This window comes from Nocardia sp. NBC_00565, from assembly GCF_036345915.1.
Taxonomy (GTDB): Bacteria; Actinomycetota; Actinomycetes; order Mycobacteriales; family Mycobacteriaceae; genus Nocardia.
Map to the genome: position 1 here is coordinate 3,088,437 of NZ_CP107785.1, position 57,671 is coordinate 3,146,107.

Here is a 57,671-nt window from a genome sequence, read left to right on the forward strand (position 1 = left end):
CGCCAGCCCCATGGACAGCTCGTCGAGCATCAGAACGGCCGGATCGGTGGTCAGGCCACGAGCGAGCGCGAGCATTTGCTGCTCACCACCGGACATCGTGCCCGCGGTCTGATCGGCGCGCTTGGCCAGAATGGGGAATCGGCTGAACGCCAGCTCCTCGATCTCGGCGCGGGAGCGCCCGGTGAAGGTCATCATCAGCAGGTTGTCCCGGACCGACAGGTTCGGGAATATGCCTCGGCCCTCAGGAATCAGGCAGACCCCGGCGCGCGCCAGATCACGCGGACGCGCCCCGGTCACCTCCCGTCCGCCCAGCGACAGCCGACCGGACGCGACCGGATGCACACCGGCGGCGACCCGCAGCGTGGTGGTCTTGCCCGCGCCGTTCGGGCCGAGCAACGCCACCACCTGACCCGCCCCGACGCTCAGGTCGACCCCGTGCAGCACGGTGATCGCGTCGTAAGCCGCACGCACATCGCGCAATTCGAGTACGGATCTCATCCTTCTCCCAGGTAGGCGGCCAGCACGGTCTCGTCCTGCCGGATCACCTCGGGCGTACCCGACGAGATGATCTTGCCGAGGTCCAGCACGTACAGCTGGTCGCAGACGTTCATGACCAGGCCCATATCGTGCTCGACCAGCAGGACCGCAACGCCGTCCTCGGCCAGCGACCGCAACAGCGCGGCGAACCGTTCGGTTTCGGTGTGGTCCAGACCGGCGGCCGGCTCATCGAGCAGGACCAGACTGGGCCGCGCGGCCATCGCCCGGCCCACCTCGACCAGTCGGCCGGTGCCGGTCGGCAGCGCGTCGGCGGTCGCGTCCGCGACGTCACGCAGGCCGAGCCGGTCGATGAGCTCATCGACGGTCCGGCCGGCCGCCCGGCGGTGCCGACCGAGTTCCGCGGCGACCAAGAGGTTGTCGCGGACGCTCAACCGGCCGAACAGTTCCAGACGCTGGAAGGTACGCGACAGTCCGTGCTTGGACCGGCGCGCCGGTCCGAGCCGGGTCACATTCCGGCCGTTCATGGCGACCCGCCCGGACGACGGCCGGCGTAACCCGCAGATCACGTCGAACAACGTGCTCTTGCCCGCGCCGTTGGGCCCGATCAGACCGGTTACCTGACCCCGTTCCGCGGCCAGCCCGGCCCCGTCGAGTGCGCGGTGACCGCCGAAGGCCACCGTGACTCCCTCAACTTCCAAGTGCGACGGCACGATCGAGCACCTCCTTGTCCGCGGCGGTCCACGGCCGCCGGATGCCCCACCATTCGACGGGCACCTCCGGCTCGGCCGGCGGCCGCGCCCGCGCGCCCGCCCAGCGGGGGACGAGGACCGCGGCGATCAGCACCGCGATCGTGAACACGTACCCGTTGATCACCCCGCGCAGGTTCAGCACCCAGAGCAGGGCGAGCCCCGCCAACAGCGTCGGCAGCACGACCCGATCCCGAAGTACCGGAATCCATTCCCCGCGCATCTGGCCCAGCGCGCCCTGCCCGAGGAACCCGCCCGCGAACGCGATACCACCCACGGCGGGTAGCACCGTGGCCAGATTCTGCAACGACGGCCACAACACCGGTATCGCGTGCAACGGGCCCTGATAGGCGACGCCGGTGAACAAACCGCTGCCGACGGCGCCGAGTCCCGCGATCACCACGACCAGGAAGATCGGCAATCCGGCGACGAAACCGAATTGTTCGGCGGTCACCGAACGCAACTGCATCCCGTACAGCGCCCCGCCGAGTCCGGCTATCGATGCCGAGAGCGCGAACACCAGCATCCGCGCCAGCAGCAGGTTGCCGCCGAGCGTGGCGTAGGCGGCCTCGCTGTCGCGCAGCGCGATCAGCCGACGGCCCATCCGGCTGCGGCGCAGCATTGCCACCGCGAAGCTGGCCAACCCGAGCAGCACGGCCGCGAATACCGTGATCTGCGCCGTGCTGTCCAAGTTGACGCCGAACAGCCGGGGACCGACCAGATTCACCGAGCCCTGCTCGAACAGCGCGATCTCCACCCCGAACACATGAAATGACGGCAGGGTGAAGATCCAGCGGTCCATGACCACCGCGAACGCGGCCGTACCCAAGGCGAGATAGACCCCGGACAGCCGTAGCGCAGGCAGCGCGATCAGCGCACCGACCACCGCGGCGACCGCCATCGCGGCGAGCAGCGCCCACCATTGCCCGTTCACGCCGAGATAGGCATAGGCGACCGCACCGATTCCCGCGATGCTCAACTGGCACAACGAGATCTGCCCCGCGAAACCCGCGAGCGGTACGAAGGACAGCGCGATCACGCCGAAGGCGAAGATCTGACCGTAGGTGATCAGATCCGCCTCGCTCAGCATGGTGGCCAGCATGATGCCGACCACGACCACCACGACCGCGAAAACGGCCGAACCACGGACTGTCGGCAGATGCACCGGACTCAACCGGCGGTCCCGCCCGCGCAACCGCCCGTGCGGGAACACCAGCAGCGCGACGAACAACAGCAGCGCCGGTGCCGCCAGCCGCAACCCGGGCAGATAGTCGTTCTGCGGCAGGTAGCCGGTGAGGTAGCTCTCCAGACAGCCGACCACGACCGCGCCGAGGAAGGTCATCGGGAGATTGCGCAACCGACCGAAGATCGCCGCGCTGTACGCACTCACGATCAGCAGTGAGAGCTGGGCGGCGTCCAGTGCCACCGTCGGCGCGATGAGAATGCCGCCGATGGCCGCCAACTCGATGCCGAGAATCCAGGCCACCCGGTTGGCCCGCTGCGGATCCGCGCCGGTGAGCCCGACCAGTGCCCGATCATCGACGGTGGCCCGCATCTCCGCACCGGTTCTGGTCCGGTACAACAGGATTCGCAAAACCACGGCGACCACGATCGCGACGATCATCGTCAGCGCTTGATGCCAGGTGATCGTCACCGCCCCGACATGGAAGGGGCGCTGCTCGGCGAAGAACCTCGGCAGCGAGCGCGAGATATCCGGATTCCAGATCCACTGTGCGGTCAGCATGAGGCCGCTCAGCAGCGCCACCGTCATGACCAGCTTTTCCGCGTCACCGAGCCCCTGGGTCGGCGCGAGTGCCCACGCGAACGCCAACCCGAACAGCGGTGCGAACACCAGCAATACCAGCGCTATCGCGACCGGTACCGGAAGATCCCAGTCGACGGTGAGCTGCCAGTACACGAACGCCGACATCATGCCCGCCGCGCCGTGCGCGAAATTGAAGACACCGGTCGTGGTGTAGGTGAGCACCAACCCGCTGCCGATGATCGCGTAGATCGCCGCGGTGCTCAGACCGACGATGCCGAATGCGAAGAACTGCTCCATATTATTTGACGTCGCTCGCGCTCTTGCCGATATCGGCCAGCGTCACTGCCCGGCCGAAGTCGCCCTTGAATACGTAGGCGTTCATATCGCAGCGGTAGGGCCCGTTGTTGGGCTTGAAGTCCGCGTTCACCCAGCCCTGCGGTGTCGCTTTGACGACGTTGAAGCACTTCGGCGCGACGGTGGGACTCGACATATCCATCGGAGCCTGCAGACCGCCCGCGGTAAACGCGGTTTCCTTGCGCGCGGTATCGACCAGGCAGGTGCGGGTGAGGTCCGCACCGCAGCTCGCCGCGGACTTGGCGAACAGCAGCCACTGTGTCAGGGCGCGCAGACCGGGGTAGGTCAGCTCCGCGCCGGGGGCGTACTTGGCGAACAGGTCCTTGGCCTGCTTGACCGCCACGATGGTGTTCGCGGATTCGAGCGATGCCGTTCCGGACAGGTCGGAGAAGTTGTTCTGCGCGGTCAGCGACTTGCCCGCCAACTCGATGAACGCTGGGTTGTAGGCGTTGCTGTTGGCATCGATCCAGTCCAGTTTGTAATCCATGCTGGTGAGGATGTCTTCGAGCTTGGCAAGGCTGCGGAAGTCGCCCAGAAAGATCAGGCCCTTCACACCCTTGGTCTTGATGGATTGCGCGTACGGGGTCCAGTCCGACACGCCCGCCGCCGGGTAGAGATCGCTGTAGACCAGCGTCGCCCCTTGGTCGGGCAGGGCCTCGGCGTACTTGTCGGCCATGACTTTCGTGACCGGACTGTCGCCGACGATGATGCCCACCGCACTCGCCGAGTTCGGATACGCCTCCTTGTACAACCACTGATGGAGACCGGCGTAGACGTCGAACGGCCGAGATGCGGACGCACCGCCGCCGACCTGGAGGTCGGATCCGGTGTTCTCCGTCATCGCCACCTGAGACGGGAACTCGGGCATGGTGCACGACAGCCGATCCTTGACACCGAGCGCGTCCAGTGCGGTGAAGCCGCCGACCAGCGCGAAGTCCTGGCGGCATGCCTCGAGCATCCGCTGCCTGCCCTCCATGAGCTTGGCGTCGCGCACATTGACGGTCACCTTGCGGCCGTTGATACCGCCGTTGTCATTGCACCAGGAGGAGAAGACCTTGGCGGTATCGACCAGTTCGGTGTTCTTGGTGAAACCCATATCGGTGAAGACACCGACCTGGATCTGGTCCGCGGTGACGCCCTGCGTCGGCGAACTCGTCGCCTTACCGGGCTGGCAGACGGCCTGCAGGTCACCGAAATCGCTCGACACCGCCGCCGCCTTGCCGGGTGGAGCGCTCTCCTCGGTTCCGCTGCCACCGCGGCCACTACAGCCGGCCACTAGCAACGAAGCCGCCATCAAGGCGACAAGTATCCGCTGCGATCTCACTGAATCCTCCTAACAAAGGTCCGCCCGCCACCGGATATGCGTGGTGTCGGCGGCCGGACCCCGGCTCATCGTTGAGCGGAACGCCATTCTAATGACGCTCTCCGTCTCGGAAAACTATCCTCTCATCTGAGGAGAACTAAACCCATCGTTTTTGAGGAAGTTCAGTGGAGAATCAACGAAACAAGAGATCCATCACCATGTCGGAGACCGCACAGGACGAGTTCCTGCGCAGCCAGCCGCTGTGCCGAATGGCCACCGTCGGCCCGGGCGGGCATCCGCACACCAGCGCCCTGTGGTTCGTCTGGCACAAACAGTCGCTGTGGCTCAACTCCCTGGTGCGCAGCAAACGCTGGGCCGATGCCGGCCGAGATCCACGCGTCAGCGTGATCGTCGACGATGGCGGCGCCGATTTCTTCCGTCTGCGTGGCGTCGAACTGCGCGGCAGCGTGGCGGCCGTCGGCGAGGTCCCACGCAAAGGCGAAGCGCACGAGGCCCTCGCCACCGTCGAGCAACTCTTCGCGGACAAGTACATGGGCGGCGGACAGTTCCGCTACGACGACCGACACGCCTGGCTGCGGCTGACCGCGGACCGCATCGTGAGTTGGGACTTCGCCAAGCTGCGCAGCTGATACCGACGCGGCCTTCCCTGATGAAAATTTGGTAGTTACAATGTGAGAATACAATTCTCCAACAAGGGAGAGGTCGGCGATGCCGCCCTTCGTCGAACCGGGATCCGGCGGCTCAGCCGCCCAGGCCCGTTCCCCGAGACCGGATATCCCGATGAGCGGGCGGCACTCGGCCACGAACTGGTCTTTACGCAACACTATGTGGGCGCCTGCGTCCGCAAACCGAACCGGAGCTCGACGATGAGACTAATTCCGACCGCGATCGGCTATCTGCGCAGCGACGTGTCCGGTATCCGGCAAAGCTGGGATGAGACCCAGATCCGAAGCCTCGCTGGGCGTCTCGGATACAACCTCACCAAGACGGTGGCCTTCAGCGGCCGAACCTGCGATCCGGTGGCGCGACTGATCACCATGGCCAGGGACGCACATGCAGACGCGGTCATCACACCCGGGATCACGCACTTCGATGGCGCGATACCGGCCGAGCTGGACGCGGTCGCCGCTGTTATCACGGTCGCACCGAAGCCCGCCTCGACCTTCGGGAGATCGCGGCCCAACGAAAGCACCGCTTCCTCTTAGCGGTAATAGAGTTCACTGAATTCGGTAAGCTGCGTCTATCTGACGGCAGCCGGCCGGACAGCGCAAGGGAGGTCAGCGTGCAAACTGGTGGATCGACAGTGGTGCTCGGCGGCGGTGGCGTCGCCGGAACGGCCTGGATGGTCGGCCTCGCCGCAGGATTACGCCACAAAGGCATCGATTTGGCACAGGCGGACCTCATCGTCGGCACCTCGGCGGGTTCACTCGCCGGCACACTGATCACCAGCGGTATCGATCTCGACGATCTCGCCGAAGCCCCGAGTCCGGGTACACCGCCGAGCGTCAGCTATGAACTCAACCCAGAACTACTGGCCGATATGTCCCGCTTGCGCTCGGACACCAGCCTCGATCCGGCGGAGTCGCGCCGCCGCATCGGCGAGCTCGCCACGTCCGTGACCAGCGGCGCCGAAGATCATCTGGCCTGGATGCGGTGGATGATCGGGACGCCGGACTGGCCCGCGTCCCGCTTCTGGGTCACCGCGCTCGATATCGACAGTGGCGAACGCGTGACGTGGGACCGGGCCAGCGGCGTCGCGCTGCTCACCGCCGTCGCCTCCAGTTGCTGTGTGCCGACATTGATCCCACCGGTCCTGATCAACAACCGGCTGTACATGGACGGTGGTGCCAGCTCACCGACGAACGCCGATCTCGCCGCAGGCGCCCGGCGCTTGGTGGTCATCGACCCCATCGCCCACGTATATCCGCGCGGCCCACTCGAGCGCGAAATAGCCGCGGTCGGCGCCGACCGCCTGACGACAATCGGCCCGAACGCCGCGGCGCAGACTGCCTATGGCACCAATATGCTCGACAATACGAGCTGGCAACCGGCCTACCGAGCCGGTGTCGACCAGGTCGGCGAGGTAGTCGACGAGCTGCGCGCCACCCTCGGCTGACGACTGAGGCCCAACCGCCTACGAACGGTATCGCGGAGATCGGAGTCCACGATTCACACCGTTCGAAGCCTGCCGGGCCTCATACCATCGAATTACTCGGCTATTCGACGGGCGACGCCATCGGGGCAGCAGCGTCACCGGCGGCGTGCAGAGTGTTGTACATCTGAACAGCGCTGGCGATGCCGACCGGGATACCCACAATCGCACCACCTGCAACGGCGCCGAGGCCGCCGAGGACGCTCGCGCCGATCAGGCATCCGAAGGCCGCTGCCGGCAGAGCAATCGGCCCAGTCGGGAGTGCGACGAGGCCGCCGGTGACCGCTCCGATCGGACATCCGAGTGCCAACCCGGTGACACCGCCGACCATGCCACCGACACCGACCGCCAGGCCGAACTGTGTCGCCACGACACCGAGCGCACCGTTGAAGTCTGCCTGGGCGTCCACATCCTGTAGCGGCGCCTCGACGGGCCGCACCGCCTGCTCGGTCTCGAGGACAGCAGCCTGCTGCGGGCCACTGCCGGCTGCGTGCGTCGCCTCCGGTGCCACCGCGAACGGGCTACCGGCCAGGGTCGCACCATCAGCGTCTTTGACCTGGAACTGGTCACCGCGAGTGGTCAGCGAACCGATTGGACTATCGAGTACCACCGAGTTATCCGACAACACGCTGATGTACCGAACACCCGGCAGGATATCGACGCTCAGCGTGTCGGGATTCGCCGCTTGTGCCGGCCCCGATGCAACCGCTTCGGGCGCGGGCGCGGCAGCAGCGGTTCCGGCGGTGATCGCTACGGCGATCGCGGTCATCGCAGTGGTCGCAATCGCGCGGGTGTTGTTCTTCATCGTGAATCCTCATCTTTGTTATTGGCCGGAGGTGACAAATAGTTCGTTCGAATCTGCACGCGCAGCGCTACGCCCTCGACCCGAAAGGCAGTGGGCAACCGCGGCCGACATCTGATCAAACAATCAGATCAAATGACTAGTTCAAGTGATCCACTGCACACTCATAATCAACGGCGCCCACTCTCCTGTCAACAGATCGGGCCAAATAAAACGCTGCGTTTACGTGGCACGCCGATGCGAATTGCTCTGAACTGTCGTCCAGATCGGGATGCCGCAGGGCCATCCGGGGCCAGCATCGGCCGATTCCCGTCGGCCGATGCTCTAAGCAGTCGCTCAGGTGACAGGGCCATCGGACGGCGCGTCGATGAGTTGTAGGCCGGATAGCTATGACTCGTGCAGCGATCACGGCAGTGCCCGAGCCTGACCGATACTCACCCCTGTTCGCAGTTGAGCAACACTCCGAGATCCATGACCTCGATGCCCCGGCCACAGGCGCCCATCGATGTCGCGATGCGCTCATAGTGACCGAGCGCCTCGCGCCACGGCAGAACCTCAGGTGCCGCCCGCGACGTCATTGTCGAGTAGGACTAGCGCCGCCACGGCCGCTCCGAGACCCGTTGTCCTGGCCATCACGTCGTTGTCGGTGACCGCGAGCGCGGCCAGCGCCTCGTCACCCTTCAGCGCCTGCACCAACAGTGCGGTGATCGGGCGCCGTTCGGTCGAAGGACGCTGGTTGTGGCGTTCCCACAGCAGTTTCCACAGGAACTCGGCGGGATCGACGTCCGAATCGCCGATTCGCACCGACAGTGAAGAGTGGTTTCCGACCACGCGGCACGCCGGACTGAGCGATACCGTCCGCTTCAAGGTCTCACGATGGTCCCGTCGGCAGTGCGCACAGTCGGCCAGCCACCGTTCAGTGGGTGGTCCTCGTACGGATACCGGGCCGCCGCAGCCTCGTCGACATCGATCCCGAGCCCTGGGTTGTCGTTCGACCACAGAGCCCCGTCGCGTACCTCGGCCAGACCGGGGAACACCTCGCGAGCCCGGTCACCGAACAGGTGAGCCTCGTGAATCCCGAAGTTCGACACCGACAGATCGAGGTGCAGTTGTGCCATGACTGGTGTCGCCGCCGGCTGCGCGGGGACTCGGGTTCGCCTGACGAACATCAGGTCAACCTTCTTTCGTCTTCTGTCAGGAGTCGACTCCTGCACTTCAGCAAGCCTGAACTAAGTCGGTCGATTGACTGTGTTATAACACACATCACTACGAGTAGGTCAACCGACGAAGTCAAGCGTTTTACACAATCTCAACGACGAGTACCTCCGTGAAACAATCGCCGCTGCGCCCTCACGCCGTCGATCGGCGCACATACTTGACGCTCCCCGCCGAACCGATCTAATCTCAAACAGTCATTTGACCCAGTCATGCGATCAATAGTCGAGACGATCGAGAAATGGACGATGCACATGAGCGGCGGACTCACCACACTCCCGAGCACCACCACGATCGACGAGGCCGTCGAGGTCATCTTTCGCGATGGCGGAGTGATCATCGAAGACCTCTACAGCGAAGAGACGATCAACGGACTGCTCAAAGACCTCGAGCCGGTCCTGCAGGTTGTCCGCGCCGGCGATGACGCGGTCTTCGCCGGAACTCGGACCCGTCGTGCCGGCTCGCTCTTCGCGCGGTCCACCCACATGGCCGACGTGGCGCTCAGCCCGCTGTACCTCGGGATCTCGCGTGCGATCTTGCAGAAGCCCGTCAATGTCTTCTTCGGCGAGGACAGCACACCGATCACGCCTGATATCCAGATCGGGATGACGCAGGCAATTCAGATCGCACCGGGACAGGGCGCACAACCGATCCACCGCGACGACACTGTCTTTCTTTGGCGCCACCCGTCGTTCGGGCGCGAAGCACGCGTACAGCTCATGGTCGCCGTCACTGACTTCACAAAGGAAAACGGGGGAACACTCGTGATCCCGGGCAGCCATCTCTGGGACGACGAGCGCGAACCCACTGCCGCCGAAGCAGTCTCGACCGAGATGAAGGCCGGTTCCGGGCTCATTTTCATCGGCTCGACGTATCACGGCGGTGGCAACAACAGCTCCAACGAACTACGCACTGGCGTCACGATGTCCTACGACCTGTCAACGCTGCGCCAGGAAGAGAACCAGTACCTTTCCATCCCATTGGAGACCGTAAAAGGATTCCCCCCCGAACTGCAGCGACTTCTCGGCTGGTCGGCAGGGGAGAATTTCATGGGCTGGATCGAGATGGAGGGTCAAATGGTCGACCCGCACGGCCTGCTCGAGCGAAACGACTACCCATCTGCGCTTGGCGGACTGCCGACAGCCTGAACATCCCACGTCTGCACGGTGTACTCGGCAGCTCTTACTCTCCGTGGCGCGGTGAATACTGCGCCTCGGAGAGTATGAGACAGGGGGCAGTACTTTCGCGCGTCACCATGTCGACGAGTGTGGTTGAGCGAAAACATCGGTGCCGTTGCAGAATCCCGCACTATATTAATTACTGTGCGTGAAATTACGCTATCTTGTGGTGAATTCCGCTCGCGTTCGAAGGGGGACAATGTCCTCAGTCTCGCGTGGTGCGATGATTTCGTACCAGGAGCTCGATGGCTTCGCTCGCGAGCGCGAGCTCAGCCTTGAATCGGATGAGGTCCTGATGTGCGCACCACTCGAGAACTAGCCCGTCAAGCGTCGAGATCAGAAAGTTTGCAAGCGGTATTAATAGTGCGCGGTCGTCGCCGTCGTCGGCCGCCCGCTCGAAAGCATCGACGAACCGCCTGAGAAACAGCTCGATGATTTCCGGCGCAAGCTGAGCGTGGTCACCCTTTTGACGCGTGGCCCACAAGAATAGATCGAACTGCGCGCGGGCATAGCGTGGGTTCTCCATGTACCAGTCTGCTGAGCTGACCAAGATGTCGACCGCGGCCTTACCGAGCCCGATCCCCTCCTCGACCTCGAGCCGCTCGGCCATGCCTTCGTTCTGCGTCTGGAAGACCGCGACAAATAAGTCTTCCTTCGTATGAAAGCAGTAGTGCAGAGTCGCCAACGGCGCGTCGGCCGCGGCGGCGATGCGGCGGGTGGTCGCACCACTGACGCCGTAGGTTCCGATGACATCGACCGCCGCCTCGACAAAGTCTTGTCGACGCTGCTCGGCTGGGATTCGCGCCATCTCACCTCTCCTGATCAACGGTCTGAGTCAACAGATCATTACAATACAGGCGATGCGGAACCATACCGTGCGTCACCCCGCATGTCGGACAGTCCGTCGACGCGCACTCGCAGCAGTATCCGCGAGTGCGCATCAGGTGGTCACGGCGGTAGAGCGCTACTCCGTGGAAAGCTCGTCGTAGACGGCAGCGAACGCTTCGTGACCGCGTCCCTTGCTCTGGACCTGGCCGAGGTCCCGGAGCACAAGATCCAGGTAGGAGCCCCGTCCGACCGCCTGCAGCGCGTCCCGTGCGATCTCACTGGCCGAGATGTGCATGTCGATCGGCGCCTGGTCCGTCGAGAAGTCCCCCGATTCCACCTTGTGCACCGCGGTCTCGGTCGACTCGGCGAGGACAAGCAGCAGATCGCGGGTCGCCCTTGCCACTTCATGGATACCGATACCTTGGCTGCGCGCGTAGAGCGCCGCATCGTAGAAGGCCCCGAGGGCCGAGTGGTAGAAGCCCATCGTCACGGCGAGGTCCAGTACGGCCGGAGTACCGACGTCCTCGCCCGCATGCCACGACCGACCACCCAGGACCGACAGCGTTTTTTCGTGATTTTCCCAGACCCCCGCATCTCCGCCGTAGATCAAAGCGGTCTCGGGCCTGCCGATGCCTTCCGGATATGAGGCGATAATGCCATCCAGGTACTTTCCACCCCGGCCGAGCACCAGCTCGGACACGACGTGGGCGTCCTTCGCATCACTGGTGGTCAGATTGACGATTGTTCGGCCCTCGAGATCCACGTCATCGGCACCGAGCAGATCGACAACGCCCGCGGTGTCGAGCACCACCACCACCGTGAGTTCGGATGCTGCCACCGCCTCAGCGACGGAAGCCGCGAGTGGGAAACGGAACTCGTCCGCGGTCTTCGGTGAACGGTTCCAGCCCGTCACAGTGTGGCCGGCGGCCGCGAAGGACTCCGCCATCGCGACACCCATGCGGCCCAGTCCCACAATCGAAACGCTCGCCATATCTCTTTCCTTTGTTCGACTCATCCTTGGATTTTGTTGGCCTGCCCCGACCAGGCGGCATCGCGCAGCGCGAACTTCTGGATCTTGCCGGTGGATGTCTTCGGGAGTTCGACAACGAACTCGATATCGCGCGGCGCCTTGTACCGCGCGATCCGGGACCGCACATGCTCGATCAGCTCGTGCTCGCTGGTCTGCGCGCCACGGCGCAGAATGACGAATGCCTTGGGCCGCTCGCCCCACTTCTCGTCGGGCACACCGACCACGGCTGCCTCGCTGACAGCGGCATGGGCCATGAGAGCCTGCTCGACCTCGATCGTCGAGATGTTCTCACCGCCCGAGATCACGACGTCCTTGGCTCGGTCCCGGAGCTCTACGTATCCATCGGGATGCATCACACCGAGGTCGCCGCTGTGGAACCATCCACCCGCGAACGCGGCCGCGGTGCCGTCCGGATCGCGGAAGTACCCGGCCATAACATTGTTACCGCGCATGACGACTTCGCCCATCGTCTCGCCATCCGAGACGACGTCCTGCATGTTCGCGTCGACGACACGCAATCGCTCAGCCTGGATCATGCCGACACCCTGCCGCGCCTTACGAACTGCCAGCTGATCATTGTCGAGCCGCGCCCACGAGTCCTGTGGCTGACACACGGAATACGGCCCGTAGGTCTCGGTCAACCCGTAGACATGAACGATCGAGAAGCCGAGCGCCTCCATCTGTTCGATCGTCGCTGGGGCCGGCGGTGCGCCGGCGGTCGTCACCGTGATGGGCCGCTCCAGCGGTTTGGCTTCTGAAGCGTTGATGATCGTCGTCATGACGGTCGGGGCGCCGTTGATATGGCTGATGCCTTCGGTGCCGATCAGGTCCCAAATCACGTCGGGGCGAACCTCCCGCAAGCACACGTGTGTGCCTCCGATGGCTGTGACGGCCCAGCCCGTGCACCAGCCATTGCAATGGAACATCGGCAAGGTCCACAGGTAGACGCTGTCAGCTGTGTGGCCGGAGTGAATGATCTCGCCCAGGGCATTGAGGTATGCGCCCCGATGGGTGTAGACGACACCCTTAGGACGCCCGGTGGTTCCAGATGTGTAGTTCAACGCCAACGGTGCGTACTCGTCTTCGACGGACCAGTGCACGGCACTGTCGTCGGCGGATGCAAGGAAATCTTCGTGTGTCACAAAGGTTCGGTGGTCCGACGACTCGGGCAGATCGACCGATCCCGAGCCAACCACCACCACCGTATGGATTGCCGGTGCCTCGGACAGTGACCGATGAGCCGTCGCCAGCAGTTCCGCGTCGACCACCAGCACCGACGCGCCCGAGTGGTCGAGGACGTAGCCGACCTCGGGCGCCGCGAGTCGGGTGTTGATCGCGAGCAGCACTGCGCCGGCGAGAGGCACTGCGAACTGCGCGATGAGCGCTTCGGGCACGTTGGGCATCAAGTAGGCGACACGATCTCCCGGCGCGACTCCAGCCGACCTGAGTGCCCGTGCAGTAGCCTCCGCACTCTCAGCGAATGCACGGTAGGTGAGCCGGCGGTCCGCGTAGACGATGGCGTCCTTGTCGGGCCAGACATCGGCCGCCCTTCGCAAGAAGGACAAGGGGGTCAGCTGCGTCGAGTACACGTGCTTCATCAAGTCTCCAGGGTCGTGTCCGAACGTAACCATCGATGCTCGCGCGCGAAGCCGTCTTAGTCAATTGACTGGTTCGTATGATCTGATCTAATGAACATATTGTCGCTGTCATCGCATCGTGCTGTCAATCACTCTGCAGATGTAATTTCGAAGCACCCGAAGTCGGATGTCGAACAGCACGATGCTTACCGCGGTGGAGGTTCCACGCCGGCGCTTCTACGCCCCACGTCTCACTCTGTCTGGGACCGTACGATTTTGTGAATGAGGGCAGGACGCTGGGCACTACACCAGGAGTGGTGGCTCCGTCTTGGCGCGCACTTCCTCGAGTGTGACGTTCGGCGCGATCTCGACAAGCCGTAGGCCTTCGGGCACCACGTCGATCACGGCAAGGTCCGTGATGATCCGTTGTACGACGCCGCGACCGGTGTAGGGAAGTGAGCACTCGTCGACGATCTTGTAAGAGCCGTCCTTGGCTACGTGCTCCATGAGGACGATAAGGCGCCTCGCACCCTGCACGAGGTCCATGGCGCCGCCCATACCCTTGACCATCTTCCCCGGAATCATCCAGTTCGAAATGTCGCCCCGGCGTGAAACCTGCATGGCACCAAGGATCGACGCGTCGATCTTGCCGCCACGGATCATGCCGAAGCTGGTAGCAGAGTCGACGATCGAGGCACCTCGACGCAGGGTCACGGTTTCTTTGCTCGCATTGACCAAGTCCGGGTCTTCCGCACCCTCGAACGGGTATGGGCCCAGTCCGAGCAGGCCGTTCTCGGACTGAAGGACGACCTCGATGCCGTCGGGAACGTGGTTGGGAACGAGACCCGGGATGCCGATACCGAGGTTGACATACCAGCCGTCCGCGAGCTCCGCAGCCGCCCTGGCGGCCATCTGCTCACGTGTCCAGCTCATGACTGCGCCTCGCTTTCGCTCGGCTCCGTCATGCGCGAGGCGCCCTGGCACATGATTCGCTCGCTGCGCTCGCTCATGAGGCGTTCTCCAATCTCGGACGGGTCACCAGGCGTTCGATCCGTTTGTCGGCCGCCTCTGCCGGTGTCAACTCGACGACGCGATGCACGAAGACTCCTGAGGTGTGGACCTCTGCAGGATCGAGATCACCGGGCTCCACCAGTTCCTCGACCTCGGCGATCGTTATCCGTCCGCACATAGCAACGAGCGGGTTGAAGTTCTGGGCCGACGAGCGGTAGATCAAGTTGCCATGACGGTCTCCCTTCCACGCTCTGACCAGTGCGAAGTCCGCCACGATGGCGCGCTCCATGACGAATTCTCTCGCCCCTTCCGGAGTGTCGAATACCTCCGTGCGTTTCGGGGGTGAGGACACGAGGATCTCGCCGCTCGGGCCGTACCGCCACGGAAGACCGCCCTCGGCGACCTGAGTCCCGACGCCGGTCGGCGTGTAGAAGGCAGGAATTCCCGAACCACCGGCCCGCATCCGCTCCGCGAGCGTTCCCTGCGGCGTGAGCTCAACCTCGAGTTCGCCCTGCAGGTATTGACGAGCAAACTCCTTGTTCTCCCCCACGTAGGACGACACCATGCGGCGTATCCGCCCTGCACCGAGCAACACCCCGAGACCGGCATCGTCGATGCCGCAATTGTTCGAGACGACCTCGAGATCGTGAGCGCCCTGGTCGAGCAGCGCGTTGATGAGCGTCGACGGGATTCCGCACAGGCCGAATCCGCCAACGGCCAGCGTGGTCGAGCTTCCGATATCGGCAACGGCTTGTGCCGCTGATGGTGAAACCTTGTCCATGGTGGCGCCTTGTCTCGGTTTGGGTTATGTCACAGTGACGACGCGTTGCCGACAAGCCCGTCGACAACTTCGCCCAGAACGTCGACCGTGCGGTCAACGTCCGCACGCGTGTGCTCAGTGCTGAGAAAAATCTTGCCGGTCGGCAAGAACGCGACTCCCCGCGCCAGCGTGCCAGCGGTGATGCGGTCCCAGATGTCCGCAGGAGCCGCGACTGCCGCACCGTCGGACTGTGGGACGAAGGTCGCGAAGGATCCGACCCGCCTCGACGTGGGGCGATATGGCAGGCGGTCGAAGACTGACTGAACGCCGGACTGGAAGTACGCCGAGACGTCCTCCAGGCGGTCGTAGACCCCGGGCTCGGCGAGGATCTCCTGGGTTGCTTTCACCGCGGCAAGTGCCACGGGGTTCCCGTTGTACGTTCCCGCGTGTGACACACCGTGCTGAACTTGGTCGATCAGCGCCGCCTTCCCGACAACCGCACTCTGCGAGAAGCCTCCCGCAATGGCCTTGCCGAACGTTGACAGGTCAGGCGTCACGCCGTAGCGCTCCGTGACGCCACCGCGCGCGATGCGGAAGCCGGCAATCACCTGGTCGAAGATCAGTACGACGCCGTGTTCATCGCACAACTCACGCAGTCGCTCCAGGTATCCCGGAGCAGGTGGAATCAGGCCGGCATTGCTCATGATCGGATCGATCAGTACCGCGGCGATGTCGCGCTCGCGGGCCTCTCCGAGTATCCGTTCGGCCTCCGAAATACTGTTGTATTCGGTGACAACGAGGTCACGGATCGCATTGAGACTTTGGCCCGCGGTACTCCGCATAGCCTTCTCGGCGGTGTGGTCCGCGCCCATGCTCGCGTATACCGAGTCATGCCAGCCGTGGTAACTCCTGGTGAACTTGAGAACCTTGCTGCGCCCGGTCCCGGCCCGTGCGAGGCGAAGGGCGATCTGTACGGCTTCGGTGCCCGAGTTCGTCCACAGCAAGCGCTCGGCCCCGGGCACGGCCTCGAGTACGAGCTCGGCGGCTTCGTACTCCAGGGTGTGCCCCATCCCGACCATCTGCATACGAGGGATGACCTCCATCACGGCCTCAACGACGTGCGGGTGGCTATGCCCGACGATGCTGGGGCCCCAGGCCATGACGTAGTCGATGAACTCGGCACCGTCGAGGTCCCAAACATGCGCGCCGGCGGCCCTGTTGACGAAGAGTGGATGCGGCTTCGTTGCGGCCCGCATGCCGGAACTGACTCCTCCGCCGACGCTGCGCTTGGTGCGCTCGAAGGCCTCATGAGAAGCATCCAGCGAAAGAGGGCTGCTGAGGCGCTGGTACGAACTTGTCATCAGATCGCTCCTATGGGAGGGACAACCCCCGGATCGGGCACCGGTCGAGACGATGCAGCCTCTACAGCGCGTGATAGCTGTATTCGGGCATCGAGAAGCGGGTTCTTCAGTGCGATTTCAACGGTCATAGCTGGGGGCTCCTCCGGCGGTCTCGTACGACGTGCTGGCGAACCGACGCGACCGAGTCCCGATCGCGTCCAACCCTGCCGCAATGAACTCCTGCGTTGCCTCCGCCGCTAGTTCGGCGCCCGGTCCCGAACTCGCCCCGGCGATCGCCCGGTGCGTGATGCCTTCGCCGATCACCGCCAGTTTGAAGTTCGCCAACGCTAGGTAGAAGTCCCAGTTCGGCAGGTCGCGCCCGGACTCTCGGGCATACCTCTCCGCGATCGAGTCCGCCGACGGATACCGGTCGCTCGTCCACGCGGCATTCACACCGAGTACGACATCGAAGATCGGTTGGCGATAGACGCACATCAACGCCACGTCGGTCAGCGGATCACCGAGCGTCGACATCTCCCAATCGACCACGGCAGCAACCGTTCCCGGATCACCGTCGGCCAGGATCGTATTGTCGACCCGGAAGTCGCCGTGCACGATCGACGACTCCGAACTCGCGGGAACGGCCGCGTCCAACGCATCGCGCAGGCGCTCCACATCCGGCAGATCACGGGTCTGCACGCTCCCCCACTGACGCGCCCAGGTAGCAACCTGCCGGCGGACGAAACCCTCCGGCCGGCCGAAACCCGACAATCCGACAGCGTCGTAATCGACCGCGTGCAAGCGAGCGAGCACCTGCACCAGCTCCGACGTATTGGCCTCGATATCACTGTCCGACAACGCCAGTAGATCGTCCTGCGTCCGTATCACGGTGCCGCCGACGTACTCCACGACGGTTGTCGGTGCCCCGAGAACCAGCCCCTCTGGATCGAACGCAACCGCTCGGGCCACCGGCACATCGGTCCCACCGAGAGCACTCGTCACCGCCCACTCGCGGGCCATGTCATGGGCGGACGGGGTCAGCCCACTCGTCGGTGGCCGGCGCACCACCCACGCCGAGACATCGTCGAACGCCTTGAACGTCAGGTTCGACCGACCCCCGCTGATGAGCTCGACCCTCAGATCCCCTTGCAGGTCGACGCCGTTGTCGCGTAGAAACTTCTCCAGCGCAGGTGTGTTCATCCCCTCGAACTCCCTCATGCCGAGGCCTCACGAGCGGCACGACGCGCGGCACCGACGGCCCGTTTCGCGATTGCCCACCGATGCACCTCGGACGGACCGTCGTACACCCGGAAGGGACGCACCTCACGCGACAACCGCGCCAACGGAAGATCGTCCGAGACCCCGAGTCCGCCGCACATCTGAATGCCGCGGTCGACGATGCGGAAAATAGCCTCTGCCGCGAAGGTTTTCGCGATCGACGTCTCGTTTCCCGCCTTGGACCCCTGATCCAGCGCCCAGCACGCGTGCACCAGCAGCGCCCTCGTGGCGGCGATGTCGATCTCGTTGTCCGCGATCATCTTCTGCACCATGCCCAGATCGCCCAGCTTTGCGCCGAAGCCCTCGCGCCGCGCCACGTGTGCGACGGCCACGTCATGGCCGCGGCGCGCGGCACCGAGCCAGCGCATCACGTGCGTCATCCGCGCCGGCCCCAGCCGTACCTGCGCGTACGAGAACCCTTCGTCGACGGCGCCGAGCACGTTCTCATCCGGTGCGAACACGTCGTCGAAGAACACTTCGCAGTGCCCGCCGATCATCGCCTTGTCCAGCGTGCCGATATGCCGCCCGACTTTGATACCCGCAGCGTCGGCGGGCGCGAGGAACATCGTCGCCCCACCCCGGTCACCCGGCGAACCGGACGTGCGGGCCATGACGATGAAGAAACCCGCACCGTCGGCACCGGTGATGAACCACTTGTGGCCGTTGATCTTCCAGCCGCCGGCCACTTTTGTCGCGGTCGTCGAGAGAGCCGAGGGGTCCGACCCGGCGCCCGGAGCAGGTTCGGTCATCGCGAACGCCGAGCGCACATCACCATGAGCCAGCGGCGCGAGGAATTGCTCCTTCTGCGCGGTCGACGCGACATGCGCGAGCAGGTGCACGTTGCCCTCGTCCGGTGCACCGATATGCAGGGCGATGGGCCCGAACAGCGAGTATCCGGCTTCCTCGAACACCGGGGCCCGGTCACTCATGTTGAGCCCGTGTCCGCCGTACTCCACCGGTACGTGCGGTGCGAACACACCGGCGTCCCTGGCCGCCGCCTGCATCTCCACCCGCCTGGTGTCGCCACCGGCGTCGGTGATGTTGCCGATAAACGCGTCTTCGATCGGCATCACGACCTCACGCGTGAATGCCCTTGTCTTGTCGATGAGAGCCACGACGTGCTGGTCGTACCCGAGATCGATTGCCACTGTTGGAGCCCTTCCACTGCCATCGGACGTTCACGTCTTGGCGCCGTATCTATCAGTTGATGGTGACGCCGCCGTCGACGACGATGGTCTGACCGGTGATGTAGCCGGAAGCCGGGGAGGCCAGCCAGATCGCGGTGGCGGCGAGCTCTTCGGGGTCGCCGGTGCGGCCCAGGATCAGGCGGGGTCCGATCGCGGGTGGATGGCCCTCGGGGTAGTCCTCGGTCATTTCCGAGGCGAAGTATCCGGGGGCGATCGCGTTGACGCGGATACCTTTTCGGCTCCCCCACTGCTGTGCGAGGTCGCGGGTGAGCCCGGAGATTGCTGCCTTGCTGGCAGAGTAGGCGGCCTGCGGTAGGCCGGCGGTGGTGATACCCAGGATGCTCGAGATGTTGATGATCGAGCTACCCGGCTCCATGACCCGTCCGCATGCTTGTGCGGGCCAGTAAGACCCGCTCAGGTTGATGTCGACGACCGACCGGAACTGCTCAGGAGTCTCGCGGGTGGCGGGTACCGCGGAGCCGACACCGGCATTGTTGATCAGGACATCGACTCGCCCGAAGTCGGCCATCGCGGCATCGACGAGGGCGCCGGCCTGATGAGGGTCGGCGACGTCGGTCACCACACCCAGCGCATGCGCGCCCAGCGATTCGACAAGTTTCACTGTCTGCTGCAGTTTGTCGGCGCGGCGCGCAGCGAGTACAACCGTGGCGCCGGCCTCGGCGAAACCCTTGGCATATGCGACACCGAGACCCGAGGAGGCACCGGTCACGATCACCACTTTGCCCTCGATCCGAAAGCGGTCGAGCACGCTCATCTATGACTCCTCAGCATCGGTTCGATTTCACACATCGACATTGAAGGTGTGTTCCGAATCTGCGTGCAGATCCCAGTACCTGTCGCGTAGGAGCCGGGTGACCGGCCCGGGACATTCGTCGTGCGGACGCACTCCGTCCACGGTGGCCACCGGCATCACTCCGCCAGCGGTGCTGGTCAGAAACACCTCGGACGCATCCACGAGGTCGTCGACGCGGAGGTCGCCCACGTGTACCTCGCGCCCGTCCGCGCGGGCAATTTCGATAACGGTGCGGCGTGTAATCCCTTCGAGAACACCATCTTTCGCGGTGATCAAGCTACCGTCCTGGCGAACTGCGAAAATGTTGAATCCGGCGCCCTCGGTGATATTGCCGCGACCGTCGGTCATCAGCGCCAACGTGGCGCCGCGGTCGTACGCTTCGAACAACCCGCGGGTGAGGTCGGCCCAATGGAAATTCTTCACACGAGGATCGACGGCGTCGGTGGGGATGCGAATCGTCTCCTGCGCAATGATGACGTCCACTCCGTGTTGCTGTAATTCGGGTTTGACGATCCAAACATAAGGAACGGCGTAGACATACAGCCGCTGGGTGGCCGTCCGCGGATCTCGTTCACCAGGAACGGGAATACCGCGCGTGACGACGACCTCGACAAAAGACTCGTCGAACCCGCCGCGTCGGACACACTCGACCATGAGGTCGCGGATTTCTGCCCTGGGTTTGGGCAATTGCAGGCGGAGGGTCTGACAACTGCGTTCGAGCCGTTCGAGGTGATCATCGAGCCGGAAGAACTGTCGTTTCCACACGGCCGCAACATCGTAGGTCAGATCCGACCGTGTGAAGCCGGTGTCGAGAATGGGGATTCGCGCCTCTCCGATGGGCACGAATTCGCCCTCGATCCAGGCGCAACCCGCGGCATACGGGTTGGCGGCGGGCGTAGTGGTCACAGTGTCTCCGCTCAGATGGATTCGAACTCGAGAACACCATCGTCGAACGGCGCCGTGAGGAGCTTCTTGGTGGCAACGTGGTTCTGCGGATTGATCCAGGGGGCTCGGTCGCCCTGACGGGGCAGCACGCCGTTTGCGCGTTGGAAATACCCGGAGGTGAAGCCCTCGACGAACGCCTCCCTCGGCATGGTTCGATCCTCCGGACGCAGGGTGGGCGTCACGCTCGAGGCTCCGACTTTGTCCATGTGGGTGAGCAGTCGGGCAATGTACTTCGCCACGAGTTCGGCGCGTACTGTCCACGAGGTGTTGACGTATCCGAAGGTGGACGCCAGATTCGGGATGCCCGAGTAGGCCAGTCCCTTGTAGGTCCAGCGTTGGGAGAAGTCCACCGACTCTCCGTCGACGACAAAGTCGACCTCGCCGAGTGAGACAAGTTCGAGACCTGTTGCGGTGACGATGATATCGGCCGGGATCTCCTCGCCGGACTCGAGTTCGATCCCGTTCTCGGTGAACGACCGGATACGTCCGGTCGCCACGTCGGCTTTCCCGAACTTGATGGCTTGGAAGAAATCACCGTCGGGGATCAGGCAGACCCGCTGGTCCCAGGGCTGGTACGTCGGCGTGAAGTGCTTGTCGAGGTAGTCCTGTCCGACCAGGTCCCGGATTGCCTTGAAGAGTGACGCTTTGAACTCTTCGGGTCGCGTTTGTGCGAGCTTGTACATCTGCTGCTGTCGTTTGGTGTTCCGCCTGCGGATCATCCGGTACCCGAGTCGGTCGCCGAATATCTTGCGCAGACGCAGCGCCTTCTCGTCGATGGCCTGATCGATCGCCACGTACGACGGTGACCGTTGCAGCATGGTGACTTTCTCGGCCGTTTGCGCGAGGTTCGGTATCAACGTGATGGCGGTCGCGCCGGAGCCGATGACAACCACTTTCTTGTTCGCGTAGTCCAGGTCAGCGGGCCACTGTTGCGGGTGAATCACGGGGCCGGCGAATCGGTTTCGTCCCGGAAATTCCGGGGAGAAGCCGCTGCGGTAGTTGTAGTACCCGGAGCACATGAACAAGAAGTCGGCTGTGATCGTCAGAGTTTCCCCGAGGTGGTCGACCTGGAGCGTCCACCGTGCGGCCGCGCTCGACCATTCGGCGCGGCGGACTTGATGTCCGAATTTGATGTGCCGCTTCAGGTCGTGCTCGGACACGGTCTCCCACAGATAGTCCAGAATGGAATCCCCGCTCGCGATCGCGCGTTCCTTGGTCCACGGTTTGAAGCCGTAGCCGAGGGTGTACATGTCGCTGTCGGAGCGAATCCCGGGATAGCGAAAGAGATCCCACGTGCCACCAAGATTGTCGCGCCCCTCGATGATGGCGAACTTCTTGTTCGGCGCTTCCTTCTGTAGGTGAACGGCCGCACCGATGCCGGACAGACCGGCCCCGACGATGACGACGTCGAAGTGTTCGATTCCAGGCTTGCTCACGATGGCTTCCTAAACGTCAGTGCATTCTGTTCATTCGACTTGATCAAATGATCACAGCCACCGCAGGGTCTGTCAAGAGGCGGGAGGACATTCACACAGGCGTCCGTTTGCGCTCTCAACCTTGCATTAACACTAAGTGTCCCTGCGAGACGCCTTGACAACGGGCCCGCCACGTCCGATTCTAGTCAAACGACCCAATCGGATGATCCACAGAGCCTGGGTTATCCACACCATCGAGTGGAGAGCGCACGTCATGACCGGCACCGAAACATCCACAAGTGTTGCCCTGCGCCACGTCGCGCCGACTACGTCGGTCTCGGAGATTCTCGAGATCGTCGACGCCGATGGCGCCGTGATCATCGAAGGGTTCCTCAGCCCAGACCAGGTTCGACGCGTCAACGCCGAAATCGACCCCGCCCTGGAGAAGCTCGGCGCGGGCTCGAAGCATGACGACGAGTTCACCGCCGACTTCCATGGCGCACAGACCAAACGCTTGACGAATCTGATCACCCTCAGCGAGACGTTCCGCAACGAGATCATCGACCACGACCTGCTGCACGCCCTCGGCGAAGCGGTCTACCGCGTCGAATCCGGCGACCACTGGATGACGACTGCCCAGGTCATCGAGATCGGCCCGGGCAACAAGGCGCAACTTTTGCACCGCGACCTCGAGAACAACCACTTCGCGATCGGCATGGGTAAGACCGGCCCCATGGTGATGGTCAACTTTCTGATCGCGTTGACCGACTTCACCGAAGAAAACGGTGCAACGCGGATCATCCCGGGCAGTAACCAGTGGGACGACTACGAAGACCGCGGCACCCCCGAGATGACCATCGCGGCCGAGATGAAGGCTGGCGACGTGATCTTCTTCAACGGCAAGGTCTCGCACGGCGGCGGCGCGAACGTCACCGACTCCGAGTACCGACGCGGCCTGACCATCCCACTGCAACCAGCGTTCCTGACGCCGGAAGAGGCCTACCCGTTCCTCCTCGATCTCGAGCTCGTGAAGACGTTGTCTCCGCGCGTGCAGAAGCTCATCGGGTTCCGTTCCCTGTACCCCAAGGGATCACCGGGCCTGTGGCAGAGCAACTACGAGGACATCTCCGACCTCCTCGGCCTCTGACTCGACCGCACTGAACGTCCAGAAAGGGTGGAGCGCAGAACGCGGCGTTCCACCCTTTCTCGTTCGACGAACGATTCCCAATCCATCACGTACGAAGGAGGTTTCGCCATGCTCGACGCGGACGTGCAGGCAGCTGCTGACGGCTATGTCCGGATGCTTCCCGCCCCGCTGCACACGCTGGGGGTCGCCGCTGCCCGGCAGCTGCTCAACACCCCACCGGGCATCCCTGCTCGCACCCCAGTTCACTCTGCGGAGGCCGCCACTATCCATTCCGATGATCACGACATCCCGGTCCGTGTGTACCGGCCGTCATCAGCGGAGGATCTACCGGCGCTCGTCTACTTGCACGGCGGTGGGTGGGTGCTGGGTGGACTCGACGGTGCGGACGAACTCTGCCGAACGCTCTCGATGTCAGCGGCGTGCGTCGTGATCTCGGTGGATTACCGGCTCGCACCGGAACATCCGTTCCCGGCCGGCCTCGATGACAGCATCACCGCATTCGACTGGACCGCGCGCTCTGCGCCGGACCTAGGTATCGACCGGACCCGAATCGCTATCGGCGGAGACAGCGCAGGAGCCAACCTCGCCATCGCAGTGTGCATGGAGGCGCTGCGAACAGGGAGTCCGCTCCCCTGCTTCCAGCTCCTGGTCTATCCGCCGACCGACCTCGGGTCGCAGCGACCATCGTGGACCGAGCATGGCGAGTCTCCGCTGTTTACAGCGGCCGTTGCCCGCTGGTTCATGTCCTTGTACGTCCCGGACGAGAACGACTATCGAAACCCTTTGGTATCGCCGGAGAAGGCCCCTTCTCTGGCCGGTATGCCACCGGCACACATTGTCACCGCCGAGGTGGACGTCCTGCGCGACGACTCCGAAGCATTCGCCGAACGACTGCGTGCCGACGGCGTCGCAGTGACAGCGACTCGGTACCCAGGGGTGTGTCACGGATTCTTCACCGAGGTAGGAACGTTCGCTCGCACTACCCAAGCGATCGACGACGCCGCCGACCATCTCCGCAAGGTGTGGCGCGAATCGGCTCGGCACTGATCGGTGCAACCCCGTGACGCCGCGACGGTGCGACCAACTCGAAGGCATCGGTCGCACCGTCGGCAAAACGTCGCGCATCTCGTCCGCATCGCGACGATTCGTCAGACCGCCATCCACGTAGTTTTCGTCGTAGTGAACTTCTCGAGGCCGTGGACGCTCTTGTCGCCGCCGTGACCCGACAGCTTGCGGCCGCCAAAGGGAACCGAGTAGTCGCCCTCCTCGAAGCAGTTGACCCACACCAACCCGGCATCGAGTCGGCGTGAGACCTGTGCCGCACGCGAAAGATTCGAGGTCCACACCGCGGACCCCAACCCGTAATCGGAGTTGTTGGCGATGCGGATTGCCTCGTCATCGTTCTCGAATGTCAGTACCGACATGACGGGACCGAAGATTTCGTGCTGTGCCAAGCGGTCGTCGGGATCGACTCCGGTGAACACTGCCGGTTCGACGAACCAGCCCGGCCTGTCGAGAGGTTGATCGGAACCCAGGACGAGTTGGGCCCGAGTCTGCATGCCTTTGCTGATCTCGGCCAACACGTCGTTGCGATGGCGTTGCGATGCGAGCGGGCCCATCTCGGTGTCCGGGTCGAGCGGATCACCGATCCGCAGTCCGGCCAGGTAGTTGGTGACGCCCTCGACTACCTGGTCGTGGATGTCGCGGTGCACGAGCAAACGCGAACCCGCGGTGCACATCTGACCCGAGTTGAACGAAATCGCCCAACCGGCAACGTCGATGGCCTCCTCGATGCTGGGGGCGTCCGGGAAGATGATGTTCGGGGACTTGCCGCCGAGTTCGAGCCATACCGGTTTGGCGTTGGAGTCCGCTGAATAGTGCAGCAGTTGCTTTCCTACGTCCGTCGAACCAGTGAAAGTCAGTGTGGCTACATCGTTGTCGGAGGCCAGGGCGGCACCGGTGACGGGTCCGCTGCCGGTGACGACCTGCAACACACCATCAGGAAGCCCCGCCTCGCTGGCGAGTTCCGCCGCACGCAGCACCGAGAGGGGTGATTGGCTTGCCGGCTTGAGGACGACGGTGTTTCCGGCGACGAGAGCGGCCGGCATTTTGAACGTCGACAGTGTCATCGGGAAGTTCCATGGTGTGATGGCAGCGACCACGCCCATCGGCTCGCGCGTCACCAGGGCGAGGGCGTCGTTCTTGCCGCGTGGTGATTCGTCCATGAGCTTGTCGGCCAGTTCGCCGTACCACCGAATGAGACCGATCGTGGTCTTCAGTTCGACGTTCCACGCGATGGTGACAGGCTTTCCCATTTCCAGGGCGATCAGCAGCGCCATCTCGTCGCGGTGCGCTTCGAGCAGGTCTGCCCACCGAATGAGCGTCTCGCCGCGTTCGCGGGGGGAGATGCGCGACCATACGCCGCTGTCGAAGGCCGCCTTGGCCGAGCGCACCGCACGAGCCACATCCTGCGCGCCGGCCGCGGGGAGATGGGTCAGGATTTCTCCGTCACGGGGCGAAATCAACGGCGTGGTCGCGCCGTCCTCTGCCGCGGCGGAACGGCCGTCGATCCACATTCCGGTGGGAAGACTGATGTCCGCGCGCAGCTTGAGCCAGTCGTCGAGTCGTGTCAGTTTCATCGAATTATCCAATCGGTGCGAAAGCTGAGTAGATGACCGGATTACGCCGATGCCACCGGCAGGCGGTGTTGTGCGGTGGCGACGAGCCAGTGGAATGCCGGGTCCGGCGTGACCTGCCACTCGGGATGCCACTGCACCCCGAGGACCGGGTGACCGGGGATCTCGATCGCTTCCACGACTCCATCTGAGGCGGACCCGGTCACGATAAGTCCGTCACCGCATCGGTCGACCGCCTGGTGATGCCACGAGTTCACGATCCGCGTGGGCCCGTACAGCGAATGAGCGAGGCTGCCTGGCTCGAAGGTGACCGTGTGCTCGGGCCGGCCGTCGGTCGGGGCCGAATCGGAGGGGTAGTGCTCGACGGCGGTGGGAGGGAGGTCGGGAATGAGAGTGCCACCCCGAGCGGCGTTGAGCAGTTGATGTCCGCGGCAGATACCCAACACCGGGATGGAGCGTTCGATCGCGGCTCTCAGCAGTACCGATTCGTAGACGTCACGATCCGGATCGAGTGCGAAGCCGCTCGATCGCGACGAGTCGGCGGGAACGCTCGTGTCTTCGACCGAACCGCCCCACATGGCCGGATGAACGTCCTGGCCGCCGGTAATGACCAGGGCGTCGATGCGTTCGACGGTATCCTCGCAACCGGCCTCGTACGGAAGCAGAATCGGAATGCCGCCGGCCGCAGCCACTTTGCTCGCGTAGTCGGTGAAAAAGAAGTCGATATCGCGTTCCGCATAGCGGCTGTCCATATGACCTATCACCGATGCCTGCAGGCGTCGACCGGTGATTCCTACCAGTGGTCTCATCGTGTCCTCCCCATCGCAACAACGACTCGTGCTGCCGCGCCGGCCTTCAGGATGTCGAAGCCCTTGTTGATGTCGGTCAGATCCAGTTGTTCGCTGATCATTTCGTCGAGCATCAGGCGTCCTTGCCGATACAGATCGACGTACCGAGGGATGTCGACCTTGAACTGGTTGGAGCCCATGAAGGAGCCTTGCAACTTCTTCTCTTGCAGAAAAAGCTCGGAGCCACGGATTTCGATCGGCGTGGCATCGGGGATCATCCCGATCACCGTCGCCACCCCGGCCGGGGCGAGCATCGAAAACGCCTGCGCTGCAGTCGCTGCGCGACCGACGGCCTCGAAGCTGAAATCCACTCCTGCAGCGGTGAGGTCCCGCACATGGGCGACCGGGTCACCGTCGCGGGCGTCGACGACGTCGGTGGCCCCGAATCGCAACGCAGCGGCGAGTTTGGCGGGAACGACATCGATCGCGATGACCTTGCTGGCTCCGGCGATCCGCGCGCCCTGAATCGCCATCATCCCCACTCCACCGGTGCCGATCACAGCGACTGTCGAGCCGGGCTGTACGCGTGCCGAGCGGAAGACCGCGCCCAGCCCTGTGGTGACGGCGCAACCGAGAATGCTGGCGGTGGCGAAGGGAACGTCTTCGGGGATGACAGCTACTGCGTTGCGGTGCACGGTCATTGCCTCGGCGAAGGCCCCGATTCCTGCTGTCGGGCGGACCGGGTGACCGGCGCTGTTGAGCAGACGAGGGCGAGGACGCGAATGCGAAAGTTCGTGGCGGTTTACGCACAGCGAAAGATGCCCGCTCGTGCAGTATCGGCATTGCCCACAGAACACGGACAGACAGCTCACGACGTGATCGCCGACCTTGATGTCGCGGACGTTGTCACCGACCATTTCGACGATTCCGGCCGCTTCGTGTCCGAGCAGGATCGGCGGCTCGGTCTCGAATGTGCCGTCGATCTCGTGCAGGTCGGAGTGGCAGAGGCCGGCATTGACGATTCCGACGAGGACCTCGTCCGGGCCCGGGCCGTCGAGTTCGAGGTCCTCGAAGTCGAGTTGCCCGGGCGCCCGGTTGAGTACGGCGGCGCGAATCGACGTGCTCATGGGAGCTCGAAGTAGCGGTCGGATTCCCATTGGGTGACGCCAACGTCGGGTTCGCCGCCGCCGGTGTGGAATTGGAGCCATTCCCACTCGCGGGTACCGATCCAGTAATCGATGAGATCCTGGCCCAGAACGTCCGCGAGGAGGGTGTCCTTTTTCAGTGCCGAAATCGCTTTGCTCAGGGTGTCGGGCAACCGCTCTACTCCATCGGGCAAGCACCAAGCCATGTCCCGGAACGGCTCCGGTGCGGCGATCTTGTTCTTGATCCCGGCGATTCCCCCGGCAAGGATTACGGCCAGAACGAGGTAGACGTTCGAATCTGCGCCAGGGGTGCGGTATTCGATGCGTGCCTGCTTCTGGTGGCCGACGACCGCGCGGACCGCGGCGGTCTTGTTGGCGATGCCCCACGTCGCGGTAGTGGGTGGACCGTCGAGATCGACGAGACGTCGATACGAGGTGATCATCGGCAATGCGAACGATGTCGCGGGCACGAGGGTGGCCATGACTCCCCCGATGAACTCGTCCATCACCGGCGACGGACCGTTCTCCGCATAGAAGGCGTTGTGACCGTCGCGCTCGAGCGAGACGTTGAGATGCGATGCCTGCCCGTATTCGTTCGAGTACTTCGCCATGAACGTCACGCTTCGGCCCATGGCGAATGCGGTTTCGCGCATGATCTGCCGGGTCCGCGCCCAGTAGTCGGCAGTCGAAACCGGGTCCGAGGGCGCTATGTTGAACTCGATTTGCCCGGCAGCCGCTTCGTCGTTGTAGGCCTCCCACGGAATTCCCACGGCGTCGAGCCGGTCGATTACCGCGCGCATGTAATCACTCCAGTCCTGCGACTTGGCCAGGTGGTAGCACGACCCTGCCGTGCCGCCGAGGGGAGTGAGATCACGGTAACCTTTGGCCCGGGCCTCGTGAATCGATTCTTCGAACAGGGTGGCTTCGATCTCTACGGCGGATTTCACGTCGTAGCCGAGGCCGCTGAGGTCCTGAGTCATGCGGCGCAACGCCGCTCGCGGACAGGCCGAGATGGATTCTCCGGTGGGTTTACGGAAATCACCGATGACCGATGCACGCCCCGGTGACCACTCGATCAGTGTGTCGGTGTCGACGTGCAGGTAGATGTCGAGGAGGTCCCCGCGCCAGTCGGGCATGGCAAATCCGAATTGGGGGTTGTTGGACATGTCCAAACCGAACGCGACATCGGCAAATGCGAACCCGGACGTCAAGCCGGACAGGAATTTCGCGGGTGAGACGAACTTGCCGATGAAGGAGCCTTCGAGGTTGGTTCCCTCGACCCGGACTTCGCGGATGTTGTGGTCGGCCAGCCAGGCGGCGACGAAGTCAGACATCGAACCTCATCTTGTTGAAAGCGCCGGTCATGACCGACAACTGCGGAAGTGTTCCCTGAATAGCGACGGCGCCGGCGCCCAATGCTTCGAGCAGTCCGACAGTGCCCGTGCACAAGCGGGACAGATCGTCCTCGGTGGCCACCAGTCGGTACGTCGGGAGGCCCGAACCCAGCACCAGACGCTCGTTGGTCGCGATGGATTCGAGGATCAGCTCGTGCGGCATTCCGGGCGATTCGGCTGTGCGAGACCAGAATTCGTGCGCAGCGGTCTTCCAATCCATCGACGACGTCGGATTCACCAATGCGGCAATGTCGTTGATGAGTTGTTCGTCACCGGTGGATGCCTCGACATCGACGGCCAGATCGTAGACGTCGACCATGGCTGTGGCCGTGGCCGCAATAGCGGCGCCGTGACTGATCTCGATACGGCCGTCCGCCAGAACGCAGGTCGCTGTCTGAGGGTCTCCCTTTGCCGAAATCACCACGGTCCGTTCGCCCTTGGGCGGTCCGGCCGGTATCTGTGTGCCCTGCCGGAGAGCCGATCGAATCGCGCGTGCCACTGCGCGCACGAACGGTGTCGCATCGTCCTCGATGACGACACCGAGGACGGACTGGTCTACTTCGGTCATGACGATCATCTCCTCGTACTGTTTCCAGGCCGGCCGCATCACAGGCGCTAGATCAATCCTGAGCGTTTGACTGGATCATATGATCATCGTGCGGGTCGAACCTCTGGATGTCAATCGCTGGCGCGGATTTTTCAAGTAGACGGGCATGTCGGCGATCTTCAGAAGGGTGTGCAGGGTGTCCGAAGCTCGAGGCACACGGCTGCGCAGACGAAAGGTCGATCTCGCCGCCGCAGCTCGTTGCGGCTCGCCGGAACGAGCGCCCTGGAGTGCACCAGCGCGCCGACGCCTTGTGACCTACGCGCAGCCGCGCCAATGGTCTGAATACCATTCAGTTTGTCGCCGTTGAACGAGCGGTGGCGACATCGTGCAGTCTCGGTAAAGGACTACGCACACTGGGCGCTCGAATATGAGCGCGAAAGTAATCATCATTCCGATTCAGACCGAAATCCGGAACTCGATCGGGCGACGCGACCAAGAGATCCTGGTGAGCATCACGCCGGGGCGCTCCCCTATCGCCCCAAAGACCGCAAGCCTTAGCTCACGGCAGAACGCACCTGCGCGGCAACCGATTGGGCGGCTCCCCGAGAAGCACTCACATAGGTCGAGATCATGGCGCACGCGAGCTCGACGTCACCTTGAAGTCGTGCGTCGTTCGGGTCGCTGACCCACTGCAGCGTAAGGCCGTCGATGATGCTCAGCACCACGCGTGCCAGCGGCTCGACCATGGACGGGTCGTCGTTGACTCCCACCGATGCCCGCAGTATGCGCAAGTACCCCTCGATGAAGTGGGCGTATACCCGGTTTGCCCACTCCACATCCTTGCCGTCGCGCCGAAGACCCCACAATAAGAGGTCGAACTGCACCCGCGCATAGTTGGGATGACGCGTCGACCACTCCATAGTCGCCCGGACAATGCGGGCGGCGGTGACGGCCAAATCCCCGTGGCCCTTGATGGCCTCGGCCTGGCCTTTCAGTATGTCCGCGGACATATGTTCGAACACCGCGAAGAATAGTTGCTCTTTGGTATGGAAGCAGTAGTGCAGCGTGGCGAGAGGAGCCTCCGCCGCCTCGGCAATTTTACGGGTCGTGGCCCTATCCATGCCCTGCTCGGCGATCACACGCACCGCTGCCTCGATGAAGTCCTGCCGCCGTTGCTCTGCGGGCACCCGCGCCATGAGAGACTCCCCATTCTGTCTTAGTCATAAGACTAGAACACTCTAGCTTCGATGCTCTAAAGATAGCAGAACCGAAGGCCCGGAGGTCATCGCCTGCCAGCGGCACGTCCTCCGGGGCAAATCTTCCGTTCGCATGCGTGGCGCGTCACACGTACGAACGGGCAACGACCGCACAGTCTCGTTCAACTGACCAAGTCTAGTGGGACTACGGGGGCGCCTCGGGCTTCTTCGCTCGGCAGCTGCGGCTGTCGTCGGCCTCGTCGGCTGCTCCGCCACCAGGAGTGGTTAGCGGCCCGCCATGCATACAGGGATTTGATGATGCGGTGACGATCCGCGTGTGAACGCGCGGACAGGTCGCCGACCCCCAGGACGTCGAAGTCGTGTGAATCACCGGATCGAATATGAAGTTCGGTGGAGACACCTGCCAGTCCGAGGTGGCGCGCGTACTGAAGGCATTCGTCTCGAAATATGTCGAGTTCACCGACATCGATGAACGCCGGTGCCAGTCCGGCAAAGTCGGTGAGCCGCGCGGGGGCCGATACCGGCGAGACCCGATCGGTTCCGATATCGTCGCCGCCTTCGACTATCAGCCACTGCAACTGCGGCGTACAACTTGATCTGCGATTGGCAGCGAAAGCGATGGTGCGCAATTGAATTCATTTTTCATAGTAGAGACGAATGCCTGCCGGAAGCCCGCCTACCGAACGAGCGATTGTTCCTCGACCCGTAACCACTCCGACCTGATGCGTGGCAAAGTCGCCGACAGTATCAGTGTCCGGATTTCGTGGCGGCCCACGCCGCGATTTGTGCGCGCGAGGTGAATCCCAGCTTGGCCAGGATATGTTCGACGTGCCCCTCTGCGGTGCGTGGCGAAATCACCAGCCGGGCGGCGATCCCATTGTTGGTCAGACCTAGAGCAACGAGATCAGCGACCTGACGCTCACGCTTGGTCAAATTCCCAGCCGGACGACCAGCCCGCGGGGCTACCGATTCATCGCCGAGAGCGAAGCCCACCGTAGCATCAAGACTCATCGAGGCACCCTCCTGACGGGCCGCGTCGAACACTCGTTTTCCGAGCGCTTTGTAGCAGTTCCGGGCACACTCCTCACGATAGGTAAGCAGTTTGCGAAACATGAAGGCGGAGCTGCCGGCAATATTGCCGAGCGAGTCGGCGGCACCCATCAAGACAGCTGCGCGCCGAGCATCGTTCTGCTCGTCTGCGAGCCAGGCCAGCGTCTCCGAACATGCCGCGGTTACGAGCGGGTCTGCAACCCGGCTGGACAACCGGATACCCTCCTTCAATGACTGCATGGCACGGTCGGGCTGCCCCACTCGCCACTCCGCGAATCCCATTGCCCACATCGCATACGACCGAAGCAAGGTTTCTCCGGAAGATTCGGTAATGGCAACCGCCTTCTTGATGCACACGAGAGCCTGCGCAGCATCCCCTCCTAGCGCATAAGCCCAAGCGAGCAAGACCAGGGCATCCAGCTGGAATATGACGTCGCCACATGCTTCGAATACTCCGGCCGCCTCGGCTAGGTTGTTGCCGGCGCGGGCCAGATCACCGTCCGCCGTGGTTACGGCCTCTGTACCCTCGGCTTGCGCAAGGAATGCTCTGACCCTGGGGTCCGCTGTCTGCCCGGCCAAGGCCTGCAGTTGCGCCACATAGTCGGTGGTGGCTGACAAATCACCCTGCATCGCTGCCATCTCACCGGCTACGCAGAGTGCTTTGGCCCGGTTGGCGCTCTGGCTGCTTGTGGTGTGGGTGAGTGCGCGTTCGAGCCATCGGCCTCCCTCGCTGAGCCGTCCGCGCAGGGTCCAGAACAAGTAAAGGGCAGCAGTGATTCGCAATGCGCTCTCGTCCGCCTCGGACAGCCTGAAGTCCAGCGCTTTCCTCAGGTTCGGCAATTCTCGTTCCAGGCGGGCGATCCACTGCAGCTGGTGTGGGCCGATCGATTCTTTCTCTGCTTGCAATGCCATCCGTTGGCACCAATCCCGATGCCGCCGAGCCAATTCCGGATATTCATCGTCATCCTCGGCTTTTTGCCTACCGAACTCCTGAAGAGTCTCGAGCATACGGAAGCGTACGGTGCCGTCAGTGTCTTCGCGGATCAGGATCGACTTGTCGACTAGCGCGGACAAGGCATCGAGCAATCCTGCCTCGTTCAGCCCGGTGCCGCATACCTGTTCGGCGGCGTCGAGCTCGAACCCGCTGGCGAATACCGAGAGCTGGTTCCACAATCGCTGCTCGACCGTGGTGCACAGGTCATAGCTCCAGCCGATACACCATTGCAGGGTTTGCTGCCGTTTCGGGGCACTTCGGCTCCCGCGTGTCAGTAAGGCGAATCGGTCGTCGAGCCGGGACAGGATCTGTTCGGGTGACATTGTCCGTAGTCGGGCTGCGGCAAGTTCGATCGCCAGCGGTAATCCGTCCAGCCGGGCGCAAATCCGGGTGACATTGTCTACGTTGTGATCGGTTACTTCGAAGCCCGGCACGGCCGTGGTCGCTCGTTCGACGAACAAGGTCACCGCGTCGTCGCGAGCCGCCCGCGGGGCCAGCTTGCTCGTTGGATCGGAAGTTCCCAGTGGGGGCACTGTGAACACCGACTCGCCGCCGCCGATCAGCGCCTCGCGGCTGGTCGCCAGAATCCGCACCTGCGGGCACGCCCGCAGTAGCGACTCGGCCAGTTGCGTGGTCGCCTCGATCATATGCTCGCAGTTGTCCAGCACCAGCAGCAGATCGCGCGCGGACAGGTATCCGACGAGGACCTCCAGCGTCGGTCCGGCACCCCGGTTTCGTAGACCGAGTGCGACGGCTACCACGTCGGCCAATAAAGTCGTATCGCGCAAATCACCCAACTCGACCAGCCACACGCCGTCGGTGAAGTCACGCTTGACCGTGCGGGCGACTCGCAGCGCGAGTCGGGACTTGCCGACGCCACCAATCCCGGTCAAGGTCACCAGACGTGACCCTGCCAGCAAGGCCTTGACCTCGGCCACCTGAACGCGCCGATCGACAAAACTGGTCAGCTCGAGCGGCAGGTTCCCGACAGCCTGCCCCGCTGCAGTCACAGACGGCAGGACCGGCGCATATTCGGCTCCCGGTTCGGTCCGCATTGCCATCTCGTCGACCGCGTAACCATGATGACGCTCCACCTGTCGCAGTTGCTCACCCACCATCTCAGCGGTGGGACGGTTGGACGGTTCGCGCGACATCGCCGTCTCGATTACCGCGCACACGTCCTCCGGGATTCCCTGCTCCCGTAGGTTCGGGACAGGTTGCTCGGTCATCCGCAGGAACTGTGCGACAACTTGTTCGCCGCTGCGGCGCTCGAAGGCCGCGTGCCCGGTCAGGGCGCAGAACAGCGTGGCTCCCAGTCCGTAGACATCGGAGGCTCGGCTCGAGGCGGCCCCATTCAGCACCTCGGGTGCGGTGAATGCCGGCGAACCGGTGATCGTGCCGGTCGATGTCTCGAAGCCACCGGCGATGTGGGCGATCCCAAAGTCTGTCATTGCGGGTTCGTCGTAATCGGTGAGCAGGATATTTCCTGGCTTGATGTCGCGGTGCAGAACGTCAGCGCGGTGCGCCGTTTCCAGCGCGCCAGCGATCTTCACCCCCAGATGCAGAACTTGGGGCAGTGGCAAGGGGCCGTCGCGGCGGATACGCGCATCGAGGGAGCCGCGGGCTTGGTATGGCATCACCAGGTACGGGTGACCGGTTGCGGTCTCACCGACTTCGAGGACATCGACGATATTCGGATGCCCGGTCAGCCGCCCCATTGCCCGCTGTTCGCGAAGGAAACGCCCCCGGTTTTCATCGAGCTCGCCGGTCAGGACCTTCACTGCAACCGTGCGGTCCACGGCGAGTTGGGTACACCGATACACCTGCCCGAAACCGCCCCGTCCGATCTCCTCGGCGTCGGCGAAACCGGCAGCGTTCAGCTCCGTGACGACGTCAACACCACCGTCACGTTGCGTCTCGAACGGATCGATCTGGACCATCGGCTACTCACAAACTACCCAGCGGGCATAAGCCACAGTATCCCTGCTTACCTCGTCGGGCCATGACCTTCGTGCCTTCCGAAACTGACCGTTCCGCCGCAGCCGATGTCTGACACCAGCAGCGGCCCCACGATTGCGGTCAGGTTGCTGACCGGTCCGTCGACAGGGGCGGCCCAGTCGAGCTCAGCCTGATAGTCGGTGTTGACCAATTGATCAGGATCAATGCATGGCGATGTCGCGGCGCGCAACAGAGGAGCGACAGGCGACATCGGGGGGAACGCCCGCTACGTCGAGATCACGGCGCCCACGCCAAGCGTGTCCAGATGCACCGAGAGCTCGACGTTTTATCACTCACGCGTGTAAAGACTACGTTTCAGTGCTTGACGTCACACCGTGTCGAGGCAACACTGTCACTACTTCCGTTCAAATGACTAAGTCTTCCGACCGCCTCAGCGCTTCCCGACCGCTCCCACGAACGAGTACCAGGACGAGCGGCCACCGGATCGACGACGTACCGACCACGAAAGAGCCGATCATGCCCCTTGCGGAACCTCCCGCCGACATCACGCCGAACCGGCCCTCACACGTCGCAGTCATCGGTACCGGCCTGATGGGCAGCGCCGTCGCGCGAGCCTTGCTGAACAATCGCTACCCGGTAGCGGTATGGAATCGCACCGCCGGCCGGTGCGAATCGTTGCGCGATCTCGGGGCTCAGATCGCCGACACCGCGGCCGACGCCGTCCGAGTCAGCGATGTGGTCATCTTGATGGTGCTGGACTACGCAGCAGCCCGCCAAATTCTCGACGAGTCCTCGGAGTTGCTGCGCGGCAAGACAATTATCAATCTGGTGACAGGTTCGGCGGCCGAGGCGAGCGCATTCGGCGCCTGGGTCGACGACGTGGGCGGCACGTATCTCGACGGCATCATCGCCGCCTATCCGGGTCAGATCGGCAAACCGTCCACACTGTTCTACTACGCTGGCAGTCTCCCGGCATGGACTCGATACAAGACACTGCTGACCGCATTGGCCGGTGCGGCGACCTTCGTCGGGTCGGAGCCTTCCGCTGCGAACGTCATCGACGCCGCCATGACTGCCACCTTCCACACCGTTTCCATCGGGGCTTTTCTCGAGGGATTGTCCTACGCCCGTTCGGCCGGCGTCGATCTCGACGAGATCAAACGGACCTTGCCGTACTGGCTCGATCTCCTCTCCCAGGAACTCCATGTTGCGATCGACGACGTTCAGGCGCGTTCTCACACCACCGACCAGGCAACTCTCGAGACGTATCTCGTGGCGTTGCGCACCATCAACAAATCCATGGTCGGCTCCGGCGAACGGGCCCACCTGCTGAGCGCAGCAATCGACAACCTGGAGCGGGCGTACGCCGCCGGACACGGTCAGGGGGCACTGTCCGCACAAATCCTGACAGCCCAGGCAGAACGCTGATCGCGACTCCCACCGGCGAGGCAACTCCCGAATATCCAACGCCACTCGCTTGAATCCCAGCCCACTCAGACCTTCACGCAAGGACACTGCAATGACCTCGACACCCCAGGTACGACCGGATATTCCCACCGCCGGTGCCGCCGACAACTCGAACTCCGGCGAACTGAAGGGGGCGATGACCACCTTCGACATCGTCTTCACGGTCCTCGCCTTCAACGCACCGCTCGCCGTCTTCGCCGGCTACCTCACTGTCATCATCGGCTACGCCAACGGACTCGGCGCCCCGCTCACGTTGCTGGCCGCAGGGCTGGTCGTGCTCGTATTCGCAGTTGGCTTCACGGCCATGAGCAGGCACCTACCCAATCCGGGCGCCTTCTACGCCTACATCACCGCCGGACTGGGGCGACCAATGGGCCTCGGAGCAGCGTTTCTGGCTCTGATTTGCTACGTGTTTCTGTACGTGTCGAGCTTGATCTACGCCGCCAACTCCATCAGCAGCCTCGTACAACAAGTCTTCAAGGGTCCGCTCATCGACTGGTGGATCTATAACGTGATCCTGATCGCAGTAGTGGGCGTTCTCGGGTTCTTCAGAATCACCCTGTCCGCGCGGATCCTCACTGTCGCAATGTGTCTCGAAGTCGTTATCATCGTCCTCTACAACGCCGTCGTCTTCGCACAAGGTGGTAGCGAAGGCTACACCTCCGCTCCCTTGCAACTGCACTACATTCTCGGTGGTTCGGTCGGTCTGGCTGTGCTCTACTGCATCGGAATGTTCTCCGGATTCGAAGCAACAGCTATCTTCCGCGAAGAAGCACGGAACCCCGAAAAGACCATTCCCCGCGCCACCTACATCGTCATCGCCGTCGTCGCGGTCCTGTATTCGGTAACGTCGTTCGCAATCATCATCGGAATCGGTCCCAGCTCGGTTGTCGACGCGACCGCGACCGATCCAGTCGGCTCCGTGCTCTCGTCGATCGACCACTACCTCGGTAAGACCGCACTCGACATCACCCAGGTGCTCCTGTGTACCAGCATCTTCGCCGCGGTACTGGCCATGCACAACATCATCGCCCGCTACCTCTTCTCGATGGGCCGGGATCGAGTGTTCCCCCGCAAGCTTGCCGCGGTGCACCCGACGCACGGGTCTCCGCACATCGCGTCATTCGCAACCAGCGTGATCGCAGTCGTGTTCCTGATCGCCGTACTGGTCATCGGCGCGGACGGTAACGCGCTCTACGCCAAACTGGCAGGAATCGCCCTCTACGCGTTGATCGTCCTGCTCCTGCTCACCAGCGTCTCGATTCCCCTGTACTTCCGCAAGCATGCGGACCACGGTATCGGCGCCTGGAAGACCACCGTCGCGCCCCTGCTCAGCGGCGTCGGATTCGCGGTCGCACTCGTCCTCGCCACCAAGAACGCCGCTTTCCTCGTCGGTGGATCACAAACTGCCGCAAACCTGTTGATCGCGGTCTTCATCGCCGCACTCCTCCTAGGCATCGGCTACGCACTCGTGCTCCGGAAGCAGCGCCCGGACACCTACGCACGGATCGGTCGCCAGGAAGTCGCCTGACAACTATCTCGCCTCCCACTCCTGTTGTCCCGGTCAGGTCACGACGACCTGACCGGGACAACGGGATGACCAACCGGACCGCGCACACTCGATGGGCCGACCACGCCGCCGAGATCAATTGCTCCGCAGCACGATCGGATTCGAAGCACACCTCATGACCGTCTCCACATCTGTTCCCGCGTTCCAATCCCTTTTCAGCGGAGACAAACTCGGCAAAGTCGTGGTCAGATCCTCCTAGTCGGGACCTCGCCTTCGTCGCAACCACATCCTTCGTCTGCTGTCGTCGACGCAGCCGCCAGCGTGCGGACGATGGGCGGATTTCCCGATCAGCGCCGTCGCGTGCAAAGGTGCGCTGCGCAGCTCGGACTTCGAAACAGTTCACATTCGCCCTTGACTCGGCTTCTCTGCAAGTAATAAGTTGGTCATATGATCTGGTCCTTTGATCAGACATTGCCGTGCTTGACAGGCCCACCTTCGACATCCCGTTACAGATCCGCCGACCTTGGAGTCTCCGATGACCGACACGACGACGTCCACACCGACTGCAACGATTCAGCGAGTTCCCGCTGACACCAGCCCTGCTGAGATCAAATCGATCGTCGAACGTGACGGTGGAGTAATCCTCAGCAACTTCTTCACGGTTGATCAGGTGCGACGGTTCAACGACGAGATCGACCCGTTCATGACCGATCTGGAAGCCGGCTCCCCGGACAAGGTCGATCTCTTCGAAGGATTCCACGGCGCCAACACCAAGCGCCTCACCAACGTGGTGACACACTCATCGACGTTCCGTGAAGAGATGATCCAGGATCCCCGAATACTGGCCATCTCCGACGAGTTCCTTCTCCCCGTCGCCGACAGCTATCAGATGACCGCGGCTCAGGTCATCGAGATCGGCCCGGGAAACAAGCCCCAGCCACTGCACCGGGACCTCGAGAACTGGCCCATCTTCCGTGACCTCGGACCCAGCGGATACAACGTTACGATCAACTTTCTCACTGCCCTATCCGATTTCACCGAGGACAACGGCGCGACCCGGGTCATTCCCGGAAGCAGTCACTGGGACGACTACGAAGATCGTGGCACACCGGAGAACACCATCCCCGCCCTCCTCAACAAGGGTGACGTCCTGCTGATCGATGGCAAGGTCGCACACGGCGGCGGAGAGAACAAGACCACGGACAACTACCGCCGAGCCATGGCGTGGTCCTTCACCATCGGATGGCTCACAAGCGAAGAGGCTCATGCCTTTCTCGTTCCGCTGGACCTTGTGAAGACGCTGCCTCCGAAGATCCAGAACATCCTCGGGTTCCGCTCGTTCCACAACGCCTCCAAGCAAGGTGGGACATTATGGCAGGCAAACTACGACGACATCGCGAAGTATCTCGAACTCTGAAAATCCGAACCCGCTCGCGGGCACCGTCAGCTGCGTCTTTGGTCTTGGATCTGCTGCTGCGTCAGACGGCCCAGATCGCGGAACGGATCGATCGCACCTGAGCACACTTTGAATCTCACCGAAGACGCGGCGGGACAACTGATTTCAGTGGTACTCGGGCTTCGAGCATCAGAGCTGTCGCCTCGGCCCGAGAGTTGACTCCGAGCTTTCGAAAAATCTTCGAGACGTGGAACTTCACCGTGTTCTCGCTGATACCGAGGTGATTCGCGATCGCTCGATTGCGCAGACCGGTGGCGAGGTGTTCGAGCACTTCGAGTTCGCGTGGGCCCAGTGCCCAGAGCAGGGAGTCCTCGCCGCGCACCGGTGGCGGATCCAGCGGCATGACCACCGAGATCTCCGACCCCCAGCCCGCGACCGCCTGGAGCCTCAGCTCGCCGTTGAGGGCAAGTACGCGCTGCCGCAACGGTTGGATCCGACTGCCTTCGGTTGTGAGATCGCCGGGGCCGTCGTCACGGATGTTGATAAGCAAGTTCTTGCCATCGCAGTCCCATTGCACCCGTACCCGGGTGACCCCTTGCTGATCTACCGCGGTCGAAATCGCGCCTCGCACAATCGCACGGGCGCCATGGGCGACCTCGCTCGGCAAGGCGCGCCCATCTATCGGCGGTTCGACGAACTGCACATCGACGTTGCGATGGCGCACCAGTGGTCGCAAGTCATCACGCAACCGTTCGAACGCGGTAGTCACCGGTTCTTCAGCGAATTTGCGCTGCCGATCGGTCGCGGTTCGCAGATTCACCATCGCTTCGGCGGCCATGTTGGTTGCACTCTGTCGGGCCACCCGATCGTCGAGGCCGTCCGAACGTAGCACCGCCAGTAGCGATTCCAAGGTAGTCGACTGGATATCCGCCAATTCGGCGATGGCCTCGCCCCGCACCCGCGACGCGGCCCGCGAGCCGCGTAGATAACTCGGTGAGGCCTCGCTTGCGTCCTGCTGGATACGAAGAGCGAGGATCTGCCACAAGTAGAGAACGTGTTCGTCGAACTGCTGCGCCCCCGGAGACACCACCAACAGCAATGCGCCGGTCTCGGCCAGCGCCGCCAGTACCGGACGAACCCGTCCGCCCACCGGGATTACGTCACGTCTGATGCCACCCGGAACCAACCTGCTTCTGATCACGTCGAGTTCGGACAGGACCAGACAAGAGATAACGGACTGCGACCCATGCAGTTTCAGCGGGTGGCCGACATCATCGGCAGTATGGATCACCATGGCGGTATGCGGGACGTGCGTCGCCAGGAAGGTCGAAAACTGCTTCACTATGTCGGTCAGCGGCGACGTCAGTACTGTGACCAGTCCACGCAATACCGCCGCGTCGCCGAGATCGTGCAGCGGCCTGACCGACCGCACGCCGATGGTTTTGGCAGCGCTAGCACTTTTCGATCGCGACACGGTTCCACTCTATAAGGGGTACCGAAGCTCTCCGACTACCCATCGGGGTAGTCCCGACCGTGCCGAATACTGATCCCACTACCGGAAGGGGTCGGTCAGGATTCAGGGGAACCAGGTAGAGGCACCACCGAACGACCAGTACTGAAAGAGGATTCGACGTGCCAGGAAATAGAGCTGTTGCCTACAAGGGCCCCGGTGTCGTGGAAGTAATCGACATCGACTATCCGACTTTCGAATTACATGACGGCCCGGGCGTAAACCCGGCGAATATCGGGCGGAAATTACCGCACGCCGTCATTCTCAAGACAGTGACCACCAATATTTGTGGTTCCGACCAGCACATGGTGCGCGGACGCACCACCGCACCGATTGATCTGGTGCTGGGCCATGAGATCACAGGAGAGGTGGTGGAGGCCGGCCCGGACGTCGAGTTCGTCAAGGTAGGCGACATCGTCTCTGTCCCTTTCAATATCTCGTGTGGCCGCTGCCGCAACTGCAAAGAGGGCAAAACGGGGATCTGCCTGAACGTGAACCCCGACCGCCCAGGCAGTGCCTATGGCTACGTCGATATGGGCGGCTGGGTAGGCGGCCAGGCCGAGTACGTCCTGGTGCCATACGCCGACTGGAACGCCTTGGTATTCCCGGATCGCGAGCAGGCCCTGGAGAAGATCCTGGACCTGACGATGCTATCGGACATCTTTCCCACCGGCTTCCACGGCGCGGTGACGGCGGGTGTCACAGTCGGCTCGACGGTGTACATCGCCGGCGCTGGTCCGGTAGGTCTAGCCGCGGCCGCAGGAGCACAATTGCTCGGCGCCGCAGTCGTCATCGTCGGCGATCTCAACGACGATCGGCTCGCACAGGCGCGCAGCTTCGGTTGCGAAACCATCAACGTGGGCGCCGGACGAATCGAAGACCAGCTCGAGCAGCTACTCGGCGTACCCGAGGTGGACGCCGCTGTCGACGCTGTCGGATTCGAAGCGCGCAGCCAAGGGCACGGCTCTCATGCCGAAGAAGCGCCCGCGACTGTGCTCAACTCCCTGATGGACATCACTGCCGCCGGCGGTGCCATAGGCATCCCGGGTCTGTATGTGACCGGGGATCCGGGGGCCGTCGACGAGGCGGCGAAGATCGGTTCGCTGTCACTGAGTTTCGGTACCGGCTGGGCAAAATCGCTGTCCTTCACCACTGGCCAATGCCCGGTCATGAAGTACAACCGGCAACTCATGCAAGCAATTCTGCACGACAAGGTACAGATCTCCAGAGCGGTCAACGCCAAGGCCATACCACTGGAGGGCGCACCGGGCGGCTATGCGGAATTCGACGCCGGCGCAGCCATCAAGTACGTACTCAATCCCAATGGCTACGTAACCGCTTGATACAACCTGGATCCAACCGGACCACCCGCACGATCGAAAAGTAAAGGGAGAAAAGGCCCATATGTCTGCACTGGCACGTGATGGTGTAGTCGGCGGCGGCCTCGGTGTCAGCGGTGGATCGGGTGCACAAGACCAGACCGTCGCTGACGCCGGGCTCGCGGCACTCTAGCGATCGGGCGCTACTCTCCTGCCCTCGACCCGATTCACGAACCGGGTCGAGGGCAGGTCCGAGCCCGCTAAAGAGTCTACTTTATTAGACCGTAGACGCTGAGGCGAGATGGCGACCCGTGGTCCGGAGCGCCGACCGGGATCAGCCGAATTCGTCCTCGAAGGCCGCGCCCTCGAGACGTCGCTTGATGTGGACGAGGAAGCGGGCCGCATCGGCGCCGTCGACGATCCGGTGGTCGTAGGTCAGTGCAAGGTAGACCATGGATCGGACCGCGATGCTGTCGCTGCCGATGGCATCGGTGACGACGACGGCGCGCTTGACTACGGCCCCGGTACCGAGGATGGCTACCTGGGGCTGGTTGATGATCGGGGTGTCGAACAGTGCGCCGACGCTGCCCGTATTCGTCAGTGTGAACGTCGCGCCGGAGAGCTCATCGGGCGAGATCTTGTTCGTGCGAGTGCGATCCGCGACATCGGCGATTTTGCGGGCCAGTCCGGCGATCGATAGATCCCCGGCGTCCTGGATGACCGGGACGATGAGCCCCCGGTCGGTGTCGACCGCGACACCCAGGTGCGCGGCGGCGTGATACGTCACAGTGTCGGCGTCGAGTGAGGAGTTGAGCTGCGGATACGCCTTCAACGCCTCGATCGCGGCCTTGGCGAAGAACGGCAGGAACGTCAGTTTGATGCCCTCGCGCGCGTAGAACGCATCTTTGTTGCGGGCGCGCAGCCGGGCGATCTCGGTGACATCGACCTCGACTACCGTGGTCAGCTGCGCCGAGACCCGCAGCGACTCGACCATCCGTGCGGCAATCGTGCGTCGCAGGCGGGACAACTTCTCGGTCTTGCCGAGCAACCGGGACAGCACGGTCTTGCCGGGCGGCGCGGCGGGCGTGGGCGCGGCGGCTTGGACGGCCGGTGCGGTCGGCACCGCGGCGGTGGCCTGCGCGGCGGCCGCATCGACTATGTGCCGCTTGTGGATTCGCTCACTCACACTGGTGCGCACGCCGGCCAAATCGACCCCGTGCTCCACGGCGAGCTGGCGAGCGAGCGGCGTCGCGAATATGCGCGCCGCCGCGGTGGGCCCGACCGGCGTCCACGCCGGAGCCGAATCAGGCTCCGGCGCAACCGGTTCCGGCTCGGGCGGCCGCGCAGCCATCCGAGCTGTTATCGGCTCCGCCGCGGGCACGCCACTCGACGGTGGAGACGTCTCGATCGGCGCACCGATGATCGCGAGCGCGGCACCCACCGCCGCCGTCTCGTCCTGAGCCACCTTGATCTCCAGTAGCACCCCGGCCACCGGCGACGGGACCTCGGTGTCGACTTTGTCGGTGGAGACTTCGAGCAGCGGCTCGTCGACCTCGACGGTGTCGCCGACGGATTTGAGCCACTGGGTGACGGTGCCCTCGGTGACACTCTCACCGAGAGCGGGCAGGGTGACTTCGGTTGCCATGATGTCCTTTATCAATACCGATCTGGCCGCGACGTTCTTCGACCTGCCGAAGTGCGCCGCGGCCGCCGTCGTCTACCAGGCGATCGGAAGCTCGTAGATGCCGTAGGCGAGCGAATCTTTCTTGAACCTGAGCTGGTCGAATTCGGTTGCCAGGCGCAGCGTCGGGATGCGGCGGAACAGCGTGCCGTACACCACCTCGAGCTCGATACGCGCGAGTTGCTGACCGATGCACTGGTGCGGACCCCAGCCGAACGCGTGGTGATGGCGCGCATCCCGCGTGAGATCGAGCTTCTCGGGTTCGGGGAAGGCCACCGGATCGAAGTTCGCCGCGGGCAGCGCGGAGATGATGCCCTCCCCCGCGCCGATGGTCTGACCCGCGATCTCGATATCTTCGATGGCGATGCGCCGTTGCAGCAGATGCGGGACGGTCAGGTAGCGCAGCAATTCCTCGACCGCGGCGGCGATCACCTTCCGGTCCTCGGTTTCGCGCAGGATGGCGAGCTGCTCCGGATTCTGCAGTAGCAGCGCGGTCGCCATCGTGATCATGTTCGCGCTGGTGTCGTGACCGGCGATGAGCATGATGATGCCCAGCATGATGGCCCCGGGCATGTCCACGTCACCCGCCTTGACGCGCGCGCCCAGGTCCGAGAGCAAATCCTCCTCGGGCGCGTCCATCTTGGCTTGGATCAGTTTGGCGATGTAGCCGCCGAGCGCCGCACTCGCCGCGCCGTTGTCCTCCGGCGATGATTCCGAATTGACGGCGATCTTGGCGTGGGTTTCGAAGAACTCGTGATCCTCATACGGCACGCCGAGCAGTTCGCAGATCATCAGCGACGGCAGCGGCACCGCCAACGCTTCCATCAGGTCGGCCGGGTTCGGCCCCGCCAGCATCTTATCGATGAGCTCGTCGGTGAGCTGCTGGATCGACGGGCGCAGCTTCTCCATCCGGCCGCGGGTGAACGAACTCGTCAGCAGTCGGCGCAATGCCGCGTGCTCTGCGCCGTCGGTATCGAAGATCGTCTTCGGCCGGTCATGGATCGTCTCGGCGATGGCGCGGGTCATATACGGAAACCCGGGCAGGTGGTCATTCGAGCTCACCCGCGGGTCGCCCATGATCTCACGCTGAGCGGCATGCGTCGCGATGAGCCACGGGGTGTTGCCATCCCAGGTCCGCACGCGCGACACCGCCTTTCCTGCGGTGTGCAGTTCACGCAGCTCGGGCGATGGGAGGAACGGGCACTTGCCGTCCCGGGGAGTCGGATATTCGGGGATGTCCAGGTTGTGGTCGGCCGCGGTGGCCACAGAGTCCGTCATGGTCGGCTTTCCTCTAGTCGAAATTTGCTCGCGATGCGGATGACCGCACGCTCATTCCTCGATACGAATCGCCATCGCCGGGCATACGGCCGCCGCGTTGCGGACGTCGTCGGCCAGTTCCGCGGACGGGTATTCGTTCAGCAACACGACGATGCCGTCTTCGTCACGCTGGTCGAACACCTCCATCGACGCGGCGACGCACTGACCGGCCGCCACGCACTTTTCTTCATCGACGACAACCTTCATGGGATCTCCTGATCGTTCAGTGGATGGCGCTCGGGGCTGTGAGCCCATCGACGACTTGTTGCCGGTGCAGGCGAACCTGTTTGGGCATATTCCAGCCGAGGACTCCGGTGACGACACCGTCGCTGCGATAGCGCGCGACGAAGCGCCGATCCGCCACGTCACCCTCGACGATGTCGACCTCGGCATCGGTGCGGATCACGCCGTGCACCATGAGCTTCGCGCCGAACTGATCGGTCCAGAAATACGGCACCGGAGCGTACGGCTGGTCTTCGCCGAGGAGCACCGCGGCGACGGCCGCGGACTGCTCGGTGGCGTTCGTCCGGTTCTCCAGGCGGATGAGCCCGCCGAAATGCTCGTGCTGCCATCGGGCCACATCACCGACCGCGTAGATGCCCTCGGCCGCGCGGCACCGGGAATCGCACACCACACCGTTGTCGAGGAGCAGTCCACTGCCTTCCAACCATCCGGTGGCCGGTATCGCGCCGATCGCGACCACCACCACATCGGCGGGTAGCACCTCGCCCGTGCCCAGTTCCACACCGGTCACCCGACCGTCCGCGCCGACCAGGTTCCGGACGCCGGTGCCGAGACGCAACCGCACCCCGCGCTCGGTGTGTAGTTGCGCCAGCTGATTCGATACCAGCGCGCCGACCTGTAGGGCCATCGGCGCCGGCTGCGGGCCGGTCATGGTCACGTCCAGGCCGAGCGTGCGCGCGGTGGCCGCGATCTCGGCACCGAGCACGCCCTCGCCGACGACGACCAGCCGCGAACAGCGCAGCAGATCGGCTCGCAGAGCCAGCGCATCGTCGAGCGCGCGCAGCACGTGCACCCCGGCCAGGTCCGCTTGCCCGGGCCACCGCCGCGCCCGCACGCCGGTGGCGATCACGATCGCGTCCGCCCGCAGCTCACGGCCGGATTCGGTGCGCACGGTCCGGGTCGCGGCAGCCAGCGCGATCGCCGGGTCGCCCAGCACGAACTCGGCATCCAGCGCCACCAGCGTCTCCTGCGTGCGCAGCGTGGCCTTTTCCGGCTCCCACGCACCGGAGAGCACCTGCTTGGACAGCGGCGGGCGGTCATAGGGCGCGTGCGGTTCATCGCCGAGCACCGTGATCGTGCCCGCGTACTTCTTGCGTCGCAGGGCCTCGACCGTGGACAGACCGGACGCCGAGGCGCCCACCACCAGCACCCGAGCCGGGGGCTCCGCAAAACTCATCTGTGACTCCCGATTGCCTCGGTTGTGCCGTGCAGCACAAGCGAATATTAGAACAATCGGTCAGTACAATCAACAGATGGTTTCCGGACTCGTCCGAACCGAGTCAGACCAACGTGTCGTCGACGTACAACCCGAACGCCCCCCTGCCGACCAATGCCAACGAGGATTCGACATCGTTTGCCGCGTGCGCACTGCCGGTATGGGCGTCACGCCAGGCCCGCTCGATCGGGTCGCCACTGCGCCGCGCCATCCCGCCCGCGGCCGCGAAAACCAGATCGATCGCCCGCACCGAACGCTCCGTGCCGCACACCTGATCCCGACGGGCACGCAACCGCAGCTCCATCGGGATGTCCTCGCGCCGACGCGCACATTCGTACAGGTCGCGGATGTTGCGAACCAGCTGCAAGGCGGCCGCGTCCACCTCCGACGCGGCGCGGGCGGCCGCGACCTGGGTGAACTGGTCGGAGGTGAGACTGCCCCCACCGAAACTGAGCCGGTTGCGATCACGCATGCGCGCCAAGAACGTCTCCAGGCAGCCTTCGGCCAGACCGATGATCGGCGCGGTCATCGCGTAGCTGAACATCGTGCCGAACGGCAACCGATAGAGCGGGCCGGAGTTCAGCTTCTGCCCCGGTCCGCGCCGGAGTGCGACATCGTAATTCCGCAATGTCCGATACTCCGGGACGAACACCCGATCGGCATGCAGGTCGTCGCTGCCGGTGCCACGCAAACCGACGACATCCCAGACGTTCTCGATGCGGTAGTCCGCACGCGGCACCAATGCGGTGGCGATCTCCACCGGCTGTCCGTGGTCGGCCATGACGACGCCACTGAGCAACGCCCACGACGCATGCGTGCATCCGGAAGCCGAGCGCCAGTGTCCGCTGAGCTCGTACCCGCCTTCGACCGGAACCAATCTTCCGACCGGCGCGTACGACGAACAGATCAGCGTGTCGGCGCGAGCGGACCACACATCCTGTTGTGCGCGCTCATCGAAAAGCGCCACGTGCCATGGGTGTACTCCGAGTACCGAGGCCACCCACCCGGTGGAGCCGCAGACACCCGCGATGGCCCGGACGACGTCGTAGAACCGAATCGGATCGGTCTCCAGCCCGCCGCACCACTTCGGTTGCAACATCCGGAAGACGCCCACGTCGATCAGCTCGGTCATCGTCGAACCCGATATTTCCCCGGCCACATCGACACCCGGCGCCCGTTCGGCCAATCCTGGCAGCAGCCCCCGAACCGCCGCGGCCACATCATCGTCCATACGACTAATCGTGCGCCCTGACGAGCGCGCGCGATCACGTACCCCCGGACCGAGACGCACGGCGCTCGGCCGGGGGTTCGCCAGGTTGCTACCAGCCGACGAGCCGGTCCAGCAACAGGGTCGCGGTCGAAAGGTAGTCGCCGTACCCACCGCGGAAGAACAGCAGCGGGGTCTTCACGGTCTCGGCGCGAAGATCGTGCACCCGCCCGATGACCAGAACGTGGTCACCGATCTCCACGGCTTGCTCGATCGTGCAGTCGACCCACGCGACTATTCCTTCGAGCAGTGGGTTGCCCAGCGGCGACGGTTCCCAGGTCACGCCGTCGAACCGGTCGGATCCCCTGGTCGCCATCCGCCGCGACACGTGTTCCTGGTCGCCGGCGAGCGCGTTGGCACAGAAGCGCTCGGCGGCTCGGATCCGTTGCAGGGTGCTGGACGAGCGGTCCGCCAGGAAGGACACGAGCGGCGGTTCGAGGGAGACCGAGGTGAAGGTGCCGACGACCATGCCGTGCGGTTCTCGATCGTCCTGCATGGTGGTGATCGCGACCACGCTCGTAGGAAAGTGGCCGAGCACATCGCGGAACCGACGCCCGGTGATCGCATCCTGCGCAGCCCCACCGTCCCCATTCTCCGACGAACGGATGTCGCCCATCCGACCCACCTCCTAGATCAGGACCTGCATCGGCGGCGGCAACTCCAGGCCCATGGCGGCCAAGGCATTCGCGTGATAGGCGACGCCGGGAACGTGGATCATGTGCGAGAGTCCCGCGTGCGCGTCCCGCCACATCCGCTGCAGCGGGTTGTCCCGCCGGATCGCGTTGCCGCCCGAGCGCGCGAAGATCTCGTCCAGGGCCGACACCGCCCGCCAGGCACAGCGAACCTGATTGCGGCGGACATTGGACCGGTCCTCGATGCTCGCGGGCGCACCGGACTCGAGCTTGTCGTAGAGCCGGCTGATGCCGTCGATCAGCTGCACCCGGGCCGCATTGATCTCCGAGGCCGCTTCACCGGCGGCGTAGAGAACATACGGATCGTCCTTCACCTGCACGCCCGTCACGGCGACCCGATCGCGCTGCTGGCTCAGGTGCAGCGCCAGCGCACCCTCGCAGATCCCGATGACCGCCGCGGTGATGCCGAGCGGGAACATCGCCGCGAAGGGCAGTTTGTACAGGGTCTCGGTGAGCCCGATGCGTTCAGCGGCGGCCCCGGCCTGGACATCGGACTGGTTGATCACCCGATGCTCAGGAAGGAACGCCTCGCTGACGACGACATCCTTGCTGCCGGTGCCCGACAGGCCGATCACGTCCCAGGTGTCGTCGAGAACGGGCGCGTCCGACCGCGGCAGCACCACGTGCAGCACGTTGATCGGCTGCGCGGGCTTACCCTTGCCGTCGCCGAGCAGCGCGCCGAGGAAGTTCCACTCGCAGTGGTCCGATCCCGACGAGAACGGCCAACGCCCGCTCAGCTTGTATCCACCCGCTACCGGATCCGCGATACCGTTCGGCATATAGGGCGAGGCGATCCAGGCGTCCGGGTTCGTGCCCCAAACCTCCTGTGCCAGACGGGGATCCATCTGAGCCAGCTCCCACGGGTGGACGCCGACCACACCGCACACCCAACCGGCTGCCCCGTCATAGCGGGCGACCGCCATCACCGCTTCCGCGAAGTCCCGCGGATGCGCGGTGTAGCCGCCGTACTCCTTGGGCTGCAGGAGGCGGATCACGCCGGCCGACTTGAGCAGCTCGACGCTCCTGTCGCTCAGCTTGCCGAGCTTCTCGTTCTCCTCGGCGAGTCCGGCCAGTTCCGGCCCGAACTCCTCGATGCGGTCGACTACTTCGTGCGCCACGTCGAGCACCTCCTACATACTTTGGGGAAATTGCCGCTGTGGCGGCAGAATTCGCTCATTGTCATTTCTTTGTCCAATCGACCACGCCGCGCTCTCCGCTGATCGGGAAGAGCGTGCGCGGTGCATCACGCCTGCGCGACAGGCGTCTCCCGGGTCAGGAATTCCGTTGCGACCCGCTCGAAATCGGCTTTGCGCTCCACCTGCACCCAGTGCCCGCAGCGGGCGAAGGTGTGCAACTCGATGTCGGGCACCATCCGGTTCGCGAAGTGGGCCCCGTCGTAGGGGAGCATGCGATCGTCGCGACCCCACAGCATCAGGGTCGGGGTGGTGAAGGTCGCGGCCCGGGTCCACAGCGGGGTGTATGTCGCCTGCAGCTTCGGGTTGAGCAACGAGCCGAATATCGCTTTGGCTCGGTCCATCGCTCCATCGGCCGCTACCGCGCGCATGCGTTCGTCGACGAGTTCATCGGTGATGATGCTGTGGTCGTACAGCATCGCCTTCAGCCACTCGACCATGCCCTCCCGGGTCGGATCGGCGATGAAGGCGAACAGTCGTTTGAAACCCTCACTGGGGTCCGGCGCGAACGTAGCCACCGACAGCCCACCGCCACCCATGGTGACCAACCGTCGCACCCGGCCGGGTTCCAGCGCTGCCAGCTCCGCAGCGACGGCGCCGCCCATCGAGTTGCCGATGAAGCCGGCCGACTCGATGCCCAGATGGTCCATCAGCCGCGCGATCCAGCGAGCCGCGACGACGAAGTACATCTCGTCGATTTCGGGAAGCTGCGTGCCGCCGAAACCTGGCAGGTCGGGCATGATCGTCCGGAATCGCTCGGCGAACACCGGCAGGTTGTACCGGTAGTTCGCCCAGGCGCTGACACCGGGCCCCGACCCGTGCAGCAAGATCAGCGGCTCACCCTCGCCCGCCTCGTGATAGGCGAACTCGAGCCCCTCGACGTCCTTCGTCACTCGCGTCGAGTCATAGGTCAATGCAGTCATCATCGTGCCCCTTTGCGGCAGGGTCGACGCGCCACCAAGGGCTGTGCCGAACGGATCATTCCTTGAGTCCCGCTGAAGGTGTCGTGGACAGGAACGCGCCGCCGGGGCCGACGTCCAGCGCCTCGCCGTACCACGTCTGGCCGTACTGCAACTCGGGGATCTTCCACTCGATCGCCTGCCAGTCCGGATCGAAGATGTGGTATCCACCGGAGTACAGCTCGATGCGGTGGCCGGAGCCCGGATCGTGAATGTAGAGGTACATCGCCTGGCCGATGCCGTGCTTGCCCGGACCGTGGCCGTAATCGATATCGAGATCGCGGATCTCGTCCGCGGCACGCAGGATGTCGTGATAGTTCTCGATATTGAAGGCGATGTGGTGGAACGCCCCGTTCTTCTCCTCGCCGTTCACGCCGATCGCGATGTCGTGCACCTGCGGCGTCACCGACAGCCAGGACGCCATGACGGTCTCCGGGAACTGCGGAATCATCGCGAACTCGCGGCGCTTGAAACCGAGCGCATCACGCAGCCAACCCTCGGCATGGTTCACCGTGCTGGGGCTGCACTGCACATTCAGATGGTCGAGGCGGCGTACACCGAATCCGCGCCGGCGCGAGCTGTTGCTCGGCAGCTTCGAGCGCAGGGATTCGGGCGCGGTCGGCTTCTCGATGTCGTAGTACAGCTCGAACGGGTGCTCACTGCCCGGCACCAGGAACCGGATGGCCTCGCCGCGGCCGGTTTCGTGACCGGCGGGCAGCTCGATCGTCTCGATCTCCTGCGCGGTCAGCTGCTGGTGGAACAGCTCGACGTCCTGCTTGCGCTGCACGCGGAAGCTGTAGGTGTTCACGCGCGCCTCGGACTGCTGGGTGAGCACGAGCGAGTGATGTACGAGCTCCTGGTATCCGCGCAGGTAGGCGACACCGTCGGCCTGCGAGACGACCTCCATGCCGAGCAGATCGCGGAAGAATCCGAGCGAGCGCTCCAGGTCCGGCGTGCCGAGGTTGATTCCACCCGCGTGGGCGATCTGCGGCCCGGGGTCGTAGTCATGAGTCATACGGGGCTCTCCTTTGAATCGATTGACCGACCGGAACGCTAGTTCGAGTAGCGCCCGTCACATCTCGGCCTTCCCGCACACCGGGACAGGTTTGGACCGGGGTTCGGCGGCGGGCGTCGACATCCGAGACAGCGGGACCGATCGCGCCGATCTCGGTCGACTCACGGCACGATAAAGAGTCCACCTATTTAGGGAATCCCCAGTCCAGCACGGTCTACAGCGAGATAAGCTGTCCGCTGTAGTTCGAGTCTCCGAAGGAGGCGCTGGCATGGTCTCAGTGTTGAGAGATGGCGGGTTGAGTGGAAACCCGGAAGCGGCGGGGTTGCCCCCATCGATGGTGGAGCGGATGACGCTGATCATGGACGTCTTCGGCGGTCCACAGACCCGTCTGACGCTCGAGGAAGTCACCGGCCGCACCAGCCTGCCCCGTTCCACGGCCCACCGGATTCTGGAACAGCTCGTTCGCCTGCGCTGGCTCGAGCACAGCGCCAGCGGCTACGGCCTCGGACCCCGCGCCTTGGGGCTGGGTGGCCGCGAGGCCGGCCACGGCGCACTGCGCGCCGCGGCGTTTCCGCTGCTGCACGCGCTCGCGGTGCGCACGGAGATGGTCGTGCATCTGGCCGTACTGGATGGAACCGATGTCTACTACCTGGACAAGTTCGGCGGCCGAGCCGCGGTCGAAGTTCCGTCGCGGGTCGGCGGTCGGGCACCCGCGCACTGCACGGCAGTCGGAAAAGCCATGCTGGCTTGGTTGCCCGCCGAACAGCTCGACATCCAATTGCAGGGCGCTCTCGATAAACGAACCACGCGCAGCATCGGCGACCTCGGCGTACTACATCATGAATTGAGCCGCATCCGGACCCGCAACGGCCTGGCCTTCGAGCGTGGTGAGTGTTATCCGCAGATCGCGTGCGTCGGTGTCGCGGTGCGCGGCCCGGATGGACCGATCGGCGCGATCTCGATAGTCGGCGACGCACAAGCACCGCTCGAACGGCTGGCACCCCTGGTCGCCAACACCGCGCACGCGATATCCGAGAAGTTGCTGGGCGAGGACGCAGCGCAGAAGCCACGGGCACGCCAGGATCCGACCCCGCCGCGCACCGCGCCGAGCGAGGCACTCGGACAACTCCTGGCAATGGGCGAGCGCGGCGAGTGGTTCTGAGTCCTCAAGTCCGGCCATGACCTCGATCCGGCAGAGATCCGACCGGGCCGAGCGAGGCCTCCGATGCCCCGAACCCGGCCCGGTCGGATATAGGAAGCACGATCCGCTAGTCCCATGGATCGTGCTTCCCGTCATTTCGCGCTACCGAGGATGTCGAGTACCGCGAGATAGGCGAAGGCCAGCGATGAGCCGATCGGTGTGCCCGCACCCGGGTACACCCGCCCCGACATCGCGGCCATCGTGTTACCTGCCGCGTAGAGACCCTCGATCGGCTGACCATCCGCACGTACCACGCGCGCGTGCTCATCGGTCTTCAGCCCGCCCTTGGTGCCGATATCGGACAGCACGATGGTGGCGGCGTAGAACGGGCCCTGGTCCATCGGCTGCACCAGCGGATTCGGCCATTCGCTCGTGATCGGTACCAGGTAGTTCAGCGTCGTCCCCGACGAAGCGTTCCCCGGCTCGTAGGAAAAGCCGACCACGTGCTGGAACATCTGGTCCCAGGGAGTCTCGCCGCGATGGAACCGTTCGTCGACGCCGCCCGGTGCGTAGCCGTTGAACTCCTCGACCGATTTCCGCAGGTTCTCCTGCGGTACACCGATCAGCTCGGCCAATTCCTCGAGCGTGTCGGCCTTCTTCAGCGCACCCGACTCGAACCACTCGGGTCCGACCGGCAGCTCCGGGTCGCCGCCGAAGCTGTCCCGGTCCAACTGTCGCTGATCGAACACCCAATGGACGCGAGTGTGCTCGACACCGGTGGTCGTGTGCAGGCGGCGCATCTCGTGCCCGGCCCGATCGTAGGGCTGGATCTCGTTCATGAAGCGCTCGCCCGCACCGTTGACCCAGATCCCGCCGCGGGTGCCCGTGTGGAAGACGGGCAGGCCGTCGGGCTGTACGAGGCCCGGGACGTGCCACGCCTCGTCGAGCAGATCGGTGGCAGCACCGATCGCGGCCCCTGCCTGGATCGCGTCACCGGTGTTTTCCGGTGCGCCATGCGACCGCTCGCTGCTGGAGGCCACCCCGTGCTTCTCGCGCAGCTCGCTATTGCGTTCGAACCCACCGGCAGCCAGCAGTACGCCCCGGCTAGCGCGGATCGTGACCGGTTCGCCCTCGCTCACCGCTTGGACGCCGACGACCCTGCCGTCTTCGACGATGAGATTCTCCAGCGCGGTGTTGAGGCGGTAGGAGCCGTTGCCGGTCTCCACGAATGCCTTCAGTGCCCGGCCGATCAAGGCACGGCCGCCATTGAGCACGGGGCCTTCCTCGCTGCCCCAACGTTCTTCCGGGATGGAGCGCCGCACGAGCGCGGCGAGTTCCCCGAGTTCGGCGACCGAGACTGCGGGCGGAAAGATGGTGTGACCCGCGGGCGAGGCGCCAGGACTGGCCGCGAAGTATTCCGGCACCGGACTGTAGAAAAATGACTGGAACAACGGGTTCTGCTCGAGTTCGTCGATCAGCTGCGTGCCCGCCTGCAAATAGGCGTCCTGCAGCGACTCCCGAGAGCTGTCCGCGACGACGCTGCGCAGGTAGGTCCTGGCATCCTCGACACCCTCGACGCCCGCCCGCGCCAGCGGGGCACTGCCGGGACACCATATGCCTGCCCCGGAATACGAGGTCGTGCCACCGAAGAGGGCGGTCTTCTCGATGACCAGAGTACGAAGGCCGCGGGAGGCGGCGACGTAGGCTCCGACCAGGCCACCACCTCCGGAACCGACGACCACGACGTCGAAGGTTTCCTCGTCAGCGGGCATAGCTATCTCCTTGCTGCTTGTTTTCTCTTATTTCAGAACCACAGGTACAGACCGCCCGAAGCGAATCGGAATCCCGATTCGCCCGGAGTTCGCCGATCGGCATCATCTGGTATGCGCATGGCCGATTCGACGGTGGTCCCGCTCACTGGGACGGCCCTCGATCGCTCGCCGGCGACGCGGCCCCGCGGCCCACTGAGCTGTAAGTCGACTTCAACGTCGTGTCGCATCACAGTTCTCCTCCGAATCTCACGTCCGCATCGTGTAGTGACCTGGGTCACGACGGGAGGGAGGACCCCAGTGTGATGGTTGCGGCTCCTCAATCACTGCCGGGTTTCCGCTCAGCGGGACGCCGATGCGACCGATCGGAGGTTCACCTCGGTATGGTGCGCTAATTGAGTGCACTAATCGCCATCAGATCGGGCGCGAGTCCCCCATCATCGCCGCGCGAAACGAGGCACTCGACAGTCGGAAGCCAAGGAGGTCGAAATATGTCCGACGCCCCATCGAGGATGGTCGATCGAGTCGTCCTGATCCTGAACGTCTTCGAACGATCCACGGGCGCGCTGACGCTCGGGCAGATCAGCGTCCGGAGCGGATTGCCGACCTCCTCCGTCCATCGGATCCTGCAGCAGCTGGTGACCGCTCGCTGGCTCCAGCGCGACGATAACGAGTACACACTCGGCCTGCGGATGTTCGAAATGGGCAGTCTGGTCGGGCAGCGCCGGATCAGCGACGTCGCAAGGCCGTTCATCCAGGAGCTGTGCACGCGCACCGGTCACGTCGTACACCTCGCCCTGCTCGATGAGCTGGACGTGGTGTACCTGGAGAAGGTCGGCGGCGCGCTCGCGAGCGAATTGCCGTCCCGAGTCGGCGGCCGCCTGCCCGCGCACTGTACGGCGGTGGGCAAGGTGCTGCTGGCCTACGCGCCGCAGCCGGTCCTCGACCGGTATCTCGCGAATGGTCTGCGCGGGCGAACCAGCGCGAGCATCACGACCGAGGCCGCCCTCGAGGCGGCGCTCCGCAAGATCCGCGACACCGGATACGCGATGGAAAGCGATGAGGCGGTACCCGGCGTCGCCTGTGTCGGAGCGCCGATCTTCGAGTACGGCAATGCGGTCGCGGCGCTGTCGGTCTGTGGACACCGCAAGCTGATTCGCGTCGACGACCTCAAACAACGGGTCATGTGGACGGCAGCCGAAATCTCGCGACGACTGACGGTGCCGGCGCGCCCGGTCGCTGTCGGCTGACCGACCGGCATCCGCGATCACGAGTGCCGCCCTGGTCACCGATTACGGTGACCAGGGCGGCACTTTGTTGTCTCAGGCGGCGGCCGCGGCGGCCGCACATGTAAGCACTACGAATTCGCCGGCTCGGCCTCGCTGGCCGCCTTCTCGGCGAGTTCGGCTTCCTCGCCCTTGATCGCCTTCAGCAATACGAGCGGCGTGGCGATCTTCCAGACGAGGTAAGCGAGCGCCGGAAGTCCTTGGGCCAGGATCCCATTCCACGCCAGCGGGCCTGTCTTGTTCAGGAAGACGAAGGCGCCCGGAATGAGCAGAACACCCAGGAGCATGCTGAGGTGCGCATACCAACGCGGGAAAATCGGCTTGGCTCGCTTATCGAGGTAGGAAGCGAGCCCGATCGACCACACCTGCAGGACGAAAATGCACGCGTTGCCGACGTACATCAACCAGAAGATATCTGTCATCGCCGACAGAACATCCGGGGAATGGCTTTCCGGCCGATACGCGGCGGCCGCCAGAATCGCCAGGGGGTAGAAGAAACCGGTCGGCGCGACGACGCCGGTGGTCAGCTGGACCATCGACAGCCAGCCCCAGCCGCCTTCGACCCGCTTCATCTGCATGCTGGTCACAACGACGTACGGATATTCGAAGGGGACCGTCAGCACCATGATGGCCACGCAGATCAGAATCCCGTGCTGATTCTTGATCAGGAAGTCGACGACCTCGCCCTGGCTCATCGTCGGGCTCATGGGTGAGAGCAGGTCGCCGATCCCGTAAGCGATCAACATGGCTACGAGAACCAAGAATCCGCTCCACGCCGACCAGCGTTGCAATCTGAAATGAACTGATTGTTCCATCAATGGATCTCCTTCGATCTCATTCCTCATCGCTGTCGGGCAATATCGCCCTGAGGCGAAAGCCCACCTAGTGTGATCAGCCACACTCATTTGCGACGATGCGTTTCCGCTGAACGGGACAAAAAGGATCCGCGGCCGAGCAGCCATCGTGGCAAGTCCCGTTCAGCGGCGGCCGTGGGCATGCGCGCATACCCACCCGAACACGACAGTGCCCGTGCGATGGCATCGCACGGGCACTGTCGTAGCTGCTGGGACTCAGGAAATGCCGTCTCGCAGAACGCGTTTCAGCACCTTCCCGGACGGCGTGCGCGGTAACGTCTCGACGCGTTCGATCTCGGCGGGCACCTTGTATTTGGCCAGCCGGGTGCGACAGAAATCTTTCAAGCCATCCACGTCGAACGCGCTGCCCGCGCGCAGCACGACGAATGCCTTGGGCACCTCACCCCAGCGCGGATGGGGTATTCCGACGACTGCGGCCTCCACCACATCCGGATTTTCGTACAGCACTCGCTCGACCTCGGGAGTGGCGATATTCTCCCCGCCCGAGACGATCATGTCCTTCTTCCGGTCCTCGATATAGAGATAGCCGTCTTCGTCGAGACGGCCGAGGTCGCCGGTGTGGAACCAGCCGTTGCGCAGAGCGGCTCGGGTGGCCTGCTCATCGCGCCAGTATCCCGCCATGACCTTGGGGCCGCGGATGACGATCTCGCCGAGCATGCCCGCCGGAACGGGTCCGTCGTGCTCGTCGAAGATCGCGACCTGGACGTGCGCGACGGGGC

Annotated in this window: 51 protein-coding genes and 2 pseudogenes (2 of these 53 cut by a window edge); 12 read left to right on the forward strand and 41 right to left on the reverse strand. The window is 63.9% G+C overall.

Features of this window, described 5'->3' with window-relative positions; translation table 11 throughout:
- The 4 genes in view from OG874_RS14840 to OG874_RS14855 are tightly spaced (at most 1 nt apart) and all read right to left on the reverse strand, a layout consistent with a single transcriptional unit that may run on beyond the window.
- On the reverse strand, nt 1–498 hold the 5' portion of the coding sequence (locus OG874_RS14840) for an ABC transporter ATP-binding protein (protein WP_330255722.1). Its footprint begins 207 nt before the window's first position; 498 of the gene's 705 nt are visible here — the first part of the coding sequence; its start codon is at nt 496–498; its stop codon lies off the left edge, out of view.
- The gene (locus OG874_RS14845) at nt 495–1,208 is read right to left on the reverse strand and encodes an ABC transporter ATP-binding protein (protein ID WP_330255723.1); all 714 of its coding nucleotides are present in this window, start codon (nt 1,206–1,208) and stop codon (nt 495–497) included. Before OG874_RS14845 ends, OG874_RS14840 begins: the two co-directional genes overlap by 4 nt.
- Entirely contained in the window at nt 1,186–3,306 is a 2,121-nt protein-coding gene (locus tag OG874_RS14850; protein ID WP_330255724.1) for a branched-chain amino acid ABC transporter permease, read from the reverse strand. Before OG874_RS14850 ends, OG874_RS14845 begins: the two co-directional genes overlap by 23 nt.
- A 1-nt stretch (nt 3,307) precedes the next feature.
- Nucleotides 3,308–4,687 (reverse strand): ABC transporter substrate-binding protein, encoded by a 1,380-nt coding sequence (locus OG874_RS14855; protein WP_330255725.1) that lies wholly within the window; start codon nt 4,685–4,687, stop codon nt 3,308–3,310.
- Nucleotides 4,688–4,851: 164 nt separating this feature from the next.
- On the opposite strand from OG874_RS14855, the gene OG874_RS14860 reads away from it, so the two are divergent.
- The 3 genes from OG874_RS14860 to OG874_RS14870 all read left to right on the forward strand — a co-directional run bounded on the left by OG874_RS14860 (nt 4,852) and on the right by OG874_RS14870 (nt 6,803).
- A complete protein-coding gene (locus OG874_RS14860) occupies nt 4,852–5,316 on the forward strand; it encodes a pyridoxamine 5'-phosphate oxidase family protein (protein WP_330255726.1) in 465 nt (154 codons plus the stop codon).
- Nucleotides 5,317–5,553: 237 nt separating this feature from the next.
- Nucleotides 5,554–5,892 carry a hypothetical protein gene (locus tag OG874_RS14865; protein WP_330255727.1) on the forward strand — a complete coding sequence of 113 codons (339 nt, stop codon included), beginning with the start codon at nt 5,554–5,556 and terminating at the stop codon, nt 5,890–5,892.
- Between the two features lie 77 nt (nt 5,893–5,969).
- The gene (locus OG874_RS14870; protein ID WP_330255728.1) at nt 5,970–6,803 is read left to right on the forward strand and encodes a patatin-like phospholipase family protein; all 834 of its coding nucleotides are present in this window, start codon (nt 5,970–5,972) and stop codon (nt 6,801–6,803) included.
- Nucleotides 6,804–6,903: 100 nt separating this feature from the next.
- Here OG874_RS14870 and OG874_RS14875 read toward each other — a convergent pair whose 3' ends face one another.
- The 3 genes from OG874_RS14875 to OG874_RS14885 form a co-directional block, all read right to left on the reverse strand.
- Nucleotides 6,904–7,644, reverse strand: coding sequence for a hypothetical protein (locus tag OG874_RS14875; protein ID WP_330255729.1), 741 nt, complete (start codon nt 7,642–7,644; stop codon nt 6,904–6,906).
- A 552-nt stretch (nt 7,645–8,196) separates the two neighbouring features.
- A complete protein-coding gene (locus tag OG874_RS14880; protein WP_330255730.1) occupies nt 8,197–8,508 on the reverse strand; it encodes a hypothetical protein in 312 nt (103 codons plus the stop codon).
- Nucleotides 8,505–8,810 carry an enolase C-terminal domain-like protein gene (locus tag OG874_RS14885; RefSeq protein WP_330255731.1) on the reverse strand — a complete coding sequence of 102 codons (306 nt, stop codon included), beginning with the start codon at nt 8,808–8,810 and terminating at the stop codon, nt 8,505–8,507. Before OG874_RS14885 ends, OG874_RS14880 begins: the two co-directional genes overlap by 4 nt.
- Before the next feature lie 300 nt (nt 8,811–9,110).
- Here OG874_RS14885 and OG874_RS14890 point away from each other — a divergent pair, with 300 nt between their 5' ends.
- Nucleotides 9,111–10,004, forward strand: a complete 894-nt coding sequence (locus tag OG874_RS14890) for a phytanoyl-CoA dioxygenase family protein (protein WP_330255732.1) — start codon at nt 9,111–9,113, stop codon at nt 10,002–10,004.
- Nucleotides 10,005–10,239: 235 nt separating this feature from the next.
- Here OG874_RS14890 and OG874_RS14895 read toward each other — a convergent pair whose 3' ends face one another.
- The 11 genes from OG874_RS14895 to OG874_RS14945 all read right to left on the reverse strand — a co-directional run bounded on the left by OG874_RS14895 (nt 10,240) and on the right by OG874_RS14945 (nt 22,240).
- Nucleotides 10,240–10,842: a TetR/AcrR family transcriptional regulator gene (locus tag OG874_RS14895; protein WP_330255733.1), complete on the reverse strand. Its 603-nt coding sequence runs from the start codon at nt 10,840–10,842 to the stop codon at nt 10,240–10,242.
- 156 nt (nt 10,843–10,998) lie between these two features.
- Entirely contained in the window at nt 10,999–11,853 is an 855-nt protein-coding gene (locus OG874_RS14900) for an NAD(P)-binding domain-containing protein (RefSeq protein WP_330255734.1), read from the reverse strand.
- Nucleotides 11,854–11,873: 20 nt separating this feature from the next.
- Nucleotides 11,874–13,490: a long-chain-fatty-acid--CoA ligase gene (locus OG874_RS14905; RefSeq protein WP_330255735.1), complete on the reverse strand. Its 1,617-nt coding sequence runs from the start codon at nt 13,488–13,490 to the stop codon at nt 11,874–11,876.
- A 282-nt stretch (nt 13,491–13,772) separates the two neighbouring features.
- On the reverse strand, nt 13,773–14,402 hold the full coding sequence (locus OG874_RS14910; RefSeq protein ID WP_330255736.1) for a 3-oxoacid CoA-transferase subunit B: 630 nt from the start codon (nt 14,400–14,402) through the stop codon (nt 13,773–13,775).
- 73 nt (nt 14,403–14,475) lie between these two features.
- Nucleotides 14,476–15,261, reverse strand: a complete 786-nt coding sequence (locus OG874_RS14915; protein WP_330255737.1) for a CoA transferase subunit A — start codon at nt 15,259–15,261, stop codon at nt 14,476–14,478.
- Between the two features lie 29 nt (nt 15,262–15,290).
- Complete coding sequence (locus OG874_RS14920; RefSeq protein WP_330255738.1) at nt 15,291–16,601, reverse strand: aspartate aminotransferase family protein; 1,311 nt, start codon at nt 16,599–16,601, stop codon at nt 15,291–15,293.
- Nucleotides 16,602–16,718: 117 nt separating this feature from the next.
- Nucleotides 16,719–17,798 carry a phosphotransferase family protein gene (locus OG874_RS14925; protein ID WP_442943343.1) on the reverse strand — a complete coding sequence of 360 codons (1,080 nt, stop codon included), beginning with the start codon at nt 17,796–17,798 and terminating at the stop codon, nt 16,719–16,721.
- The gene (locus tag OG874_RS14930) at nt 17,795–19,006 is read right to left on the reverse strand and encodes an acyl-CoA dehydrogenase family protein (RefSeq protein ID WP_330255740.1); all 1,212 of its coding nucleotides are present in this window, start codon (nt 19,004–19,006) and stop codon (nt 17,795–17,797) included. The genes OG874_RS14925 and OG874_RS14930 overlap by 4 nt, the downstream gene beginning before the upstream one ends.
- Before the next feature lie 52 nt (nt 19,007–19,058).
- Complete coding sequence (locus tag OG874_RS14935) at nt 19,059–19,820, reverse strand: SDR family NAD(P)-dependent oxidoreductase (protein WP_330255741.1); 762 nt, start codon at nt 19,818–19,820, stop codon at nt 19,059–19,061.
- 27 nt (nt 19,821–19,847) lie between these two features.
- Nucleotides 19,848–20,765, reverse strand: coding sequence for an aminotransferase class IV (locus OG874_RS14940; RefSeq protein ID WP_330255742.1), 918 nt, complete (start codon nt 20,763–20,765; stop codon nt 19,848–19,850).
- Nucleotides 20,766–20,776: 11 nt separating this feature from the next.
- The gene (locus OG874_RS14945; protein WP_330255743.1) at nt 20,777–22,240 is read right to left on the reverse strand and encodes a flavin-containing monooxygenase; all 1,464 of its coding nucleotides are present in this window, start codon (nt 22,238–22,240) and stop codon (nt 20,777–20,779) included.
- 253 nt (nt 22,241–22,493) lie between these two features.
- On the opposite strand from OG874_RS14945, the gene OG874_RS14950 reads away from it, so the two are divergent.
- Nucleotides 22,494–23,366, forward strand: coding sequence for a phytanoyl-CoA dioxygenase family protein (locus tag OG874_RS14950; protein ID WP_330255744.1), 873 nt, complete (start codon nt 22,494–22,496; stop codon nt 23,364–23,366).
- Nucleotides 23,367–23,474: 108 nt separating this feature from the next.
- Complete coding sequence (locus OG874_RS14955; RefSeq protein ID WP_330255745.1) at nt 23,475–24,413, forward strand: alpha/beta hydrolase; 939 nt, start codon at nt 23,475–23,477, stop codon at nt 24,411–24,413.
- A 101-nt stretch (nt 24,414–24,514) separates the two neighbouring features.
- Here OG874_RS14955 and OG874_RS14960 read toward each other — a convergent pair whose 3' ends face one another.
- The 10 genes and pseudogenes from OG874_RS14960 to OG874_RS44720 form a co-directional block, all read right to left on the reverse strand.
- Complete coding sequence (locus OG874_RS14960; RefSeq protein ID WP_330255746.1) at nt 24,515–26,005, reverse strand: aldehyde dehydrogenase family protein; 1,491 nt, start codon at nt 26,003–26,005, stop codon at nt 24,515–24,517.
- A gap of 41 nt (nt 26,006–26,046) precedes the next feature.
- Nucleotides 26,047–26,811, reverse strand: coding sequence for a gamma-glutamyl-gamma-aminobutyrate hydrolase family protein (locus OG874_RS14965; protein ID WP_330255747.1), 765 nt, complete (start codon nt 26,809–26,811; stop codon nt 26,047–26,049).
- Nucleotides 26,808–27,491: a zinc-binding dehydrogenase gene (locus OG874_RS14970; RefSeq protein WP_330257296.1), complete on the reverse strand. Its 684-nt coding sequence runs from the start codon at nt 27,489–27,491 to the stop codon at nt 26,808–26,810. The genes OG874_RS14965 and OG874_RS14970 overlap by 4 nt, the downstream gene beginning before the upstream one ends.
- A 24-nt stretch (nt 27,492–27,515) precedes the next feature.
- Nucleotides 27,516–27,998 (reverse strand): annotated as a pseudogene (locus OG874_RS14975) (alcohol dehydrogenase catalytic domain-containing protein); the annotation flags it as partial.
- The gene (locus OG874_RS14980) at nt 27,914–29,269 is read right to left on the reverse strand and encodes a glutamine synthetase family protein (protein ID WP_330255748.1); all 1,356 of its coding nucleotides are present in this window, start codon (nt 29,267–29,269) and stop codon (nt 27,914–27,916) included. The pseudogene OG874_RS14975 and the gene OG874_RS14980, both read right to left, overlap by 85 nt.
- Nucleotides 29,262–29,897, reverse strand: a complete 636-nt coding sequence (locus OG874_RS14985; protein WP_330255749.1) for a hypothetical protein — start codon at nt 29,895–29,897, stop codon at nt 29,262–29,264. Before OG874_RS14985 ends, OG874_RS14980 begins: the two co-directional genes overlap by 8 nt.
- A gap of 533 nt (nt 29,898–30,430) precedes the next feature.
- Nucleotides 30,431–31,072, reverse strand: coding sequence for a TetR/AcrR family transcriptional regulator (locus OG874_RS14990; RefSeq protein WP_330255750.1), 642 nt, complete (start codon nt 31,070–31,072; stop codon nt 30,431–30,433).
- A 182-nt stretch (nt 31,073–31,254) separates the two neighbouring features.
- Nucleotides 31,255–31,722 carry an alpha/beta hydrolase fold domain-containing protein gene (locus OG874_RS44715; RefSeq protein WP_442943344.1) on the reverse strand — a complete coding sequence of 156 codons (468 nt, stop codon included), beginning with the start codon at nt 31,720–31,722 and terminating at the stop codon, nt 31,255–31,257.
- 118 nt (nt 31,723–31,840) lie between these two features.
- Entirely contained in the window at nt 31,841–34,291 is a 2,451-nt protein-coding gene (locus tag OG874_RS15000) for an ATP-binding protein (RefSeq protein WP_442943404.1), read from the reverse strand.
- Nucleotides 34,292–34,300: 9 nt separating this feature from the next.
- Nucleotides 34,301–35,077: pseudogene (locus OG874_RS44720) on the reverse strand (serine/threonine-protein kinase); the annotation flags it as partial.
- 535 nt (nt 35,078–35,612) lie between these two features.
- On the opposite strand from OG874_RS44720, the gene OG874_RS15005 reads away from it, so the two are divergent.
- The 3 genes from OG874_RS15005 to OG874_RS15015 all read left to right on the forward strand — a co-directional run bounded on the left by OG874_RS15005 (nt 35,613) and on the right by OG874_RS15015 (nt 39,490).
- A complete protein-coding gene (locus OG874_RS15005; RefSeq protein WP_330255753.1) occupies nt 35,613–36,524 on the forward strand; it encodes an NAD(P)-dependent oxidoreductase in 912 nt (303 codons plus the stop codon).
- A gap of 91 nt (nt 36,525–36,615) precedes the next feature.
- Nucleotides 36,616–38,094, forward strand: a complete 1,479-nt coding sequence (locus tag OG874_RS15010) for an APC family permease (RefSeq protein ID WP_330255754.1) — start codon at nt 36,616–36,618, stop codon at nt 38,092–38,094.
- Nucleotides 38,095–38,608: 514 nt separating this feature from the next.
- The gene (locus OG874_RS15015; RefSeq protein ID WP_330255755.1) at nt 38,609–39,490 is read left to right on the forward strand and encodes a phytanoyl-CoA dioxygenase family protein; all 882 of its coding nucleotides are present in this window, start codon (nt 38,609–38,611) and stop codon (nt 39,488–39,490) included.
- Nucleotides 39,491–39,605: 115 nt separating this feature from the next.
- On the opposite strand, the gene OG874_RS15020 is transcribed toward OG874_RS15015, so the two are convergent.
- Entirely contained in the window at nt 39,606–40,943 is a 1,338-nt protein-coding gene (locus OG874_RS15020; RefSeq protein ID WP_330255756.1) for a helix-turn-helix transcriptional regulator, read from the reverse strand.
- A gap of 158 nt (nt 40,944–41,101) precedes the next feature.
- Between OG874_RS15020 and fdhA the strand changes: the two genes are divergently transcribed.
- Entirely contained in the window at nt 41,102–42,322 is a 1,221-nt protein-coding gene (gene fdhA / locus OG874_RS15025; protein WP_330255757.1) for a formaldehyde dehydrogenase, glutathione-independent, read from the forward strand.
- Between the two features lie 310 nt (nt 42,323–42,632).
- Here fdhA and sucB read toward each other — a convergent pair whose 3' ends face one another.
- The 9 genes from sucB to OG874_RS15070 all read right to left on the reverse strand — a co-directional run bounded on the left by sucB (nt 42,633) and on the right by OG874_RS15070 (nt 51,881).
- The gene (gene sucB, locus OG874_RS15030) at nt 42,633–43,943 is read right to left on the reverse strand and encodes a 2-oxoglutarate dehydrogenase, E2 component, dihydrolipoamide succinyltransferase (RefSeq protein ID WP_330255758.1); all 1,311 of its coding nucleotides are present in this window, start codon (nt 43,941–43,943) and stop codon (nt 42,633–42,635) included.
- A gap of 72 nt (nt 43,944–44,015) precedes the next feature.
- Nucleotides 44,016–45,257: a cytochrome P450 gene (locus OG874_RS15035; protein WP_330255759.1), complete on the reverse strand. Its 1,242-nt coding sequence runs from the start codon at nt 45,255–45,257 to the stop codon at nt 44,016–44,018.
- Between the two features lie 51 nt (nt 45,258–45,308).
- Nucleotides 45,309–45,503 carry a ferredoxin gene (locus tag OG874_RS15040; RefSeq protein WP_330255760.1) on the reverse strand — a complete coding sequence of 65 codons (195 nt, stop codon included), beginning with the start codon at nt 45,501–45,503 and terminating at the stop codon, nt 45,309–45,311.
- 16 nt (nt 45,504–45,519) lie between these two features.
- On the reverse strand, nt 45,520–46,716 hold the full coding sequence (locus OG874_RS15045; RefSeq protein WP_330255761.1) for an NAD(P)/FAD-dependent oxidoreductase: 1,197 nt from the start codon (nt 46,714–46,716) through the stop codon (nt 45,520–45,522).
- A gap of 103 nt (nt 46,717–46,819) precedes the next feature.
- Nucleotides 46,820–47,986, reverse strand: coding sequence for a 3-hydroxy-9,10-secoandrosta-1,3,5(10)-triene-9,17-dione monooxygenase oxygenase subunit (gene hsaA, locus OG874_RS15050; protein WP_330255762.1), 1,167 nt, complete (start codon nt 47,984–47,986; stop codon nt 46,820–46,822).
- A gap of 88 nt (nt 47,987–48,074) precedes the next feature.
- A complete protein-coding gene (locus OG874_RS15055) occupies nt 48,075–48,638 on the reverse strand; it encodes a flavin reductase family protein (RefSeq protein WP_330255763.1) in 564 nt (187 codons plus the stop codon).
- Nucleotides 48,639–48,650: 12 nt separating this feature from the next.
- Entirely contained in the window at nt 48,651–49,832 is a 1,182-nt protein-coding gene (locus OG874_RS15060; RefSeq protein WP_330255764.1) for a hydroxylase, read from the reverse strand.
- 125 nt (nt 49,833–49,957) lie between these two features.
- Entirely contained in the window at nt 49,958–50,833 is an 876-nt protein-coding gene (locus OG874_RS15065; RefSeq protein WP_330255765.1) for an alpha/beta fold hydrolase, read from the reverse strand.
- Between the two features lie 52 nt (nt 50,834–50,885).
- Complete coding sequence (locus OG874_RS15070) at nt 50,886–51,881, reverse strand: VOC family protein (protein ID WP_330255766.1); 996 nt, start codon at nt 51,879–51,881, stop codon at nt 50,886–50,888.
- Between the two features lie 268 nt (nt 51,882–52,149).
- Between OG874_RS15070 and OG874_RS15075 the strand changes: the two genes are divergently transcribed.
- Nucleotides 52,150–53,043: an IclR family transcriptional regulator gene (locus tag OG874_RS15075; protein ID WP_330255767.1), complete on the forward strand. Its 894-nt coding sequence runs from the start codon at nt 52,150–52,152 to the stop codon at nt 53,041–53,043.
- A 131-nt stretch (nt 53,044–53,174) separates the two neighbouring features.
- On the opposite strand, the gene OG874_RS15080 is transcribed toward OG874_RS15075, so the two are convergent.
- The gene (locus OG874_RS15080; protein WP_330255768.1) at nt 53,175–54,794 is read right to left on the reverse strand and encodes an FAD-dependent oxidoreductase; all 1,620 of its coding nucleotides are present in this window, start codon (nt 54,792–54,794) and stop codon (nt 53,175–53,177) included.
- Between the two features lie 488 nt (nt 54,795–55,282).
- Here OG874_RS15080 and OG874_RS15085 point away from each other — a divergent pair, with 488 nt between their 5' ends.
- The gene (locus OG874_RS15085; protein WP_330255769.1) at nt 55,283–56,041 is read left to right on the forward strand and encodes an IclR family transcriptional regulator; all 759 of its coding nucleotides are present in this window, start codon (nt 55,283–55,285) and stop codon (nt 56,039–56,041) included.
- Nucleotides 56,042–56,148: 107 nt separating this feature from the next.
- Here OG874_RS15085 and OG874_RS15090 read toward each other — a convergent pair whose 3' ends face one another.
- Both OG874_RS15090 and OG874_RS15095 read right to left on the reverse strand, forming a co-directional pair.
- Complete coding sequence (locus OG874_RS15090; protein ID WP_330255770.1) at nt 56,149–56,922, reverse strand: hypothetical protein; 774 nt, start codon at nt 56,920–56,922, stop codon at nt 56,149–56,151.
- Between the two features lie 225 nt (nt 56,923–57,147).
- A protein-coding gene (locus OG874_RS15095) for an acyl-CoA synthetase (RefSeq protein WP_330255771.1) crosses the window boundary here: on the reverse strand, nt 57,148–57,671 show its 3' end. 1,000 nt of this gene lie beyond the right edge of the window; 524 of the gene's 1,524 nt are visible here — the last part of the coding sequence; its start codon lies off the right edge, out of view — the gene reads right to left on this strand; its stop codon occupies nt 57,148–57,150.

Bases quoted from the DNA above. Each gene is read 5' to 3' on its own strand.
- OG874_RS14885 (WP_330255731.1), bottom strand. From the start codon at position 8,810: ATGTTCGTCAGGCGAACCCGAGTCCCCGCGCAGCCGGCGGCGACACCA.
- OG874_RS14950 (WP_330255744.1), top strand. From the start codon at position 22,494: ATGACCGGCACCGAAACATCCACAAGTGTTGCCCTGCGCCACGTCGCG.
- OG874_RS15090 (WP_330255770.1), bottom strand. From the start codon at position 56,922: ATGAGGAATGAGATCGAAGGAGATCCATTGATGGAACAATCAGTTCAT.
- hsaA (WP_330255762.1), bottom strand. From the start codon at position 47,986: ATGGACGATGATGTGGCCGCGGCGGTTCGGGGGCTGCTGCCAGGATTG.
- OG874_RS14925 (WP_442943343.1), bottom strand. From the start codon at position 17,798: ATGAGGGAGTTCGAGGGGATGAACACACCTGCGCTGGAGAAGTTTCTA.
- OG874_RS15015 (WP_330255755.1), top strand. From the start codon at position 38,609: ATGACCGACACGACGACGTCCACACCGACTGCAACGATTCAGCGAGTT.
- OG874_RS14895 (WP_330255733.1), bottom strand. From the start codon at position 10,842: ATGGCGCGAATCCCAGCCGAGCAGCGTCGACAAGACTTTGTCGAGGCG.
- OG874_RS14850 (WP_330255724.1), bottom strand. From the start codon at position 3,306: ATGGAGCAGTTCTTCGCATTCGGCATCGTCGGTCTGAGCACCGCGGCG.
- OG874_RS15010 (WP_330255754.1), top strand. From the start codon at position 36,616: ATGACCTCGACACCCCAGGTACGACCGGATATTCCCACCGCCGGTGCC.
- OG874_RS15070 (WP_330255766.1), bottom strand. From the start codon at position 51,881: ATGACTCATGACTACGACCCCGGGCCGCAGATCGCCCACGCGGGTGGA.
- OG874_RS14890 (WP_330255732.1), top strand. From the start codon at position 9,111: ATGAGCGGCGGACTCACCACACTCCCGAGCACCACCACGATCGACGAG.
- OG874_RS14920 (WP_330255738.1), bottom strand. From the start codon at position 16,601: ATGACAAGTTCGTACCAGCGCCTCAGCAGCCCTCTTTCGCTGGATGCT.
- OG874_RS14955 (WP_330255745.1), top strand. From the start codon at position 23,475: ATGCTCGACGCGGACGTGCAGGCAGCTGCTGACGGCTATGTCCGGATG.
- OG874_RS14965 (WP_330255747.1), bottom strand. From the start codon at position 26,811: ATGAGACCACTGGTAGGAATCACCGGTCGACGCCTGCAGGCATCGGTG.
- OG874_RS14875 (WP_330255729.1), bottom strand. From the start codon at position 7,644: ATGAAGAACAACACCCGCGCGATTGCGACCACTGCGATGACCGCGATC.
- OG874_RS15080 (WP_330255768.1), bottom strand. From the start codon at position 54,794: ATGCCCGCTGACGAGGAAACCTTCGACGTCGTGGTCGTCGGTTCCGGA.
- OG874_RS15045 (WP_330255761.1), bottom strand. From the start codon at position 46,716: ATGAGTTTTGCGGAGCCCCCGGCTCGGGTGCTGGTGGTGGGCGCCTCG.
- OG874_RS14900 (WP_330255734.1), bottom strand. From the start codon at position 11,853: ATGGCGAGCGTTTCGATTGTGGGACTGGGCCGCATGGGTGTCGCGATG.
- OG874_RS14935 (WP_330255741.1), bottom strand. From the start codon at position 19,820: ATGAGCGTGCTCGACCGCTTTCGGATCGAGGGCAAAGTGGTGATCGTG.
- OG874_RS15000 (WP_442943404.1), bottom strand. From the start codon at position 34,291: ATGTCGCGCGAACCGTCCAACCGTCCCACCGCTGAGATGGTGGGTGAG.
- OG874_RS14960 (WP_330255746.1), bottom strand. From the start codon at position 26,005: ATGAAACTGACACGACTCGACGACTGGCTCAAGCTGCGCGCGGACATC.
- OG874_RS15075 (WP_330255767.1), top strand. From the start codon at position 52,150: ATGGTCTCAGTGTTGAGAGATGGCGGGTTGAGTGGAAACCCGGAAGCG.
- OG874_RS14980 (WP_330255748.1), bottom strand. From the start codon at position 29,269: ATGTCTGACTTCGTCGCCGCCTGGCTGGCCGACCACAACATCCGCGAA.
- sucB (WP_330255758.1), bottom strand. From the start codon at position 43,943: ATGGCAACCGAAGTCACCCTGCCCGCTCTCGGTGAGAGTGTCACCGAG.
- OG874_RS14910 (WP_330255736.1), bottom strand. From the start codon at position 14,402: ATGAGCTGGACACGTGAGCAGATGGCCGCCAGGGCGGCTGCGGAGCTC.
- OG874_RS15055 (WP_330255763.1), bottom strand. From the start codon at position 48,638: ATGGGCGACATCCGTTCGTCGGAGAATGGGGACGGTGGGGCTGCGCAG.
- OG874_RS15065 (WP_330255765.1), bottom strand. From the start codon at position 50,833: ATGATGACTGCATTGACCTATGACTCGACGCGAGTGACGAAGGACGTC.
- OG874_RS15005 (WP_330255753.1), top strand. From the start codon at position 35,613: ATGCCCCTTGCGGAACCTCCCGCCGACATCACGCCGAACCGGCCCTCA.
- OG874_RS14985 (WP_330255749.1), bottom strand. From the start codon at position 29,897: ATGACCGAAGTAGACCAGTCCGTCCTCGGTGTCGTCATCGAGGACGAT.
- OG874_RS14990 (WP_330255750.1), bottom strand. From the start codon at position 31,072: ATGGCGCGGGTGCCCGCAGAGCAACGGCGGCAGGACTTCATCGAGGCA.
- OG874_RS14865 (WP_330255727.1), top strand. From the start codon at position 5,554: ATGAGACTAATTCCGACCGCGATCGGCTATCTGCGCAGCGACGTGTCC.
- OG874_RS15040 (WP_330255760.1), bottom strand. From the start codon at position 45,503: ATGAAGGTTGTCGTCGATGAAGAAAAGTGCGTGGCGGCCGGTCAGTGC.
- OG874_RS14905 (WP_330255735.1), bottom strand. From the start codon at position 13,490: ATGAAGCACGTGTACTCGACGCAGCTGACCCCCTTGTCCTTCTTGCGA.
- OG874_RS14970 (WP_330257296.1), bottom strand. From the start codon at position 27,491: ATGACCGTGCACCGCAACGCAGTAGCTGTCATCCCCGAAGACGTTCCC.
- OG874_RS15085 (WP_330255769.1), top strand. From the start codon at position 55,283: ATGTCCGACGCCCCATCGAGGATGGTCGATCGAGTCGTCCTGATCCTG.
- OG874_RS15035 (WP_330255759.1), bottom strand. From the start codon at position 45,257: ATGACGGACTCTGTGGCCACCGCGGCCGACCACAACCTGGACATCCCC.
- OG874_RS14915 (WP_330255737.1), bottom strand. From the start codon at position 15,261: ATGGACAAGGTTTCACCATCAGCGGCACAAGCCGTTGCCGATATCGGA.